At 46.2% G+C, this 57671-nt stretch carries 44 protein-coding genes, 9 tRNA genes and 1 other annotated feature (1 of these 54 running past the window's edge); of the genes, 38 read left to right on the top strand and 15 right to left on the bottom strand.

Translation table 11 applies throughout. From position 1 onward, the window contains the following. Positions 1 to 3: 3 nt before the first annotated feature. From FFM80_RS07250 to FFM80_RS07295, 10 genes are all read left to right on the top strand, one after another. Positions 4 to 76 (top strand) — tRNA-Glu (locus FFM80_RS07250). A 4-nt stretch (positions 77 to 80) separates the two neighbouring features. Further along, positions 81 to 153 (top strand) — tRNA-Val (locus tag FFM80_RS07255). A gap of 56 nt (positions 154 to 209) precedes the next feature. Next, positions 210 to 282: transfer RNA gene (locus FFM80_RS07260), tRNA-Phe, on the top strand. A gap of 5 nt (positions 283 to 287) precedes the next feature. Continuing rightward, positions 288 to 370 (top strand) — tRNA-Tyr (locus FFM80_RS07265). A gap of 8 nt (positions 371 to 378) precedes the next feature. Then, positions 379 to 452 (top strand) — tRNA-Trp (locus FFM80_RS07270). A 5-nt stretch (positions 453 to 457) separates the two neighbouring features. Beyond that, positions 458 to 530 (top strand) — tRNA-His (locus tag FFM80_RS07275). Between the two features lie 7 nt (positions 531 to 537). Then, positions 538 to 609, top strand: a tRNA-Gln gene (locus FFM80_RS07280). Positions 610 to 630: 21 nt separating this feature from the next. Then, a tRNA-Cys gene (locus FFM80_RS07285) sits at positions 631 to 701 on the top strand. A gap of 58 nt (positions 702 to 759) precedes the next feature. Beyond that, positions 760 to 844 (top strand) — tRNA-Leu (locus FFM80_RS07290). Between the two features lie 542 nt (positions 845 to 1386). Beyond that, a complete protein-coding gene (locus FFM80_RS07295; RefSeq protein WP_137640202.1) occupies positions 1387 to 1869 on the top strand; it encodes a hypothetical protein in 483 nt (160 codons plus the stop codon). A 103-nt stretch (positions 1870 to 1972) separates the two neighbouring features. On the opposite strand, the gene FFM80_RS07300 is transcribed toward FFM80_RS07295, so the two are convergent. After that, complete coding sequence (locus tag FFM80_RS07300; protein WP_137640203.1) at positions 1973 to 2494, bottom strand: GNAT family N-acetyltransferase; 522 nt, start codon at positions 2492 to 2494, stop codon at positions 1973 to 1975. An 84-nt stretch (positions 2495 to 2578) separates the two neighbouring features. Continuing rightward, positions 2579 to 3442, bottom strand: coding sequence for a metallophosphoesterase family protein (locus FFM80_RS07305; RefSeq protein WP_137640204.1), 864 nt, complete (start codon positions 3440 to 3442; stop codon positions 2579 to 2581). A gap of 583 nt (positions 3443 to 4025) precedes the next feature. On the opposite strand from FFM80_RS07305, the gene FFM80_RS07310 reads away from it, so the two are divergent. The 6 genes from FFM80_RS07310 to FFM80_RS07335 are packed head-to-tail and all read left to right on the top strand — an operon-like array spanning position 4026 to position 10133. Next, on the top strand, positions 4026 to 5504 hold the full coding sequence (locus tag FFM80_RS07310; RefSeq protein WP_137640205.1) for an MFS transporter: 1479 nt from the start codon (positions 4026 to 4028) through the stop codon (positions 5502 to 5504). Continuing rightward, complete coding sequence (gene aroC / locus FFM80_RS07315) at positions 5497 to 6666, top strand: chorismate synthase (RefSeq protein WP_137640206.1); 1170 nt, start codon at positions 5497 to 5499, stop codon at positions 6664 to 6666. Before FFM80_RS07310 ends, aroC begins: the two co-directional genes overlap by 8 nt. Positions 6667 to 6669: 3 nt before the next feature. Continuing rightward, positions 6670 to 7209 carry an amino acid biosynthesis protein gene (locus FFM80_RS07320; protein ID WP_137640207.1) on the top strand — a complete coding sequence of 180 codons (540 nt, stop codon included), beginning with the start codon at positions 6670 to 6672 and terminating at the stop codon, positions 7207 to 7209. After that, entirely contained in the window at positions 7206 to 8513 is a 1308-nt protein-coding gene (gene aroA, locus FFM80_RS07325) for a 3-phosphoshikimate 1-carboxyvinyltransferase (protein ID WP_137640208.1), read from the top strand. Before FFM80_RS07320 ends, aroA begins: the two co-directional genes overlap by 4 nt. Next, positions 8510 to 9607: a prephenate dehydrogenase gene (locus FFM80_RS07330; RefSeq protein ID WP_137640209.1), complete on the top strand. Its 1098-nt coding sequence runs from the start codon at positions 8510 to 8512 to the stop codon at positions 9605 to 9607. Before aroA ends, FFM80_RS07330 begins: the two co-directional genes overlap by 4 nt. A 1-nt stretch (position 9608) precedes the next feature. Then, the gene (locus tag FFM80_RS07335) at positions 9609 to 10133 is read left to right on the top strand and encodes a shikimate kinase (protein WP_137640210.1); all 525 of its coding nucleotides are present in this window, start codon (positions 9609 to 9611) and stop codon (positions 10131 to 10133) included. A 472-nt stretch (positions 10134 to 10605) separates the two neighbouring features. On the opposite strand, the gene FFM80_RS07340 is transcribed toward FFM80_RS07335, so the two are convergent. From FFM80_RS07340 to FFM80_RS07355, 4 genes are all read right to left on the bottom strand, one after another. Then, positions 10606 to 12399, bottom strand: a complete 1794-nt coding sequence (locus FFM80_RS07340; RefSeq protein ID WP_137640211.1) for a glycerophosphodiester phosphodiesterase — start codon at positions 12397 to 12399, stop codon at positions 10606 to 10608. 317 nt (positions 12400 to 12716) lie between these two features. Beyond that, positions 12717 to 13673, bottom strand: a complete 957-nt coding sequence (gene hemH / locus FFM80_RS07345; RefSeq protein WP_137640212.1) for a ferrochelatase — start codon at positions 13671 to 13673, stop codon at positions 12717 to 12719. Between the two features lie 272 nt (positions 13674 to 13945). Further along, positions 13946 to 15616, bottom strand: coding sequence for an acetolactate synthase large subunit (locus FFM80_RS07350; RefSeq protein WP_223877317.1), 1671 nt, complete (start codon positions 15614 to 15616; stop codon positions 13946 to 13948). Between the two features lie 2 nt (positions 15617 to 15618). Further along, positions 15619 to 16998, bottom strand: a complete 1380-nt coding sequence (locus tag FFM80_RS07355; protein WP_137640213.1) for an amino acid permease — start codon at positions 16996 to 16998, stop codon at positions 15619 to 15621. 106 nt (positions 16999 to 17104) lie between these two features. Between FFM80_RS07355 and mmuM the strand changes: the two genes are divergently transcribed. Both mmuM and FFM80_RS14475 read left to right on the top strand, forming a co-directional pair. Continuing rightward, positions 17105 to 18034, top strand: coding sequence for a homocysteine S-methyltransferase (gene mmuM / locus FFM80_RS07360; protein ID WP_137640214.1), 930 nt, complete (start codon positions 17105 to 17107; stop codon positions 18032 to 18034). 5 nt (positions 18035 to 18039) lie between these two features. After that, positions 18040 to 18216 (top strand): hypothetical protein, encoded by a 177-nt coding sequence (locus tag FFM80_RS14475; RefSeq protein WP_171001055.1) that lies wholly within the window; start codon positions 18040 to 18042, stop codon positions 18214 to 18216. 256 nt (positions 18217 to 18472) lie between these two features. Here the strand turns inward: FFM80_RS14475 and FFM80_RS07365 are convergent, their stop codons facing one another. Beyond that, positions 18473 to 19192, bottom strand: coding sequence for a hypothetical protein (locus FFM80_RS07365; protein WP_137640215.1), 720 nt, complete (start codon positions 19190 to 19192; stop codon positions 18473 to 18475). Positions 19193 to 19611: 419 nt separating this feature from the next. Here FFM80_RS07365 and metK point away from each other — a divergent pair, with 419 nt between their 5' ends. From metK to FFM80_RS07380, 3 genes are all read left to right on the top strand, one after another. Then, positions 19612 to 20811 carry a methionine adenosyltransferase gene (gene metK, locus FFM80_RS07370; protein WP_137640216.1) on the top strand — a complete coding sequence of 400 codons (1200 nt, stop codon included), beginning with the start codon at positions 19612 to 19614 and terminating at the stop codon, positions 20809 to 20811. An 884-nt stretch (positions 20812 to 21695) separates the two neighbouring features. After that, complete coding sequence (locus FFM80_RS07375; protein ID WP_137640217.1) at positions 21696 to 23213, top strand: MDR family MFS transporter; 1518 nt, start codon at positions 21696 to 21698, stop codon at positions 23211 to 23213. Then, complete coding sequence (locus FFM80_RS07380) at positions 23197 to 23916, top strand: alpha/beta hydrolase (RefSeq protein WP_137640253.1); 720 nt, start codon at positions 23197 to 23199, stop codon at positions 23914 to 23916. Before FFM80_RS07375 ends, FFM80_RS07380 begins: the two co-directional genes overlap by 17 nt. Before the next feature lie 157 nt (positions 23917 to 24073). Here the strand turns inward: FFM80_RS07380 and FFM80_RS07385 are convergent, their stop codons facing one another. Further along, a complete protein-coding gene (locus tag FFM80_RS07385; protein WP_137640218.1) occupies positions 24074 to 24757 on the bottom strand; it encodes an EAL domain-containing protein in 684 nt (227 codons plus the stop codon). 179 nt (positions 24758 to 24936) lie between these two features. On the opposite strand from FFM80_RS07385, the gene FFM80_RS07390 reads away from it, so the two are divergent. Next, positions 24937 to 26292, top strand: coding sequence for an FAD-dependent oxidoreductase (locus tag FFM80_RS07390; RefSeq protein WP_137640219.1), 1356 nt, complete (start codon positions 24937 to 24939; stop codon positions 26290 to 26292). 133 nt (positions 26293 to 26425) lie between these two features. Here the strand turns inward: FFM80_RS07390 and mnmM are convergent, their stop codons facing one another. After that, complete coding sequence (mnmM, locus tag FFM80_RS07395; protein WP_464968904.1) at positions 26426 to 26992, bottom strand: tRNA 5-(aminomethyl)-2-thiouridylate-methyltransferase MnmM; 567 nt, start codon at positions 26990 to 26992, stop codon at positions 26426 to 26428. A 25-nt stretch (positions 26993 to 27017) separates the two neighbouring features. Next, positions 27018 to 27674 carry a phosphatase PAP2 family protein gene (locus FFM80_RS07400; protein WP_137640221.1) on the bottom strand — a complete coding sequence of 219 codons (657 nt, stop codon included), beginning with the start codon at positions 27672 to 27674 and terminating at the stop codon, positions 27018 to 27020. A 340-nt stretch (positions 27675 to 28014) separates the two neighbouring features. Further along, positions 28015 to 28227 (top strand) — a binding site (T-box leader). A 151-nt stretch (positions 28228 to 28378) separates the two neighbouring features. On the opposite strand from FFM80_RS07400, the gene leuS reads away from it, so the two are divergent. The 3 genes from leuS to FFM80_RS07415 all read left to right on the top strand — a co-directional run bounded on the left by leuS (position 28379) and on the right by FFM80_RS07415 (position 34224). Further along, positions 28379 to 30802: a leucine--tRNA ligase gene (gene leuS, locus FFM80_RS07405; RefSeq protein WP_137640222.1), complete on the top strand. Its 2424-nt coding sequence runs from the start codon at positions 28379 to 28381 to the stop codon at positions 30800 to 30802. Between the two features lie 1006 nt (positions 30803 to 31808). Next, the gene (locus FFM80_RS07410) at positions 31809 to 33479 is read left to right on the top strand and encodes a putative polysaccharide biosynthesis protein (RefSeq protein WP_137640223.1); all 1671 of its coding nucleotides are present in this window, start codon (positions 31809 to 31811) and stop codon (positions 33477 to 33479) included. A gap of 7 nt (positions 33480 to 33486) precedes the next feature. After that, positions 33487 to 34224, top strand: coding sequence for a pseudouridine synthase (locus FFM80_RS07415; RefSeq protein WP_137640224.1), 738 nt, complete (start codon positions 33487 to 33489; stop codon positions 34222 to 34224). 53 nt (positions 34225 to 34277) lie between these two features. Here the strand turns inward: FFM80_RS07415 and FFM80_RS07420 are convergent, their stop codons facing one another. Then, positions 34278 to 35105: an NAD(P)H-hydrate dehydratase gene (locus tag FFM80_RS07420; protein WP_137640225.1), complete on the bottom strand. Its 828-nt coding sequence runs from the start codon at positions 35103 to 35105 to the stop codon at positions 34278 to 34280. Positions 35106 to 35643: 538 nt separating this feature from the next. Here FFM80_RS07420 and pepV point away from each other — a divergent pair. From pepV to FFM80_RS07435, 3 genes are all read left to right on the top strand, one after another. Beyond that, positions 35644 to 37047, top strand: a complete 1404-nt coding sequence (gene pepV, locus FFM80_RS07425) for a dipeptidase PepV (protein ID WP_137640226.1) — start codon at positions 35644 to 35646, stop codon at positions 37045 to 37047. Positions 37048 to 37071: 24 nt separating this feature from the next. Next, positions 37072 to 37578: a universal stress protein gene (locus FFM80_RS07430; protein WP_137640227.1), complete on the top strand. Its 507-nt coding sequence runs from the start codon at positions 37072 to 37074 to the stop codon at positions 37576 to 37578. Positions 37579 to 37889: 311 nt separating this feature from the next. Then, positions 37890 to 38576 carry a glycerophosphodiester phosphodiesterase gene (locus FFM80_RS07435; protein ID WP_137640228.1) on the top strand — a complete coding sequence of 229 codons (687 nt, stop codon included), beginning with the start codon at positions 37890 to 37892 and terminating at the stop codon, positions 38574 to 38576. 65 nt (positions 38577 to 38641) lie between these two features. Here FFM80_RS07435 and FFM80_RS07440 read toward each other — a convergent pair whose 3' ends face one another. Then, positions 38642 to 39289: a deoxynucleoside kinase gene (locus FFM80_RS07440; RefSeq protein WP_137640229.1), complete on the bottom strand. Its 648-nt coding sequence runs from the start codon at positions 39287 to 39289 to the stop codon at positions 38642 to 38644. Positions 39290 to 39393: 104 nt separating this feature from the next. Continuing rightward, positions 39394 to 39771: a large-conductance mechanosensitive channel protein MscL gene (mscL, locus tag FFM80_RS07445; RefSeq protein WP_137640230.1), complete on the bottom strand. Its 378-nt coding sequence runs from the start codon at positions 39769 to 39771 to the stop codon at positions 39394 to 39396. A gap of 185 nt (positions 39772 to 39956) precedes the next feature. Between mscL and FFM80_RS07450 the strand changes: the two genes are divergently transcribed. The 9 genes from FFM80_RS07450 (at position 39957) to FFM80_RS07490 (ending at position 55078) form a co-directional block, all read left to right on the top strand. Then, the gene (locus tag FFM80_RS07450) at positions 39957 to 40778 is read left to right on the top strand and encodes a Cof-type HAD-IIB family hydrolase (protein ID WP_137640231.1); all 822 of its coding nucleotides are present in this window, start codon (positions 39957 to 39959) and stop codon (positions 40776 to 40778) included. Between the two features lie 142 nt (positions 40779 to 40920). Further along, positions 40921 to 41526, top strand: a complete 606-nt coding sequence (locus FFM80_RS07455; RefSeq protein WP_137640232.1) for a hypothetical protein — start codon at positions 40921 to 40923, stop codon at positions 41524 to 41526. A gap of 239 nt (positions 41527 to 41765) precedes the next feature. Further along, entirely contained in the window at positions 41766 to 45725 is a 3960-nt protein-coding gene (locus tag FFM80_RS07460; RefSeq protein ID WP_137640233.1) for a bacterial Ig-like domain-containing protein, read from the top strand. Positions 45726 to 46036: 311 nt separating this feature from the next. Further along, positions 46037 to 49963 (top strand): BspA family leucine-rich repeat surface protein, encoded by a 3927-nt coding sequence (locus tag FFM80_RS07465; RefSeq protein ID WP_137640234.1) that lies wholly within the window; start codon positions 46037 to 46039, stop codon positions 49961 to 49963. Positions 49964 to 50420: 457 nt separating this feature from the next. Next, positions 50421 to 51671, top strand: coding sequence for an MFS transporter (locus FFM80_RS07470; RefSeq protein ID WP_307722454.1), 1251 nt, complete (start codon positions 50421 to 50423; stop codon positions 51669 to 51671). Between the two features lie 277 nt (positions 51672 to 51948). Continuing rightward, positions 51949 to 53253: a sensor histidine kinase gene (locus tag FFM80_RS07475; protein WP_223877318.1), complete on the top strand. Its 1305-nt coding sequence runs from the start codon at positions 51949 to 51951 to the stop codon at positions 53251 to 53253. A 6-nt stretch (positions 53254 to 53259) separates the two neighbouring features. Continuing rightward, positions 53260 to 54027: a LytR/AlgR family response regulator transcription factor gene (locus FFM80_RS07480; RefSeq protein WP_137640236.1), complete on the top strand. Its 768-nt coding sequence runs from the start codon at positions 53260 to 53262 to the stop codon at positions 54025 to 54027. 163 nt (positions 54028 to 54190) lie between these two features. Further along, the gene (locus FFM80_RS07485; protein ID WP_137640237.1) at positions 54191 to 54517 is read left to right on the top strand and encodes a hypothetical protein; all 327 of its coding nucleotides are present in this window, start codon (positions 54191 to 54193) and stop codon (positions 54515 to 54517) included. Between the two features lie 189 nt (positions 54518 to 54706). Beyond that, positions 54707 to 55078: a hypothetical protein gene (locus tag FFM80_RS07490; RefSeq protein ID WP_137640238.1), complete on the top strand. Its 372-nt coding sequence runs from the start codon at positions 54707 to 54709 to the stop codon at positions 55076 to 55078. Here the strand turns inward: FFM80_RS07490 and FFM80_RS07495 are convergent, their stop codons facing one another. Both FFM80_RS07495 and FFM80_RS07500 read right to left on the bottom strand, forming a co-directional pair. Further along, positions 55079 to 55558 (bottom strand): hypothetical protein, encoded by a 480-nt coding sequence (locus tag FFM80_RS07495; RefSeq protein ID WP_137640239.1) that lies wholly within the window; start codon positions 55556 to 55558, stop codon positions 55079 to 55081. Between the two features lie 370 nt (positions 55559 to 55928). Then, on the bottom strand, positions 55929 to 56264 hold the full coding sequence (locus FFM80_RS07500; protein WP_137640240.1) for a hypothetical protein: 336 nt from the start codon (positions 56262 to 56264) through the stop codon (positions 55929 to 55931). An 821-nt stretch (positions 56265 to 57085) separates the two neighbouring features. Here FFM80_RS07500 and FFM80_RS07505 point away from each other — a divergent pair. Continuing rightward, positions 57086 to 57671, top strand: the 5' end (the start) of a protein-coding gene (locus tag FFM80_RS07505) for a S53 family peptidase (RefSeq protein WP_137640241.1). It continues 1310 nt past the right edge of the window; 586 of the gene's 1896 nt are visible here — the first part of the coding sequence; the start codon lies at positions 57086 to 57088; its stop codon lies off the right edge, out of view.

The following is a 57671-nucleotide window of genomic DNA, read 5'->3' on the forward strand; positions in this document are numbered from 1 at the left end:
TATGACCCCTTGGTCAAGTGGTTTAAGACACTGCCCTTTCACGGCAGTAACATGGGTTCGAATCCCGTAGGGGTCATCATGGAGGATTAGCTCAGTTGGGAGAGCGTCTGCCTTACAAGCAGAGGGTCACAGGTTCGAGCCCTGTATCCTCCATATGATGAGTTTACTCATCACTAATTTAATAGACTTCATCATGAAAAATGTAATTTGGCTCGGTAGCTCAGTCGGTAGAGCAATGGATTGAAGCTCCATGTGTCGGCGGTTCGATTCCGTCCCGCGCCATTTATGGAGGGGTAGCGAAGTCTGGCTAAACGCGGCGGACTGTAAATCCGCTCCTTCGGGTTCGGTGGTTCGAATCCACTCCCCTCCATTTTTCATAGGGATATAGTTCAATGGTAGAACAATGGTCTCCAAAACCATCGATGTGGGTTCAACTCCTACTATCCCTGCCATGATGGCGGTATTGGCGAAGTGGTTAACGCACCGGATTGTGGCTCCGGCACGCGTGGGTTCGATTCCCACATACCGCCCTTTGATTGGGTTATAGCCAAGTGGTAAGGCAATGGACTTTGACTCCATCATGCGCTGGTTCGAATCCAGCTAACCCAATTGGGTTTGGGCAAAAATGATGGCGGTATAGCCAAGTGGTAAGGCAGAGGTCTGCAAAACCTTCATCACCGGTTCAAATCCGGTTACCGCCTTTCCTGAAAGGGTTGTAAACCTGATCAGCAAATAGCATTAAGTCCAATTCTTTTTTATGCCGGCGTGGCGGAATTGGCAGACGCGCTGGACTCAAAATCCAGTTCCCGTTGAGGGAGTATCGGTTCGACCCCGATCGCCGGTATCATTGCTACATACGTAGTTACGATATGAAGAGACATCATACTTTAAGTGTGGTGTCTTTTTTTTACCGTTGCAACAGAGCATATCAACGATATAATAATCAGTTTTTGAAAGCTGATTTTTTAGATTTGGAAACGAGGCTGTCGTCGAAAGGGTTCGATACCGGCGATCGGGGTCGAACTCGGTTATGCTGAAGCTGCCCCATATAAGCCGGTAAAGTCCATTTTATCGGCTTATATAATTCAAGGCTAGGGCGTCTATACTGCATTTGAAAGGGACTTGGCATGAAAGTTATTCGCTTTGTCATTGTTTTTACTAATGGTTGGAACTATAGCGACGTTTCCGGCTAAGGACGGAAGATCAAACAAAAGTGGTATAGGGTAATCCGAGACTTTCAAGACAGTTACTGATTTGATTTTTGTAAGTTACACCAGCTAAACCATGATTACTCAGATCGAGCTAATGGCAAGTATTGATTAACAGAATAAAGATTGATAGACTAATTTTTAACGTATCAATCTTTTTGTCAAATGAGGACCTAAAATGACCCTAGTTAAAACAGTTTACGATTCAGCTTTACCGACAGTATTACTGTCTTTACATCCAGAAAACACGCAAGCGATTGTCGCGCAGACCAAAGTCGTTGAATATCGACATCGCTTTTTAATGCAGCCATTTCAAGCGTTTGTCTATACGACTGGTCCGCAAGGTGGTGTCAATCTGTTTATGAAGTGTGCCCAACCCGTTCGAGTTAACGTGTTAGCACAAATGGGTTGGCAACTTCAAAATGAGAATAGCGAAAAGCCTGATGCTTATTTTGAGGCCCATAGAAGCGATTTGGCGATTCCAATTACTGAGTGGGTACAAATTCCCCTGATTGGGTTAAAAACGCTTAGAATGAACTTTGATAATTTTGTAACCCCGCGTAGTTATGTCTTTTTAGATCGACCGGCGCGCCAGGCTCAATTGGCTTATTTTTTACAGCAATCGATTTTGAAGCGGGGGTTAAATGAGTGGCCTTTCTGAAGGGCGGTAACCCCAATTTTATGGCCTGTTTTAATAAACGTAATTAAAAAAGCCTGTTTAACTAATCACAGCACGTGATTTAAGCTAAACAGGCTTCTTGACTTTACTTAATTAACTTTTCATAAACATAGCAAACGTCATCTTGGTGATAAACGCCGACCATTTCGCCGACTCGTTCAAAGCCCATCTTAGCAATCAAATGTTGCATGGGTAAGTTATCAGCATGGGTGTCAATCCGGATGCTTTTAATATCGGGATGACGGCGGATAATGTGATCAATCATTTTTTCAAAGAGTTGGGTGGCGTAACCATGACCAGCTTTACTGGAATGAATGGCCACACGGTGGATGACCCGGTATGGTTCGGTCGTGTTCAGCCAAGTGGCTTTGGCCGTATCATAGGTCGTGTCGGGTGACGGCACGACGGCAACAGCGCCAACAGTCGCATTATCGTCTTCATTGAAGAGATAGGCCGATCCACCCATAATATCTTCGGTAATCTGATTACGTGATGGGTAGTCGCCTTGCCATTGGTTCACGCCGGCTTCGGCCAATTGGTTACGGCCGTCGCTTAAAATGTCGATGATTGTATCAATATCATCGAGGGTTGCTTTCTTGAAATACATGTTGCAGTGCTCCTCTCCTGTTACATCGGCGCGGATTCACGCTGACTTAAACAGTATACAGAAATCTGGTCAGATTGAAAGGATTTACTTCTGATTTTCATTAATTTTTCCATTTTGCAAATCGGTCAAAATCTGCGCTGCCTGACTAGCTAGCTGATGCTCCTCATTATAGGCGGCGACGGCACTGGGGGCGTACTGATATGCTCCCGTTACTAAGGTTTGTTCGTAGAATGGTAAGTAGGGGAGCTGGTGATCACGAGCGATTCGAATCGCGGCTTGCCAGTCGAACGGGACTTGGCGATAACCAATATCTAGGAGGCCGTGATCGTCGAACGTCAATAGTAAATACATCGCGCGCTGTTGCCGGAGCTGCGGATGAACGGCGGTTGGTAGGCCGACCGTGCCCGCATTTAAAATTACCTGGCCATTAGTTGAGTAACGCATCAATGGTTGGTGTGTGTGCGCGTAAATCACGATATCCGGATCACCCGTAGCAGCCTGGTCAAAATTAACTTGGGCTTCAGTTGGCGCTAACGTATGTCCGCTGGCGAAGTTTGGCAAGACGTGTTGCAAGCGAATCTTTAGGCCGCCGACTTGTTTGGTCACAGTGAGCGGGAGGTGGACTAATTGCTCAAAATGGGCGGTTGATAATTGGGCGCGGTCATAAGCCGTTAAAATCGTGGCCATAATTTGTTTCGGCTGGTTAAACGTAGCAGGGGTCGCAGTTAAAACTTTACGATAGTTCTGTTCATGATTGCCTAGCACGTAAGCGGTGGGGGCAACTTGATCCAGTAAGGTCATGCAGCGTTCAGCTTCCGGGCCGCGCACGGTAATATCGCCGACTGTCCAAAACTCGGTCGCCGCTTGTTGTTTGGCATCCGCTAGCACCGCAGCTAGGGCAGTGGCGTTGCCATGAATATCCGATAGTACGGCAATTTTATGTAACATGAGTGATAGCCTCCGTAAGTAAGATTAAAGTCTTTGATTCCCTTAATGGTTTCTTTGAGCTTTTGTTAACTGACTGTAACGCGGTTGCAATTGTGACGCAACTTGGTTCTGGTAAACTTGGTCATTGGAACGAAGTAAACTATCAGCACGTATATTCAAGCCAATTCGTTTCATGTCGCCGTAGTCGTACTGATTACGACGGCTTTTATTTTACTTTTTTTAATGATGAATAAAATTAAAATGAAATTAGTATTGACAGTTATAAATGAGAATGTTTTAATATAAATATCAACTTAACGGAAAGGAAAGATAATTATGACACAACTTTGGTCAACTAACGCGTATTATTATGGCTTTTATTACTTTAGGTAGCGTCCGCATTAGTTTCTTAGATGCGGGCGGTAAACACGCCCGTGTCTAAGGTGAGCAAAGTCATTTTTGTCTTTGACCAGCTAGACACGTGAAGGTCTAGCTGGGAATAAACGTCATTTATTCCTGCATGGTTTTTTAAGCCAGCTAGATTTTCTAAATCTAGCTGGCTTTTTTTATTCTAATTCGTTTTTAATTTTAAGGAGTGGTTAACATGCATAAGAGAGCATTATCGTTGAGTTTATACCTGAATTACTTTGTTCATGGGATTGGGTTAATTATTTTAACGCAAAACATGCAGGCCCTGAGTCAGCACTGGCAAACACCAATTGCCACCGTTTCTTACGTGGTTTCGGGGATTGGGATGGGGCGTTTGTTCGCTTATTTCCTATTCGGCAAATTGTCCGATCGTTATGGTCGTAAGTTATTTATTAATATTGGGATGCTGAGTTACTTAGTCTTCTTCTTAGGGATGGCAGTGGTCACCAACATTCAAGTGGCTTATGCCTTAGCAATTCTAGCCGGCATTGCCAACTCGGCGTTAGATTCCGGAACGTACACGACCTTCATCGAAATGGGCGGTCGGCAAGGGTCCGCTAACGTGTTGATCAAAGCCTTCATGTCCGCTGGTGAATTCATCTTACCGTTATTGATTGCCAGCCTAGAAACAACGCGTCAGTGGTACGGCTGGTCCTTTATGTTAGCGGCCGTCGTTTTGATCGTCAATGTGGTCTTACTGAATCGGCAAAAGTTTCCAGTGCGTAATCAAGTCGATGCGAGCGCCCAAGCTGCGGGTCAACAATTATCCAAAGCCCGTCGCTGGTTAGCCAGTGCTAGCTTAGCTGGTTACGGCTACACGTCAATGGCTGTGATGATCTTATACACGCAATGGATCAGCTTATTCGTGACCAGCGAGTTGAACTACTCGCGAGTATTGGCGCACTTACTATTATCGCTGTACAGTATCGGTTCGATTACTGGTGTGTTAGTCACCTTCTGGTTGTTGCATCGCGGGGCGGCGGAAAATAAAGTATTGCTGACGATGAACTTGAGCTCATTAGTCGCATTGCTGGTGGTGTGTTACACGAGTTGGCCGTGGTTATCGATCGTCGCATCATTCGTCTTTGGATTTACTGCCGCTGGGGGCATGATGCAAGTTGGATTGAACTTATTTATCCGGCTTTACCCTCAAGCTAAAGGAACCGTGACCGGCGTCTTCTTCACATTCGGCAGTATCGCGGCGTTCACAATTCCGTTGATTACCGGCTGGTTGTCGAAGCAAAGTATTGGTGCGGCGATGCGGTTTGACTTAGTGATTGGCTTAGCTGGCGTGGCTTTAGTGGCCTTGGCAGTCTGGGCATTAGGACCAACGAAATCCTTGGCTCACGAACGTCAACACATTAATCAGATTGACCAACAAATCGTCCGGCTACTCAATCAGCGCTTTGATACGGTCACCACGATTGGCGACTTAAAACAAGCTGAACAATTACCAGTCTTAGATCAGCAACGTGAAGATCGCGTTTTAGATCAAGTTGCACAAAAGAGTCAAACGGCTGCCCATACGCCATATTTACAAGCAATTTACCAAGCGATTATGTTAAATTCGCGGGCCTACCAAAGTGCGCGGCAAACGACGACGACCATGACGACTAGCACCACTCAGCATAAGGAGGAATTGACACATGATTAATTACGTGACGGCCGGTGAATCACATGGCCCCCAATTGACTGGCATTTTAACCGGCATTCCAGCCGGATTAACCCTAGATATCGCGGCTATCAATGCCGGCTTAGCTGCGCGGCAAGGTGGCTTTGGCCGCGGTAATCGGCAACAGATCGAGCACGATACGGTCACCGTTACTGGTGGCTTGCGGCATGGCGTGACTCTGGGCTCACCGATTGCGTTAACCATTCAAAATCGCGATCATGCACATTGGCACGCGATTATGAACCCAACTAGTCCCGCAACCGCAGATAACACTTTGCGGCAAGTGACTCGGCCCCGACCTGGTCATGCGGATCTCGTTGGCGGCATGAAGTACGGTCACCGTGATTTACGCAATGTTTTAGAACGGTCATCTGCTCGTGAAACGGCGATGCGGGTGGCGATTGGTCAGATTTGTAAGCAATTATTAGCGCAACTCGGCATCGACTTAGTCGGCTATGTGCAACAGATTGGTCAAATTCAAGTTGATTCCCAAGCGAGCTTGTCAGTCGCTGAATTGACCCAAGCCATTGCCCAAAATGATCTACGGATTACCGATAATGCGCAAGTGGCTGATATTCATGACCTCATTACGGCCACTAAAAAAGCTGGTGATACGCTAGGTGGCGTGATTCGCGTCGTTGCCACCAATGTCCCCGCGGGCTTAGGCAGTTACACCAACTGGGATACGAAGTTGGATGGGCAATTGGCTGCCGCTGTGATGGGCGTCAATGCGATGAAGGGCGTTGAGATTGGCGATGGCTTTGCGGCGGCCGCCAGTTACGGCAGTCAAGTGATGGATGAGATCGATTGGGACGCTGAAAACGGGTGGTCCCGGTTGACGAATCATCTGGGCGGCTTTGAAGGTGGGATGACCAATGGGATGCCCATCATTATTAAGGCGGCGATGAAGCCAATCCCGACCCTCTACAAACCGTTACAAAGTGTTGATATTCAGACAAAGGCGATTCAAAAGGCTAGTGTTGAACGCTCAGATACGACCGCCATCGTGCCCGCGTCAATCGTTGTCGAAAGCGTGGTGGCGATTGAACTGGCGCGCGCCATTACAGCAACCTTTGATGGCAGTAAGTTGAGTCGGTTACAGGCGATGGTACAAGCTTACCGCGCTGAATTACAAGCGTACTAGCCAATGCGGATGCATACGTTAGGTCCTGCCGCCACTGATAGCTATGCGGCGGCGCAAACTTATAATCAGTTGCCTCAGGTGACACCAATGACCATTGTTGGCCACCCGAGCTTTGAAGCGATCTTGACCCATTTGGAACGTTACAGTGGCGACTACTTGCTGCTACCGGCCGCGTTTAAGTCGCCGGCGTTACAGGCAAGTTGGGGAGATGTCCACTATGCGTTACTTGATAAGATGACGTTGACGCGTTGCTTCATGACCCAATTGAACCCGTTAGTGGTCGTACAACGGTTGGATGCGGATAATCGCATCGGCTATACGCATGCCGCGACGGCCCAACTCTTACAACGGATTGTCAGTCATGTCGACGTGCAAACGGCGCCAAGTAAGGTGGCGGCTTATCAACTTTATCAAACCAATCAAGCCGGCTACGTTTTAACGAATGAAAAAAATGTCACACTAACGGCCAATGAACGGGTAGTTAAACGCTTAACTCCCGCGATGGTCTGGTGTTTATATCATATTAAGGATGACGATGAATGAAAAAATTAAGCAGTCAACCCGCTAATGGCCTTCATGGGACATTGACGGTTCCAGGCGACAAAAGTATTTCCCACCGTGGCCTGATCTTGGGTGCGATTAGCCAAGGGACGACCACGTTAACCAACTTTTTACCCGCGGACGATTGTCTGTCAACGTTAGGCGCTATGCGAGCGCTTGGCGTGCAAATTAACCGGGAGTCAACGACCGTGCAGATTACTGGTCGCGGGATTCACGGCTTGACGGCGCCCAAGCAAGCGTTAGATATGGGGAATGCAGGTACAGCGACGCGCTTACTAGCAGGTTTGCTGGCTGGGCAACCGTTTGACAGCACGCTTGTTGGCGATGACTCGCTTAGTCAGCGGCCGATGGAACGGGTCCGGCAGCCACTAGCCACAATGGGTGCCAAATTAGCACTAGTTAACGGTCATTTACCAATGACGATTCACGGCCAGCACCTACACGCCGCTAATTACCAAATGACAGTTGCCAGTGCCCAAGTCAAAAGTGCGTTAATCTTGGCGGCGCTGCAAGCCGATCAGCCAAGTACGATTATTGAAAAATTACCGACGCGTGATCATACCGAGCGCTTACTGCAAGCCTTTGGTGGCGAGATTGCGACGGCCGCGGATGGCAAGACGATTACGGTTCAGCCGCAACCGAATTTGCGGGGACAAAATGTGACCGTGCCGGGGGACTTATCGTCAGCCGCTTTCTTCTTAACGGCGGCTAGTATCGTACCCGGTTCACGCGTGCGATTGCATAATGTTGGTCTAAATCCCACACGAACTGGATTATTAACGGTGTTACAACGCATGGGTGGGGATGTCACAATTACGCCGACTGCTAGTACGGGTGAACCCTTCGGTGATGTGACGGTAGCCGCGACTGAGTTACAGCCGCTTGACTTAACGGCCGCCGATATTCCAGCGGTAATCGATGAATTACCGTTGGTGGCACTATTGGCAGCAACCGCCAATGGGGTGAGTCGGATTAGCGGTGCTGGTGAATTGCGGGTCAAGGAAACGGATCGCATTGCGACGATTGTGACGGAATTGCGTAAGTTGGGGGTGGCGATTGAAGAACGGCCCGATGGTTTCGTGATTGATGGGCGGCGGGCTTGGCAGGTGCAAACGTCGCAATTAGACAGCCATGGCGATCACCGCATTGGGATGATGATGGCCATTGCAGCGTTGCGGCTGAAGACACCGTTAACTTTGGCAAATGCCGCTGCCATTAGCATTTCGTACCCGAACTTCTTCCATGATCTACAACAATTATTACCGTCAACGGAGGTGTTGGTATGATGCAAGTACTGATTAAAGGGCTCGGCCTGATTGGCAGTTCGCTGGCCTTAGCGATTCGCCAAGCGCATCCAGACGTCACGATTGTGGGCAGTGACGTGGTGCCAGCAACACTTGACTATGCGCAACAAAGTCAGCTCGTTGATGACGTGACAACTGATTTCTCAACTGCAGCGGTGACGGCTGATGTGATTATTCTAGCTGGACCAGTGGCTGTGATTTGTGATGACTTAGCGACTTTAGCGACCTTGTCGTTAAAACCACAAGTGGTGATCACTGATGTCGGCAGTACGAAGCAGACCGTCTTAGCCGCCGCGCGACCGTTACAACAACGGGGGTTAGCCTTTGTGGGTGGGCATCCAATGGCTGGCTCGCATAAGTCGGGCGTGATGGCGGGCCGCGCGGATTTATTTGAAAATGCATACTACTTCTTAGTTCCCGGTTTGGCGCCTAAAGCCGCCGTCCAGCAGTTGCAAGCTTTATTAGTGGGCACACATGTTAAATGGCTCACGGTGACGCCGAAACAACATGATCGCTTAGTCGGTCAACTCAGTCATTTGCCACATGTGGTGGCCGCGGCGTTAGTGAATCAAACGCAACAGGCGTTGGCTGATTCACCGCTAGGGCTACGGTTAGCGGCGGGGGGCTTTAAAAGCATTACCCGAATCGCCTCAGCTGATCCGACCATGTGGCAGTCGATTTTATTGAACAACGGGCAAGTCGTAACCAGCCAATTACAGGCTTATATTGACCAATTAGCTGCCATTAAAGCCGCGATTGAACAGCAAGATGCGCCTCAAATTAATGCGTTTTTCGCTGCCGCCAAGACGACTCGTGATCATTTAGGTCCGGAACATCTGGGCAGTCTACCTAACTTCTTTGATTTATTTTTAAATATTCCGGATCAGACCGGTGCGATTGCTGATGTGACCCAACGCTTGGCTGCCGCAGGGTTAAGTTTAGTGAATATTCATATTTTAGAGATTCGAGAAGAAGTCGATGGTGTCTTACAAGTTACGTTTGGTGATGCCGCTACGCGTGATCAAGCGGCGTCGGTATTACAACAAGCAGATTATCAGATTGTGAGGAGAAATTAATATGGAAGCAATTTTAATTGGATTTATGGGTAGTGGCAAAACTACGGTCGGTCGGCTATTGGCGGATCAACTTACCACGCAGCATGCCGACTTGGATGACATGATTGTTGAACGGGCCGGTCAAGCGATTACGGCGATTTTTGAGCAGCATGGGGAAGGGTACTTCCGGCAGTTGGAACAACAAACCTTGCGTGGCGCTTTAGCGCAACCCGGCGTCCTTTCAACGGGTGGGGGGACGCCGACGATTCCGGCTAATGCGGCAATTTTGACAGCTAGTCCGGTGCCCGTGATTTGTTTAGCGGCGGACGACACCACGATTCTTGACCGTGTCGCCCATGATACTAGTCGGCCGTTGGTTAATGACCTAGACACGGCGGCTTTATTAGCGTTAAAGCACCAGCGCGCACCTTTATACGAAGCCGCGGCGGACTTGGTGATTCAAACCGATCAATTAGCGCCAACTGAAATTGTGGCCACGATTCAAGACTGGTTAAGTCAGCCTGCCCGCCGGAGCGCTCAAGCTTAAGTGTGGTGGTATGTTGCCGCTACGGTTGGCCTGGATTGACGCTGGAACGTGGTGGCCACGTTTGCAAGCCGAAAAGCGGTCTTGCAAATCGGGCTTTGACTAAGGTCGGGAAAGACCACCCGGCCTAAGTCAAACGACACCACTGAGCGTCATCCAGTCCGCCCTGCGCTGAATAAGTGCTATTGTTGGGTGGTCCTGCAAGATTGTGTGACTGTTCGAATTGATTATATTAAGCAGTTATTTATAGATACCTGATGATTAACGTCGGGCGGTCCAGAATTGGCTCAGTGGTGTCGTTGATCTTAGTGGCCCGGTTTTGGGGCACTTAGATCAAGCCCGGCTTGCGAGACCGTCCTTGGCTCGCAAACGTGGCCACCACGTTCCAGCCGATTCTGGGCCAACCAGAGTGACAAGTTTAGCCAACTAATACATAAAGCCCTCGCTAACATTTGCTAGCGGGGGCTTTGAGGTGCTATTCATTAGAGGTTAAGCTCAATTCATTCATAAAAGTTAAGAGTAGTTTCGAATAACCGGGATGATTGGTATTAGCCTTGGCTTCGACTTGCATCTCATGTAGATTGTCGGTGATGATGCCGTTGACGCCCATGAACATCATCTGATCCATCAAGTCGGTGTCGTCGATATCCCACGCGTAAACTTTTTGATGATTGCGGTCGGCTTTGTTGACGAATTGATCGTTCAGCGTGGTCGCTTCCATCGTATAGCCATTAGCGCTCGTGTAGGGGAAAGTCAGATTGTAGGGCAAGATGTAATTGACGAATTGATGCGGGTCTTGCGTTTTTAGATCCGTCATGACGTTGTAGCTGAGGGTATGCACTTGATCATGATTTTTGCGTAGTGTTTTCCCATATTGTTTAATGAAGCGCGTTGTGTCTTGACGGGTGTACGCTGACGTCGGTTTGATTTCGACTAATAGTTTTTGATGGTGCTGATGAGCGACGGTTAGATAGTGGTCGAAGCTAGGAATTTTAGCTTGGTAGCCGTTTTCGTGGACCGTTAATTTAGTCAACTGCTGCAAGGTTAACTGTGCGGGCTTTTTCTTAATGCCCGCTAATTTTTTTAAATTAGTATCGTGCATCACGACAAATTGGTGGTCTTTAGTGACTTGCACGTCCATTTCGATGTAGTCGGGATGCTCGCGACTGGTCTTAAGTAGCGAGGGGATCGTATTTTGAACCCCATTACCATTATCGACGCCACGATGGGCAATCATCAACGGTTGGGTGATGGCAAGACCGTTTAGATAGATTAAGTTAAACGCAACTAGCAGACCGCTTGCTAACGTTAAACCGATGATGACGGTCGTACGAGTCAGTCGTTTAAGACGTGGCGCCTCGTTGAACCGGAGCTGGTTTTGCATGGGCAAGGTTAAATCTTGTCGGTAACAGGCAATGATGAGCATCATAAATAACACGGTCGTGTAGCAGATGATGATTTCCGTGACGACTTCCATGATGAATAAGTTAACGGTGGCGGCGGCCATCCCCCAGTGGGTGCGGTCGAAACCGAGCTGAGCGGCGTAGATGACACTATAAATGACCGATACCGTCAGCGTGATCATACCCAAAATGACGAGCATGTGCCAGAGATACCGCCAGATACGATGCTGCGTCTGGTGCCAGCTCCGTTTAACCGCTTGTCGCCACGGCAATTGGTCGATAATCATGAGTGGCAATAGGCTGATTAAGCGGACCCCCAGATAGCCAGCGCCGAGATAGAAGACGGCCAAGGCCACGGCTAACCACGGATTATCAAGTAAATAACTGACGATAAAAGCTGGAATCTGCGCTTTATTTAGGAGCGGTGTGGTAAAAAGATAACTCCCAAATGGCAAAATCACGATAAAGTAACCGATAAAGAATAGGAAGGTCCCGATTGATGTGTGATTCAAGCTGCGAACCGTGTCATACAACACGTCACGGACCGTTGCTGGCCGCCCATTAAGAATATTGATGATGCCCAAAAGTAGAAAGGCGAATTGCCAGTAAACTAAAATGATCACTGCTAGTAGTAACCCTAGCATACCAATAAAGGCTAATGGTTCCTTAACGATAATCTGGCCAAAATTGGTATAGGAAACGTAGGCCACGCCTTGCCACTTCAATAACTGTTCCAAAGCCCAGTTAAAGAATGGAATCGCCAGGTAACTAATGGCTAAGTTAGTGCCAAAAACTAGTGCCACGTAACTACCCCAGTGCTGATAAAAACGGCGAGTCCCAGCCCGCCAAAAATGCCATGCCCCCATGTTGCAGGCCCCCTAAAATTAATTTAGTTATAGTTTAGCATATGTGGTTGATGGCGGGGGCGCAATCAGGGAATTCCTGATGAGGGCAATCAGCAACAGTCGTGTAACTGATTGGCTCGGTTAAGCCTAATCGTTGCCACAATGATAGTCGGATATGTAGGTAGCAGGCCATCACGATGTCACCTGCGAGGATACTCGTCTGGAACCGGGGTAGGCCCTTTTGACGCGCTATGAACAGGACAATGAAAGGCTGGCTAATAAGCTGGCAACTGACTGTTACCAGCCGGTTACTGAGCTCGACTCATTCAACCGCAACGTTAGGCGTCATGGATTTGTGCTGCCCACCAGCGTGTGGCCAAGTCCGCTAAAAATTGACTAAAGCGCGGATTATCATTCATTGGTGGCACTAGGTCAAAGCGATTGCCGCCACTGGCACGAAAAGTCTGGTAGTTTTGAATATGGTCTTCTTCGATCGTTGCTAGGCAGTCGACAACAACCGAAGGGGTCACAATGAGAACATTGCGCTGTCCTTTTTCAACGAGGGTCATTAGCTCAGTCTTTAGGGCCGGTTTCAACCATGGCAATGGGCCAAAGTTGGATTGGAACGCAGTGCTGACACGCTCCGCTGGTAAATCAGGCAACCGTTGTAGGACGGCTTTAGTGGTCGCCAAGCATTCTTGCAAATAGGGATCACCATGGCGCACCATCGCCGTGGGAATGCTATGATAACTGAAAATGACCCGGTCATAATTATGTTGGTCATAGCTAGCTTGCACTTGGTCGGCCAACAGTTGTAGATAGTCGGGTTCATCGTAAAAGTGTTTGATGAATGTGATGGGCACGTCACTGGCTTCGGCTTGGGTCAAAATGGACTGATGGGTCCTTTGGGTGTATTGCGGAAAGAGTGGTAAGACGATTACTTGCGGACACCCCGCGGCGGCCATGTGTTTTAATGTCTGACCGATGGCGGGTTCACCATAAGTCATGGCTAAGCTAACTTTCCAATGTGGTAAGTTAGCTTGCACTAAATCACGGATTTGCCGCGACCGGATAACTAGTGGCGAACCAGCTGCCAGCCAACTATCACGATAGCAGGCGGCTGAATGCCAAGTGCGTAGTGGCAAAATCAAACCGCGCAATAAGGGCTGCCACAATGCTGGTGGCAGTGTGGTGATATTGGGATCACTTAAAGAACGCGTTAAATATTGTTTGACGTCGGCAGTTTGCGGCGATGCGGGTGAACCGGTATTTACAAGTAATAAGCCTGGTCGCATAGTTGACCACTCCTTTCAACTGATATCGGGTTCATTATGCCATAAAATCAGCTGTAAAAATGGATTAACGCCTTGAATTGTTGCGGTTATCAAGCGATAAGCACGGGATTAGTTTGGTAAGTCAATATACAAAGTGACACTGGGTTAATGATAAAAGTGGGGTAGCTATTGAAGACTAGTCAAGTAAGTCTAAAAAATGATCGCTAACGACTTGCCATCTAACAAGTTGTTAGCGATCATTTTAAGCTGTACTGGTATTTAGAAGTTAGCGGTTAAATTCGAATCGTCGTATTTCCAAGTTTTTCAATTAACTTCAAGTTTTCACGATAGTCAACCGGCACCGTAATAATATGCACGCCAGTCTTAGCGGCAACGGCTTGTTTCAGCATTGGTTCGAACTCGCTGGCTTTTGTTACGCGGTAACCCACGGCACCGAAACTTTCAGCGTATTTGACGAAGTCTGGATTACTGAAGTCGACTTCATCATGGTGTTCGAGCTCCATGTCCATCTTCCACTTGATCAAGCCATATGAAGCATCTTCCCAAATGACGATGACCAGGTGTAGCTTTTCGCGCATTGCGGTTTCGATCTCTTGGGAATTCATCATAAAGCTCCCATCGCCCATCACGGCGACCACCGTGCGGTCTGGGTAGGCGAGTTTAGCGCCTAATGCTCCGGGCAATGTCCAGGACATCGTTGACAGGCCGTTGTCAATTAAGCAAGTGTTGGGTAGGTAAGTCTGATACAGCCGCGCCATCCACATCTTAACGGCCCCGGTATCGACTAGTACGATGTCATCATCGGCTAGCGCAGCGCGGGTGTCGTTAACGATTTTTTGCGGCAACATTGGGAATGCGTCACTGGCGGCTCCCGTGGCAAGTTCTTTTTGAATCATTTCGCGAATGACTGGTTTGCGATTAGCGTAGTGAATATCCTGTTCTCTTAGTGCAGCGATTAAGGCGGCTAAGCTTGGTCGGATGTTGGCGATAATGTTGAGTGTGACATCGTAATGACTATCGGTATCTTGACGGAACATGTTGATATGGATAATCTGCTTGTCACCCCGCGGATTGATCTTCTTTGGATCGAATTGCTGAATCGAAAAGCCAATCGCGATAATTAAGTCAGCATCATCAAAGGCAAAGTTTTCATAGTCTTTGCGCATGAAGCCCACGACCCCGAGAGCATTTTTATGCCGGTCGGACAAGACCCCCTTACTCATAAAGGTAGTGGCAACGGGAATATCTAAGAGTTCACTTAGTTGTTGGACGTATTGTTCCGCGTGTTTCCAAGTGACCCCATCGCCAGCCAAAATAATCGGGTGTTTGGCACCGGCGATTAACTTAACGGCCTTGTCGATATCACTGGCGGTCGGTTGGGTGACGGAAATTGGGGCAATCGGTAAGGGCTTGCTATCAGCATCAGCTGGCGCCATCTCAACGTCTTGGGGGATTGACAGGTACGTTGCGCCCGGCTTGTCGCGTTTGGAAATCGAGAATGCTTTGCGGACCATTTCGGGCACCGCGTGAGACGTCAGTACCATGTTGGCGTATTGGGTCACCGGCTTAAACATGGAGACGAGGTCGATGACTTGGTGGGACTCTTTATGCAACCGATCCAAGCCGCCTTGCGCGCTAATGGCAACGAGGGGGGTGGAGTTGGTTTCGGCATCCGCGACGCCTAACAATAAATTAATGGCGCCGGGACCTAGGGTGGCTACACAAACGCCGGGATTACCGGTTAAGCGGCCATAAACACTGGCCATAAAGGAAGCCCCTTGTTCATGCCGCGTTAAAATGAATTTGATTTTTGTCGATTTATTAATCGCATCGACTAAGTGAATATTTTCTTCGCCAGGAATACCAAAGACGTACTGGACGCCTTCATTTTCGAGACATGCAACTAATAATTGGGCGGTGTTTTGAGTCATTGGGACCGTCATAATTAACCTTCCTTACTGTGAGTAAATTTTTGATGAGCATAATAACCTAAATAGCAAATTGCGACAAATGGCAAAGTGTAATAAAGGGCGATACGTTGATTAGGATCAAACCAGATCAACAGACAGGATAAGCCGCTCAAAATAAACGCTAGCCAAGGGACGACTGGGTAGCCCGGTGTTTGATAGACTAAATCTTCAAGTTTGTGGCCGGCTTTCAAGTAAGCTTTGCGAAAGTTGAGCTCCGATAGGGCGATGGCCATCCAAACGAGTACGACGGCTAATCCTGAGATTGAGACTAACACGAGATAAACGGAGCCCGCAGCATAAACACTTGATAATAAGGCGAGAATCCCGCCTAACATGCTGGTAATCAGCGCCGGTAATGGCACATCGCGTTTGGTTGTTCGCTTAAAAATCTTTGGAATCGTGCCTTCATTAGCGAGTGACCACAGCATCCGTGTTGACGCGTATAAGCCGGAGTTAGCGGCTGACATGATCGCGGTTAAGACGACGAAGTTCATGATGTCCGCGGCATAGGGAATCCCGATGGCTTTAAAGACCAGCACGAAGGGACTTTGGGTGACACCGGCTTGTTGGTACGGAATCAGGGCGGCCATCACGAACATGCTGCCGACAAAGAAGATAATCAAACGCCACAGGGTGGTCCGAATCGCCGTGGGAATCGTGTGGGCGGGATCTTTAGTTTCGCCCGCAGTAATCCCGATGAGTTCGGTTCCTGAAAAGGCAAAGTTCACCGTCAACATGGTGGTAAAGACGCCGCCAAAGCCATTCGGGAACCAGCCGTTTTTGTAATAATTGCTAAGAAATGGGGCGTGGGCATGGCCTTGTAGATGTAGGACACCGACCATTGCCAAGCCGCCTAGAATAATGAAGGCAATAATTGCGACGACTTTGATACTAGCGAACCAAAATTCAGCTTCCGCAAACCAGCGCACAGACATCGCGTTGACGGTAAAAATCACGACCATAAAGACTAAACTCCAGATCCAAGTGGCGACATGTGGAAACCAGTGTTGCATAATTAAGCCGGCTGCTGTGAATTCTGAACCAAGGGCAATCGTCCACGTTAGCCAATATAAGATTGCCACGGTAAAGCCGGTTCCTGGGCCGATGTACTTTTTCGCGTAGACATGAAACGCGCCGGTGTAGGGCATGGCAACGGCCAGTTCGCCAAGGCACAGCATGACTAAATAGACTAGGACAGCCCCAATGGTGTACGCCAAGAGGGTGCCGATGGGTCCTGCTTCGTGAATTGTATAGCCGGAACTTAAAAAGAGCCCGGTCCCGATGACCCCGCCGAGCGAGATCATCAAGACGTGCCGGGACTCCATTTGCCGGTTGAGATGGGTCTGTTTTGCCATAAAGAATATCCGCCTACCTTGTCAGTTTGAATTAATTAGAATAAAATGAGTAAACTCACCAGTGTCATTAGAATACCATAACTTGATGGTCGAAAGGGAACTGATTATGTCAATAAATACATTGAAAACGCTATTACAAAAAGGAATCGTCATTACGGATGGGGCGATGGCGACGGAACTCGAAAAACGTGGGGTGGCAACGGATAGTGCGCTATGGTCGGCCACGGCGATGCAAAGTCAGCCGGCAGCGATTACGGCCGTCCATCAAAGTTATTTTGCGGCCGGTGCGCAGATTGCCACGACGAATACCTATCAAGCCAATGTCCCGGCATTCGTACAAGCCGGAATTCCGGCTGTTCAGGCGCGGCAACTCATTCAAAAAGCGGTGATGTTAGCGAATCAAGCCAGAGATGACTATGCGGCTCACCATGCTGATTTTCAAGGCGTGGTCGCTGGTAGTATTGGCCCATACGGCGCGTACTTGGCCGATGGTAGTGAGTATACGGGCAAGTATCAGCTAGATGCCGTAGCGTATCAAGCTTTTCATCGTGAACGGCTACAGTTGATCACCCAAGTGGGCGTCGATGTGTTGGCCTTAGAAACGATGCCCAACTTTGAAGAAGTTCAAGCGCTCGTTAACTTAGTGACGACGGAATTCCCGGCTCAGCCATATTGGGTTAGCTTTAGTATTGAGAATCCCACCACGTTATGTGATGGAACCGCACTGGCGGCTGCAGCACGTTGGGTTGCCCAACAGCCAAATGTGGTAGCGGTCGGGGTTAACTGTACCCGCTTAGAAAACATTGAACCAGCCTTAAAAACATTGCGGGCTGCCGTCAGAATCCCGTTGATTGTTTATCCTAATTCTGGCGATGAATATGATCCAATCACGAAAACGTGGCAACCAAAGGCGGATAGCCAGCCTTATGCGTCATTTGTGCCTAGCTGGGTCGCAGCTGGGGCGGGCGTGATTGGTGGGTGTTGTCGGACAACGCCCGCGGATATTGCGGCCGCGGCTAAGCTCGTTGCGGGGTAAGTGCGATGATTCCAATTGGCTTATTGGTCGTCATCGTAACCTTGATGAGTTGGTGGTTGGTGCATCTTTATTGGCATCGGCGTAGCTGGCGCATATTTTGGGCAACTTTAGCAGTTCTATTAACCGTGATCGATATTGCTTGGATTGTATTCATGATTAGAATGGCAACCGTGGTCGATTAAAAAAACACCAACTCAGCTAAATGGGTTGGTGTTTTTGTGTGTCTGAGATGACGCTTGGTGAAAGTTAGCTTAAATAGCCACTCTGGTCCGCTCAGCGTTAGTTAATGGGAATTGAAAAGTTAACGATTGATTATTTTAAGGTCAGTTATTTATTTGACAGCTTTGAAGACTGTTCTTTGGCTTCAAAATGGCCCATGGCGTTCCAGTATTTTAGGAACTAACCGGCAGGCGACAATTTCAACTAACACCGAGCGTCTTAATATAGTAAAAACATAAAAATCAATTGCAATAACGCGTTGAGCATCAAATGTAGCCGAATCCGCCCAAATGACTGCTGTGTAAACCAAACTGCCACGGTCAAAATAATTGCAACGATGGTTTGCCAGGTCATCGGTTGTAAGAAAATGGTGATAACTAATAAGAGCCCACTTAAAGCCGAAACCAGTTGATTGATTTGGCGTTGTTTACTGAACGTCGGGACGTATAAAAAGACATAGCTGGCAGCCAAAGGAGCTAGTTTCCATAAAAAGGTCGTTGACAAGTAGTTATTCTGCAAAAAAAAGACGGCGACCGGGATGGTAAAGGTCATCACGATGCCAAAGACGACGAGCCCAAAATAGTTTTGCATGCCAAAACGTGGAATGGCCATCACGAACAACCAAACACTGCACGTTAAGAGTAGATATAATAGTTCCGATTCACGGGCGATGATATTGGTAAAGGCTAGCGCGATTGAAATGCCAATCGCAATCAGGCTCCACTGGGCGCGAATTCGTCGATCTAAAATAATAAAGACAGTGGCGGCAATTGCTAAGGTGTAGCCGATTAGCGGTAATTGTGAACTTGAAAATTGTGCCGTTTGGAACGATCGGCCATAATCAAGGGCCGCCCACCAACAAATAATGCTTTGGATGATCGTGAAAAGGCCTAATTGGACGTAATCACGGTTGAGTTTAAGTTTTCCGATTCGAATCATTGGTCACAGCTCTTTCTGGTTAATACGATTGATGCTAATTGAATTGAGGGCCGCCCGTCGTTAACGATTTACTTTAGGAACCAACCGACAGGCGACCATTTTAACTAGCAACAAAAGTTGTTTAATATTTTAATCGTACCATAGGGCGCGTGTCCGTCAATCATTTGGAAAGAATCTTTAATAATTTACTAAATTGTGGTAGAGTGGTACAGTTATGAGCCGTTCCCGAAAGGATAAGAGAGCGTTTGGGCTGAGTGGCCGAAACGTGCTCTGACAAGCTGATGGCTCCGCTTGGCTACACTAATCAACCACTGCCAAACCCGCAGTAATTGATTAGTTAGGCCATGCTCACCATCAACCCGCTTGTCAGACCACTCTTAGATGCCTTGTAACCGAAATATCAAAGGGGGAATTATAAAATGAGTGAAAGACACCTTTTTACATCTGAATCAGTTTCTGAGGGCCATCCAGATAAAATCGCGGATCAAATCAGTGATTCGATTTTAGATGCAATGTTGGAACAAGATCCAAAAGCGCGGGTTGCCGTGGAAACGTCCGTTACGACTGGCTTAGTGTTAGTTTTCGGTGAAGTTTCAACGACTGCTTACGTTGACATTCAAAAAGTCGTCCGCAATACGATTAAGTCAATCGGATATACGGATGGCCAATACGGGTTTGATGGTGACAACTGTGCTGTTCTAGTTGCATTAGACGAACAGTCACCAGATATTGCCCAAGGGGTCGATGACTCCTTGGAAAACCGGGAAGGTGACGGTGATCCGCTCGATCAAATCGGGGCCGGTGATCAAGGGATGATGTTTGGCTATGCCATTAACGAAACGCCTGAATACATGCCGTTACCAATCTCATTGAGCCATCGTTTGATGCGCAAGATTGCGGCACTCCGCAAGGCTGGCACTATCAAATGGTTACGGCCCGATGCTAAATCTCAAGTGACGGTTGAATACGATGACGCTGGGCAACCACAACGGGTTGATACAGTCGTTGTGTCAACGCAACATGATCCTGATGTTGACTTAGCCACGATTCGCCAAACGGTGATTGACCAAGTCATCAAGGCCGTGATTCCTGCTAACTTGTTAGATGATCAAACTAAGTATCTCGTGAACCCAACCGGTCGTTTCGTGATTGGCGGGCCACAAGGTGATGCTGGTTTGACTGGTCGGAAGATTATCGTGGATACTTACGGTGGTTTCGCTCATCATGGTGGTGGTGCGTTCTCCGGTAAGGATGCGACGAAGGTTGACCGTTCTGCAAGTTACGCCGCGCGTTACATTGCGAAGAACATTGTCGCAGCCGGCTTAGCTGACCAGATTGAAGTCCAATTAGCGTATGCGATTGGGGTTGCCAAACCAGTTTCAATCGCCGTTGATACGGCTGGTACTGGTAAGGTGAGCGATGATGCTTTAATTGAAGCTATTCGCAAAAACTTTGATTTACGTCCAGCTGGGATTATTCAAATGTTAGACTTGCAACGGCCAATTTACCGTCAAACGGCGGCTTATGGTCATTTCGGTCGGACTGACATTGACTTACCTTGGGAACATACTGATAAAGTTGACGCCTTAAAAGCTGAATTTGAAGAACTTAATAAATAAAACGGTGACGATTCCAACAGATCGTGACGGTCTGTAGGTACTCGACGCTAAAAGCGACCTCTTTTTGGGGTTGCTTTTTTATTATGGTCAGAGTGTTCAGGCCAACGGGTTGCCAATGAGCATTGCCTAGCCTAAGACTGAAGGTGGGCTTTACCTTTAGTCTTGGGCGTAGCAAGCGGAGTTGGCAGTTGGCCTGAACACGTTTCGGCAAATTAGTAAAAGCGGTAGGTAGTAACTTGGCCATGCCTGATTGAAATAATAAGTATGCTTAGTATTAGTGAGATTAAGTTGCCACTCTGGTTGGTCCAGCATCGGCTGGAACGTGGTGGCCGCGTTTTCGAGCCGAAGGGCGGTCTCGAAAGCCGGGCTTTATCTAAGTCGAAACCCACGACTAAGATAAATGACACCACTGAGCCAATGCTGGACCGCCCGGCGTTAATGAACGGGTGGCTATGAATGAACGTTGATTTTTTATCAGGTCTCTTAGCTGAGTGGTCGACGGTAATTCTGACTAGTACCAAGGGTATTACAAGCATACTTGTTACAATTAAAAACGGTGCATGTTGATTGAATAGGTCAGTATGCGAAGACTATTGATTTTGGGACATATTTCAACGGTATTACTTGGCTAAAAATGAATTTGTCCTAAACCATAATCACAACAAAGCACTTAATTAGCGCAGGGCGGGCTGGATTGATGCTCAGTGGTGTCGTTTGACTTAGAGCGGGTGACTTTCCCGGTCTTAGTCAAAGCCCGGCTTGTGAGACCGAACTGTGGCTCACAAACGCGGCCACCACGTTCCAGCGTCAAGCCAGCCCAACCACAGCGGCAAGTAACACTAAACTAACGAGACTTAACTAAAGAAAAAGAGAAGGAGAAACACATGCAGCAACGTAAAACCAACGTGATGGCAGTCACAATTGCTATCTACGTGGCCACGTTCATGAGTGCGATTGAAGGGACGATTGTCTCAACCGCGTTGCCGACTATTGTCGGCGACTTGCACGGGGTCGCATTAATGAACTGGGTCTTTTCGATTTATTTATTGACTAACGCCATGATGACGCCGATTTACGGTAAGTTGACGGATTTAGTCGGCCGTAAACCCGTCATGCAAGCGGGGTTATTGATTTTTATTATTGGGTCTATGATGAGTGGTCTATCTGACTCGATGCCCACGCTGATTTTTTGGCGGGCGATTCAAGGGATTGGGGCCGGGGCGTTGATGCCAGTCTCCATGACGATTATTGCCGATATTTATTCGTTCGAACGACGGGCAAAAGTTCTCGGATTTAACAGTTCTGCGTGGGGGATTGCTTCCGTGCTGGCGCCGTTAATCGGGGGCCTGATCGTGGATAAGTTAAGCTGGCATTGGATTTTCTTCATTAACGTGCCAGTCGGATTGATTACGTTAGTCCTATTCCAAGTTTATTTGCGTGAACCGAAGCGACATAATGACGTTAAAGTCGATTATCTGGGCAGTTTTTGGTTAATGCTATTCTTACTTTGCTTGATGCTCAGCTTCCAATTATTAGGGAATGCGACAATTAGTTGGCCAGCCGTTATTGGGGCATGGGTCATCAGTGCGTTAAGCTTGTGGCTCTTTATCCGACGCGAAAGTCGAACTCCTGAACCGGTTATTTCACTGAAGTTGTTTAAAAACCATACTTTTGTGATTCAAAATGCGGTTGCGGCTTTAATTAGTGGGTTTTTGATGGGGGTAGAAGTGTACATTCCAACTTGGACGCAAGGTATCCTGGGTGTGCCGGCTTCCCTAGCTGGTTTCGCAGTGACACCGAGTTCACTGATGTGGATTATCGGGTCGTTTGTGACCGGTCGTTTATTGGCCAAATGGGCGCCGCGCCGCATTATCTATTTGAGTTTAGCCTTTATTGCGGTGACCGGGATTTGCTTAGCAGTGATTCCGGTTTCAACGGCGTTTGCTTGGTTCTTCTTGATTACTGCCGTTGGTGGGGTTGGTTTCGGGATCGTGATTACGGCGACGACCGTGACCTCACAGCATTTAGTGTCACCCAAAACAGTCGGGGTCGCAACATCGTTTAATACGTTGAGTCGAACGATTGGCCAAACATTGATGATCTCAGTCTTTGGGATTGCGTTAAACGTGGGGATGAATCAGGGGATTCAAAGCCATCCAGGGACGAATATGGCAATGATGAACAAGCTGATCAATCCACAAACAGCGACTGAATTACCCGCTAAGTTATTACCAACGTTGCGCGGTATTTTGTATACCGGTCTCCATTGGGTCTACCTAATTGGACTTGGGTTGATTCTCCTAGCCGCCCTAGTGAATAGTCTAGATCGTGGCCCTCAACTGACCGCGGCACAACACGCTGAAAAATTACATCGAGCTGAACATGATGAAGCGACGGACTAAGGTTGTATGGGCCATCCTAATCGGGCTGCTGGTTAGTTTAGCCGCTGGTTACGGGGTCGTCAAAGCCAAAACGTATGGTCCTAGTCAAGCGGCCCAAACTGCAGTCAAAACGGCAACGGTCACGTCCAATTATACTGAATTTAAAGGTCAGGCATCGAAAACGGCCATTGTTTTTTATCCCGGGGCTCTTGTTGACCCAGCGAGTTATAGTAGCTGGGCCAAGCGGGTGGCTCAACAAGGTCACAGTGTCTACCTGATGCATTTTCCGCTGGATCTAGCGGTGTTGGCCGGTAATCGAGCAGATAAAGTGCCAAGTAAAGTCCGCCGCAACTATGTCATTGGCGGTCATTCATTAGGTGGCGTGATGGCGAGTCGCTATGCCGTCAAGCATCCTCGTGGTCTCAAAGGGGTCTTTTATCTCGCCAGTTATCCGGATAAGAAGGGCCGGCTTGACCAGACAACTTTACCGGCGCTTTCAATGACTGCCAGTCGTGATGGCGTGCTGAATTGGTCGCATTATCGGCAGAGCAAGGTTTATTTACCGGCGCACACCACCTTGGTTAAGATAATGGGTGGTAACCATGCTGGTTTCGGCAGCTATGGTCCGCAAAAAGGGGACCGGCCTGCAACTTTGACTAATGCGCAGCAGCAAGTTAAAGTGAGCCAGTATTTAACACGGTGGTTAACTAAAATAACTGAATAATGAGTCACAAAAACGCGCTTACAAATTGAAGTAGGCGCGTTTTTAATGGTGTGCTGCTTTCAAAGCGCGGTTAATTGGTTCGTCTCCGTTGACCAGTACGTTTTAACAGTCCAGTCCAGCCGGAGCGATGATAGCCGCAACTTAATCAATCAGCACACTAATAGTCGCCTGGCAGGCTTAAAAGCTGTGGCCGACTGAAATAATAGCCCTGTTTGAATTTAATGCCCAGTTCTTTACTGAGCTGATTGTCGGCGTGATCTTCAATACCTTCCAAGACGAGTCGGATGCCATATTCAATGCTAATGGCATGCCAAAAATGAATCTTTTGCTGAATATTCGGGTCTTTGAACTGCTGATTGAAATTTTGTAAGGCAAATTTGATTTCGGACACAAATGGCAGTAGATCCTGAATTTCGGTGAAGTAATTGTCACCGGTGCCAACGTCATCGAGTGAGAGCTGCATGCCGTACTTGAGGAAGCGCTTTAATTGCGGGACTATGTCAGCGACCGGATACTTTTTAGGCGCATCTTCTTCGGTCAATTCGATGACGAGTTTGGTTGGATAAAGCTGCTCCTGACTTTTAATCAAGGCGTGCGCAATCGGTGTGGTCATCAGTTGCTCACGACTGACATTCACTGAACAGTAGCGGACTTTAACCGATAGGACTTTCGTAGTGGCAATTAAGAGGTCGGCAATAATTTGCGGATCAATGGCGGCAAAGGACTCTGGCAGCCGCCAGCCATCGCGGGTGAGTTGTTTCATCAATAGTTCATAACCAAAAATAGTCTTGGTCGCTGTATTGATTTGTGGTTGGACAAAATAGCGATAAATTGGTTTCAAATGAGGGGCCTCCCTAGCGGACTATTATGTCAATTACAATTAAAGTATACTATAATTAATTGTGAATGAATAAAAGAAAGCCTAAATTTGGCTAAGAATGGTTAAAAATATCGGCGACATGAGCGGTTGTGTCGTCATCTGGCCGATGAATTGGGTTTCGAATGAGGAAGGATGATTTGATGAAAGTCGTTGTCATTGGGTGTACCCATGCCGGTATTGCGGCCGTTAAACAAATTTTGAAAGTGTATCCAACGGCGGAGATTACGGTGTACGAACGGCAGGCCAACATTGCCTATTTGTCTTGTGCCACGTACTTACATATTGAAGGCACGGTGCAGCATTTGTCCGATGCAGTTTATGCCGAACCGGAAGAATTCACCAAGCAAGGGGTGCGGATGCAGCTCAAGCATGATGTCGTTCAAGTGAACGCGGCCGCCCACCAACTATTGGTACAAAATCTAGTCACGAAGCACTTGACGACCGATCATTATGATCGCTTAATCATGGCGACCGGTTCAATCACGGCCATTCCCGCGATTACAGGTATTGAGAATCCTAAGGTCATGTTGTGCAAGACTTATGATCAGGCGCATGATTTATGTCAAAATGCCGAAAGCTTTGACCGGGTCGCCGTGTTAGGTGGTGGCTATGTTGGCATTGAATTGGCAGAAGGGTATGTCAATTCCGGCCATCAAGTGACGCTGATTCAGCGCCCCAAGAGCTTATTGAACGCTTATGTTGAACCGGCGATTAGCGATGCGGTGGCGGCTGTTTTGAAGACACATGGCGTCACCGTCGTGCTAGGGACAGAAGTGACGGCCTTTGAAAATACGGCTGACGGCGATCTCCTGGTTAAAACGAGTCGTGGCGATTATCAAGTGGATATGGCCGCGATTAGTACCGGAATGTTGCCACAGACGGATCTGTTGGAAGGTCAAGTGAAGATGGCGGACAATGGCGCCATTATCACGGATGATTACATGCAGACATCGGATCCGGATATTTTTGCGGCGGGCGATGCGGCGCTCAGTCATAGTAACCCCGCGCATCAACTAATGTATGCCCCGTTAGTCTCCCATGCAATTCGCCAGGGTGCTTTAGCCGGAATCAATGTCTTTGACCGGCGCTTACGGACGATTGGGACGCAGAAGACGACCGGCATGCAAGTCTTTGACCAAACGGTGGTCGCGACCGGCTTAACACTGGCAGCTGCGCAAGCCGCGAATCTAAATGCGGCCCAAGTGGTTTACCGCGGGGCCTATCGCCCAGAATTTATGCCGGCCACGCCGATGGTCACAGTACATCTGATCTATGATCGTAATAATCGCAAGATTTTAGGTGCGCAACTAATGAGCGGTCATGATGTCTCCCAAGCGGCGAACACGGTGTCAGCCTTAATTCAAAATGGCGGAACGATTGATCAGTTAGCCTTTTTGGATACGCTATTTTCGCCGAACTTCAATGATTTATACAATTATTTGAACTTAGCGGGTCAGCTGGCTGTTGATCAGGAACAAGGGTATTTACGGACTTGAAAAATAAGCGTCTCAGAAATTTCTGAGACGCTTATTTTATACATGTTAGTTGAACTTGCCATCTGCCGGTTGGTTCCGAAAACGCCATGGGCCAACAGCGTGGCGTTTTAAGCTAACTAGCACCAAGCATCTATTAACGTTTTTGAATGGCAATTAAATAGGGTGGTTGATGAACTTGGTTAATAAAGCCATACTGTAAGACTTGAAAAGTTTGTTGGTCAAGTTGTGTCACGTGATCGTGAAGGGCTTGGGCCTCGGCCTGACCACCCGGATGTCCGGCGTAGACCATTAAAATGATGAGGCCATTCGTTGCTAAACGGTTTTCCAAAGCGGTCACCGCCGTTAAGGTCGTGGCAGCATGGGTAATAATGGTTTTGTCACCACCAGGTAAATAACCGAGGTTGAAAATGGCGCATTTGATGGGTTGGTCAGCTGGTAACACGGTGGCCAAAGTTTCATGACCAGCGTGAGTCAAGGTCACTGATGGTTGCAAGTGCGCATTTTCTAAGGCCGTGGCGGTATGCTCAATTGCTGCTTTTTGGATATCAAAGCCGTAGACATGGCCTTGGGGGCCGACTAATTTGGCTAGGTAAACGGTATCGTGGCCGTTACCAACCGTTGCATCTACCACGACATCACCGGGATCGACGACTTGATTGATTAACGTATGACTATAAGTTAAAGCTGAACTAAGTTGGATGAGGTTTCACTTCCTTACAAGCTGATTATGACCGGGACTTAAGTCGAATAGGGCCAGTCCGGTGGCCGGTCGTTAAGCGGGTACTGAGATATAGTAAATAACTGCCGAGCATGAGGCCGCCTAAGGTATCACTAGGATAATGGACGCCTACGATAATGCGGCTGACCATCATCAGTAAGATCATTAGGATGCCAAGTCCCAGCAGACTTCTTTTGAGAGTAGACTTTTTAAGTAAGTCCCAAGCAATGACGAGTAAACTACCAATTAAAAGCGTCGTGGTGGTCGAATGGCCGCTGGGGTAACTATAGCCGCCGATTTGAACCAGTCGCCAGGCGGTTGGACGCGGTCGTTGGATCAATTGTTTAATGAAGTAGTTGCCATAACCGCCTAAGACCCAGACGTTGATCCAGAAAAATAAAGTCGCCCGCGGTTGCCGCAGCAACAACAAAATCACACCCACAACGAGCGTGATGATGGTAATCATGTGTGGATTGCCCAGTTGGGTATAGCTGGTCATGAGTTGTTGGAACCATTGCGAACTGTGGTGCAGTGGGATTGCAATCGCTTGATCAAAGCGACTAATCATCGTCGCTGATTGCGCCACTGCGATGGTCCAGCCGAACCATAGGATTAATAACCCACTCATTAGGGTATCTTGGGTGCGCCATCTTTTATTGACCATTGCCCCACCTCCGTTAATTATCTCTAATCATTATAGCATTGTATTATTTTAGCGTTAACGAAATAATAATGAAATTAATTGCTGGCAACAAGATTAGCGGTCATTTATAGATCCTTGGACATTAACGGCGGCCGGATTAGCGTTAGTTCCTTTAGGTGTGGGGTTCGGTAGCAAGTTTTGACTTGAAAACATATTCATCCCATTTTAGTCGATGCCGAGCCAATCAGAGTTGCAAGTTGAAGTTAACGATTACTGGACAGTGTTTAACGATTATTTTGGTTGACAAGGTTAATAGTGCTTGAAAATCAGCACGGGGTTTGCTAGTATGGTAGTCAATAACTTTGCGACTCTGACAAGGACTAGTAGTCGCTGCTGCTTTTCAGAAACTCCGTGGTCGTTGCAAACGGGGATGCAGTGGTGGCGAACTCACCTTCGAGTCTTCCGGCTGAAGTCAGTTGTAGGTACGGACGTGGTTTCGCGTTAAGAAAACTCAAGAGGCCACGCTAGTCGTGGAATCATAGGTGGTACCGCGGAACCTCGTTTCGTCCTATAAGCGCTTTTTGCTTATAGGATTTTTTTGTAGCGTGCGAAGTTCCAGGCTACCGGAGTACGTTTCAACCCCAACACTGCAGCCAAACTCACTAAATCCAAAGTCATCAACCGCAATGCTAGCTACATAGCAGGCACAAGAAAGGGGCACAATTATGGCATACAACCATAAAGTCATTGAACGTAAATGGCAACATTATTGGAAGGTTAATAAGACCTTCAAGGCACAAGACACAACCGATAAACCTAAGTACTATGCATTGGATATGTTCCCTTATCCATCTGGTCAAGGGCTACACGTTGGGCATCCAGAAGGTTACACCGCCACGGATATTATGTCGCGGATGAAGCGGATGCAAGGGTTTAACGTCTTACATCCAATGGGGTGGGACGCTTTTGGCTTGCCAGCTGAACAATATGCTTTAAAGACGGGTCATAACCCGAAAGACTTTACGGCTAAAAATATCAAGAACTTTAAACGCCAAATCCGGTCATTGGGCTTTTCATATGACTGGGATCGCGAAGTTAATACGACTGATCCTAGTTATTACAAATGGACCCAATGGATCTTCGAACAATTATACAAGCGCGGTTTAGCGTATGAATCTGAAACGTTGGTTAACTGGGCCCCTGATATGATGGGTGGGACTGTGGTTTCTAACGAAGAAGTGGTTGATGGTAAGACGGAACGCGGTGGTTATCCAGTTTACCGGGTCCCAATGAAGCAATGGAGTCTTAAGATTACCGCTTATGCTGACCGTTTAATCGATGATTTGGATGATATCGATTGGCCAGAAAGCATTAAAGAACAACAACGTAACTGGATTGGTCGTTCAGTGGGGGCTTCGATTCGCTTCAACATTGAAAACCATCCTGATCAACAGATCGAAGTCTTTTCAACCCGTCCAGATACCTTGTATGGTGCTAGTTACATGGTCTTAGCCCCTGAACTAGACTTGGTCAATGAGGTCACGACACCTGAACAAGCTGAAGCGGTTAAAGCTTATAAAGCGAAGATTGCCAGCAAGTCTGACTTGGAACGGACTGACTTAAACAAGGATAAGACCGGGGTCTTCACTGGGAGTTACGCGATTAACCCAATTAATGGCGAAAAATTACCAATCTGGATCGCCGATTATGTCTTAGCATCATACGGGACTGGGGAAGTCATGGGTGTGCCGGCTCATGATGACCGCGATTTCGAATTTGCCCAAAAGTTTGGTCTCGATATCAAGCCTGTCATTGCTGGTGAAAATGATTATAGCAAGCAAGCTTACACCGAAGATGGCGAACATATTAACTCTGAATTGGTTAATGGGTTAACAAAACAACCGGCTATCGATAAAATGATCGACTGGTTAGTTGAACACGATGCCGGTGAAAAGAAAGTCAACTTCCGCTTACGGGATTGGATCTTCTCACGGCAACGTTATTGGGGCGAACCAATCCCAGTGATCCATTGGGAAGATGGCGAAACCACGTTGGTACCGGAAGATGAATTACCACTCCGTTTACCAGCCACGAAGAACCTTGAACCTTCTGGGACTGGTGAAAGTCCGTTAGCTAATATCGATGATTGGGTCAACGTTGTCGATAAAAACGGCCGTAAAGGGAAACGTGAAACGAACACGATGCCACAATGGGCCGGGAGTTCATGGTACTTCTTGCGTTACGTTGATCCACACAATGCCGAAGCTTTAGCTGACTATGATAAGTTGAAGTACTGGTCACCAGTTGATTTATACGTGGGTGGCGCAGAACATGCCGTCTTACATTTATTGTATGCCCGTTTCTGGCACAAGTTCTTGTATGACCTCGGCGTAGTGCCATTTAAGGAACCATTCCAGAAGTTAGTCAACCAAGGGATGATCTTGGGCGATAACCATGAAAAAATGTCCAAGTCCCGTGGCAACGTGGTCAACCCTGACGATATCGTGGAACAATACGGAGCCGATACGTTGCGGCTATACGAAATGTTCATGGGGCCATTGGAAGCTTCAATTCCATGGAGTACGGAAGGTTTGCACGGCGCTAACAAGTGGATCGAACGGGTTTGGCGATTGATTATTGATGAAAATAATCACGTGCGCGATCGGGTGACGACCTTTAACGATGGTAAGTTGACGAAAGTCTATAACCAAACTGTTAAAAAGGTTACTGAAGATTACGAAGCGATGCGCTTTAACATTGCCATCTCACAGATGATGGTCTTTGTTAACGAAGCGTACAAAGTTGATGATTTACCAATCGTCTACATTGAAGGCTTAGTGAAGTTATTGGCGCCAATTACGCCACACTTATCAGAAGAACTCTGGTCATTACTTGGTCATGAAAAGACGATTACGTATGCTACTTGGCCAACTTATGATGAATCTAAGTTGGTTGAAAGTACGGTCCAGATTGTCTTACAAGTTAACGGTAAAGTCCGGTCACATGCCGAAGTTGCTAAAGACATGGGTAAAGACGAACTTGAAAAGTTAGCCTTGGCCGACGAAAAAGTTAAAGAATTTACTGACGGGAAGACGATTCGCAAAGTCATCGCTATTCCTGGCAAATTAGTGAACATTGTCGCTAACTAAAATTAGGTTAATGAAGTTGTCATCAATTATGGTGGCAACTTTTTTTGTGTTGGGGTTTAGCTACACCTCCGCTGACCAGGTTGTACGCGGTGGGGCAGACCTGAAGCCTTAGGAACGGTCTTCAGGGCACTTTTTAGCCGAAAAACACGTCTAAAAAGCTGGCCCAGTCACTAAGACTGGCAGAGCACCAGTCAAAGTGACTCGACACGGCGTACAACCTGGTCAGCTCCGGTTTCGCAGCAAGTTTGAGTTGATTGGCAGAGTTGCCAATTGTCGATCGGTTGGCTTATAAAATGCTGGAATGCTGTGGATCGTTTTGAAGCCAAGTACGGTCCTTAAAACTGGCCTTGGCTATTCCTGAAAATCTCACCCATGCGGCAGAGTACTTTAGAAACCAACTTCTCGGCTAAAATTATTGATTGCAACGAATTAACGCCGGGCGGACCAGAATTGGCTCAGTGGTGTCGTTTATCTTAGTCGTGGGTTTCGACTTAGATAAAGCCCGGCTTTCGAGACCGGTCTATGGCTCGAAAACGTGGCCACCACGTTCCAGCCGATGCTGGGCCGACCAGAGTGGCAATTTAAGCCTACTAGCACTAAGCGTACTATTCTATAACTCATGTCACTTTTGAGATGAGTTGAGTAAACCGATAACTGTATTCGGTAAGTCATTTAAACAAGTTGTCGATTGAGTTGTCTAAAGTTCTTCAGCTGCGTTATATTTTAAGCAAAATTGGTAATCAATGTCTCAAATTTAGTGGTTGGGCCGACTTGATAGATGTGAGTTTTCGCGACTGCCAAGTGCCTTGAGAACTGGTGGTTAGGCTTCAGGTCTGTCCCGCAGTACACCAATGGGCGTAATTTACTGTTAATCAGGTCTTGAACCTGCGATGTCTAAAATCTTAAACGTTGCTTAAACTCCCCACGAACACCAGAATTGAATTGCAACTGTGCGATATTTCATCTAAAATGGTTAAGATTGAACTAAGAAAGTGGGTTACGAAACATGTCTGAGGAATCAAAAGCAAATCAGCCGCAAAATCCGCATATGAATTCGGAAGCTGACGCGCATCAAAAGATGGTGCGGGGATCGGCTTGGATGACGGCCGGCAGTCTCTTTTCACGGGTTCTTGGGGCCGTTTATATTATTCCCTGGGTGGCGTGGCTCGGTAGCAATTACGCGCAAGGTAACGCGTTGTTTGCGAAGGGCTATAATATTTACAGTTTCTTCCTATTAGTAGCGATTGGTGGGATTCCTTCTGCCATCTCGAAGCAAGTTTCAGAATATAATGCACAAAATGAATATGGCGTTGGTCAACGGTTGTTTAAGCGGGGCTTATTGTTGACGACGGCGATGGGAATTGTGGCTGGCTGTATCTTGTGGTTCGGTGCGAAACCGATTGGCTTTATTTTCGGTGGTAGTGATCCGAATATGATTCCGGTATTGCGGGCCTTAGCGATTGCCCTAGTAATTATTCCGTCGATGTCATTGACCCGTGGCTTTTTCCAAGGGTACCAACAGATGGCGCCGTCCGCAGTGTCCCAATTCGTTGAACAAGTCTTTCGCGTGGTCTATCTGTTAGGTGCGACCTACTTTATTATGCGGGTCCAGCGTGGGGATTGGGTCAATGCGATTACGCAGTCGACCTTTGCGGCGTTTATTGGGGCGGCCGCCAGTTTTTTGTTACTAGGGTGGTATTATTACCGGCAACGGCCGGAACTGAATCGTTTAGCCGCGCAAAGTAACGCGAAGCTGGTCATTCCAGTCTGGCAGTTGTTTAAAGATATTATTATCCAAGCGATTCCGTTTATCGTGATTGACACTGCGACGACGGTCTTTAACTTATTTGACCAAGCAACTTTCCAGCCAATTATGCAGCACGCTTTCCATATGAAAGTGTCCGTTATCAACACGTTGTATGCCTTATTTGCGTTCAACTCTAATAAACTAGTCATGATTATCGTCTCGTTGGCGGCCGCTATTGCGATTACGGTAGTGCCGTTATTATCTGAATCATTGGCGGCGCATAACTTACGGCAGATTCGAAAGCAACTGGAAGATGCGCTTATCTTGTTTTTGTTTATTATGATTCCAGGTTCTTTAGGGATGGCGGCGGTTGCTTATCCGTTAAATACGTTGTTTTATGGGTATGACGAATTAGGATCGTTGATTTTGCAGATTGCTTCATTTACGGCCATTTTACTAGGGCTGTTTACGGTGGTAACTGGCTTAATGCAAGGCTTGTCACGGAACAAAGATGTGATTCGATATTATCTGATTGGTTTAGTCGTCAAATTAGTGGTGCAGGTACCGTGTGTCATCTTTTTGTCGGCAGCGGGTCCGTTAGTTGCCACGGCGATTGGGATGGCTGTGGCCAGCATGCTTGTTTTATACGACCTCGAAGTTAACTTTGGCGTTCGATATGCAAAATTATTGCCCAAGGTAAATCGGATTTTGATTTACTCGATTTTTACTTATTTAGCGGCGACTTTGGTGGTTCATGGCTTGAATCTGGTCTTGAACGAGCAGAGTAAATTACAAGCGATGATTATTCTAATCTTAGCCGTAGCTGCTGGTGGGGTCGTTTATGGTTATTTTGCCTTGAAGTCCCATCTTGCTGATTTGATGATTGGTTCCCGGGCGGCCGGTTTACGGCGCAAGCTCCGGATTAAGTAGGTGTAGAATGCGAATAGATAAATTTTTACATGCGATGCGAATTGGCACGCGGACGCAAGTGCGTCGGTTGATCAAGGACGGGCACATTACCGCCAATGGTGAACGCGTGCTTTCTGGCAAGCAACAAGTTAATCCCAGTAGCGACGTGGTTTACTTGGATGAAGAGCCGGTACGCTACCAACAGTACTTTTATTATGTGATGAATAAACCCGTCGGTGCCATTACAGCGACAGTTGATGCGCAGGCGAAAACGGTGCTAGATCTCTTCAATACAACCGACTACCGGGATGATTTGTTCCCGGTCGGGCGGCTGGATAAAGATACGGAAGGCATCTTATTGATTACTAATGACGGTGCGTTGTCACATGCTTTGTTGGCCCCCGCTCACCACGTGACGAAAGTCTATGAGGCGGAAGTCACTGGTGAGATTACCGCCGATCAAGTGGCGGGATTTAATGATGGGGTCACGTTAAAAGACGGCACCCAGCTGCAGCCAGCTCAAGCTGAGATTGTCGCGTTTCATGAGATTGAGAACTTTACAACGTTACGGATTCAGATCCATGAAGGCAAGTATCATCAAGTTAAACGGATGATTGGGACGTTAGGCGAACGGGTGGTGCAATTAAAGCGCATCAAGTTTGGCTCCTTAACGTTGCCTGTCGGTTTGTTAGCGGGCAATTATCGCGCGTTAACGGATGATGAGCTGGTCGCTTTAAAAGCGGATGCCGGTCAAACTGAAAATTAAAATGAAGCACCGTTATCCGAGAACTGACTGGGTAACGGTGTTTTTTTGTAGGCCTAGACTTGACTGTAAGTGTGCATGTACTGCGGTAGTTGCGCGCTGATTTGATGGGGTAGCACCACGTATTGGGTCTGGGCTAAGTCATCGGCAATCGCGCTGTGTAAGTAGACTGCGCTTAAAATAGCCTTTGTGAAGTCATCGAATTGGGCTAAAAAGCCACCAACCATGCCGGCTAAGGTATCGCCCATACCACCGGTTGCCATCGCGGGGGTGCCACCGGGATTAATCCAAGCCTTTTTGCCACTGTAAACAGTCGTATGATGGGCTTTAACAACGGCCGTGACGTTGAGCCGTTGTGCGGCCAGCTGATTAGCAGCCGGGGTTTGGTCAGCAATTTTGAGACCACTGACCCGTTGCCATTCCATCTGATGGGGGGTTAGGACAACTTGACCGGTTAAGGCTGGTTGTCTGGTTGTGGCCAGTAGGGTTAAGGCAGAGCCGTCAATTACTAGGCGTTGCTTTGGCGTGACTGTTTTTAAGACTTGGGTCAAGAGCTTTGGGGCAACCACTTCGGTACCTAAGCCGGGGCCAATCACGATCACATCCATAGTCGCCAACAGGTCGTTGATTCGCTCGAAATCCGTATAGTCGACCACCATCGCTTCGGGTAATTGGGCATGCAGACTAGTGAAGTTGATGGGGTCAGTCGCGACCGTCACTAGGCCCGCACCGCTATATGTCGCGGCGGTGGCAGCCATGATAATGGCCCCACCAAAGTTCTGATTGCCGCCAATCAACATGATGCGGCCATAGGTGCCCTTATATGATTCGGCGGGGCGCTTAATAATGGTTTGACGGACTAACGCCGGCGTAATTGTTTGCAAAATAAGACCTGCTTTCTTGAATTTACTCTCAGTACGTTTGGTGTTAGTTGGTTTAAATTGTCACTCTGGTTGGTCCAGAATCGGCTGGAACGTGGTGGCCGCGTTTTCGAGCCACAGTGCGGTCTCGAAAGCCGGGTTTTATCTAAGTCGGAAAATCACCGACTAAGATAAACGACATCACTGAGCCAACTCTGGCCCGCCCGACGTTAACTAACGGATATTAAAAAATTAACGATTGATTATTTCAGTTTAGTCATTAGCCGAGAGGTTGATTCCTAAAATGCTCAGCCGTGTCGTTGGCCTTAGTGCGAGTGGTCTGCTCGGACTTAGGCCAAGGCCAATTTTGAAGACCGTGCTTTGGCTTCAAAATGGCCCATGGCGTTCCAGCGTTTTAGGAACCAACCGGCAGGCGGCAATTTCAACTAGCATCGAGCGTATTCTCAGTATAACATGCAGGTGGTGAGCGGTTGCTTAAGATTATTAAGTTGGCGTCACCTATGCTAAAATTAAGTAAACCAAATATTGGAGGAATTTATTAATGACAATTGATTGGCAAGCAGAAGCGGCTAAGCGCCAGGACGATTACTTAGCAGATTTAACCACGATGTTGCGGGTACCGAGTTTTCGAGATGACAGTCAGGCAACGGCCGATGCACCGTTAGGCCCCGGTCCGAAGCAAGCGTTAACGACGTTCTTAGCAATTGCCAAACGTGATGGCTTCAAAACCAAGAACATTGATAACTTAGTCGGCTATGCCGAATACGGCGAGGGTGACGAGACATTAGCCGTCTTAGCCCATGTCGATGAGATGCCCGCTGGTAACGGTTGGGATACCGATCCATTTGAACCGACCATTAAAGCGGGTAAGTTGTATGCTCGCGGTGCCTCAGATGATAAAGGCCCCGGGATGGCCGCCTATTACGGCTTGAAGATGGTCAAAGAACTTGGCCTGAAATTAAATAAAAAGATTCGGTTTATTGTTGGGACCGATGAAGAGAGTAACTGGACGGGGATGAAGCGGTACTTTGAAGTTGAACCGGCGCCAACCTTGGGCTTTTCACCCGATGCTGAATTCCCATTAATTAACGGCGAAAAAGGGAATGTCAGCTTACAAGTCCACTTTGGTGCGACTGATACCGGGGCAGTCAGCTTAATCAGCTTTGATTCCGGCTTGCGGGAAAACATGGTGCCCCGTGAAGCCGAAGCTATCATTGCCAATGCCGATGTTGACCAAGTGACGGCTGATTTTAAAACGTTCTTGGCTGACCAACCAGTGACGGGTACGGTAACTAATGATGCGCAAGGTCTTAAATTAGCCATCGTCGGAAAAGCGGCTCATGGGATGGAACCACGCAATGGGATTAATGCGGGGACTTACTTAGCCACTTTCTTAAACAACTATGCGTTTGCTGGGGATGCCCAAGCGTTCTTAAACTTTATTGCGACTAAATTACACAAGGATTCGCGGGTCAACCAATTAGGCTTAGCCTTTACTGATGAAGTGATGGGCGACTTAACGATGAACGTGGGCTTATTGCACTTTGATCATCAACAGGGCGGGGATTTGACCTTGAACTTCCGTTATCCAAAGGGAATCGAACCCGCTGATCTGACGAACGGCGTCACTGCACAATTACCAGCTGGGGCGACGGTCAGTCAAGATGACTTTATGGTGCCACATTATGTGGACCCTGAAGATCCAATCGTTAAGGATTTGATGGATGTGTATCGACGCCAAACTGGTGACAGTGCCTCACAACCAGAAATCGTTGGTGGTGGGACTTATGGTCGAATGATGAAGCGCGGTGTTGCTTTTGGGGCTTTATTCCCACATACTGAAGATACGATGCACCAAGCCAATGAATTCCAACCAGTTGCCGACTTAATGGCGGCGATGGCAATTTATGGCGAATCGATTGCGGTTTTAGCAACTGATCACTAATTAACTTGAAGGAGGAAACGCGTCATGACGCTCTACCAGAAGATTCTCGTCGGAATTGATACGTCGTTGCAATCAGAATTGGCTTTAAATAAGGCCATTACGATTGCCAGTAAGAATCAAGCGACTTTAGATATCGTCACCGTGATTAATACGGAAAAGTTTATCGGTGTTACGCAAGGACCAATGGGGTTTGGCGCGGCGACTCCACAAGTATTGCAGGAATTGACTAAGCAGTTAAAAGCCACTTTGGCGCAGGCCCGGCGTAAAGCTGTTGAAGCTGGCGTGCCTGATGTGCAGGTTCATTTACATTCTGGGAACTCCAAGACTTTATTGGCAACGACGTTACCGGCGCGCTATGGAACGGACTTAATTGTCATTGGGGCGACTGGTCTGAACGCGGTCTCACGTTTCTTGATTGGCTCCAATGCGGCCTACGTTACGCGTCGGGCTGTTTGCGATATCTTAGTGGTGCGGACGGATTTAGCACATCAATTGGTTGAACATCCGACGCGCTTAACGCGTAAATTATAAGTTAACGAAGAACGGTCTTGGCGGTACGTGCTGTCAAGACCGTTTTTATAGGCTTAAATATTGATCGACTTGATTCTTAACCGAACTCATACGTAATCTTTACAACAAGTCGACAATTTTGCAACGTTGTTCTGGCATGATTTAGGGTGTAAGCGTAGACGGTAATTGTCACTAACACCAAACGTCAAGCGACTGATTTGATGATAGTCATGATAAAAGCTTGAGAATACCTGAAACCAGTTACCGATAACATGTTAAAATTAAAACACTTGGCCAAATACCTGTGGTTGAGAGAAAAGAGTTGAAATTTGATGACAAGTAATTCCTTAATCTATGGTCATCGCGGGGTGCCAGTGAAGTTTCCAGAAAATTCATTGGCCGGTTTTGCCTATGCGATTGGTCATCAGATCGATGGTTTAGAATTTGATGTGCATCTGACGAAAGATCGGGTACCAGTCATTATGCATGATGAAGAGATTAATCGGACAACTGATGGCATGGGGCGTATCGCCGACTACACGTATGCTGAGTTGCGGCAATTCACGTTGGCCAACGGTGAACCAGTGCCATCTCTAAAAGAATTATTAGATTTAGTGAGTGGCGAACCAGTGCATCTGAACTTGGAATTTAAGACCGATAAGCATTATTATCAGGGGATTGAACGGATTGTGCTGCAGCTTGTTCAACAAGCCGACTTAGTCTATCCGGTAGTCTTCTCGTCATTTAACTTACGTAGTTTAGAACGGAGTCATGCGATTGACCCACGTCAAAAGTATGCGTTCTTAACGTCGGCCAAGCTTGGTGATCCAGAAGGTTTTGCAGTTGCGGAACATTTGGAAGGCTTGCACCTGGAACATTATCAAGACGTGCAGCACGTATCAGAACGGGTCTGGACGGTCGATGATCCCGATGATCTGCGGGATCTATTTAGTAAGCAGGTTAGTGCCGTGATTACTGATAATTTCGAATTGGCGCGTGAGGTGCGCGCCGCTGTTTAAGTAAACCGCTAAAAAAACAGCTACTCAGAAATTTTTTCTGAGTAGCTGTTTTTTAAAAGCTGATATTAGACGTTCGCTGGTTTGCGAATTTTAGCCAATTCGGTATCAATTTGAGCCAAAACGGCTTGTTGATTTTCAACTTTTTCCAAGTTGTATTTTTGTAAGTCGATCTTCATCTTAGGACTAGCATCGTATTCGTCGAACCACTTCCGATAAGCGGTCCACATCTTGAAGTAATAAGATTCCAATTCAGGATTGTTATCGAATTGTTCGTAATCACGACCACGTTTTTTGATCCGGTATAAGATCGTATCAAAATCAGTTTCTGAATAGACCATCAAATCTGGTGCTTTTTTAGGTAATTCAGTTAATTCAGTCATCATATTATCGAGCAATTGCAAATAAACTTTTAATTCCGTGTTGGAAATATTGCCTTCCGCGTTGTTTTCCTTGGTGAATAGGGCATCTTCATAGATTGAACGGTCGAGGACGTTGTTGTCATCGGCCAATGCCTTTTTGATCATTCCAAAACGTTTGTTAAGGAAGTAAATTTGTAATAAGAAACCGTAATTTTTAGGATCTGAATAGTATAGTGGCAATACTGGATTGTCGCCAACTGGTTCGTAGAAAGCCTTAGTTCCAAGGTGGTCAGCGATTAAACCTGTTAACGTGGTTTTACCGACACCAATCATTCCTGCTGTTATTATCACCATGATAGCCCCTCTTTATAGAAAATTGCACTACATATTGTATAACAAAAAAAGTTTCAATACCATATAGACATTTGGCAGAAACTTTGCTTTGGGGTGATTTTTAATTATTTTTTAACCTGTTCTTTCATTAAATCACGGATTTCACTTAAGTATTGTTCGGATAGATCTGGTTCATCTGGCGTTTCTTCAGGGGCCGTCTTAACGACTTTATTGATAACTTTAACGAGTAAGAAGACGACTAGCGCAATGATAAAGAAATTAATAATTGAGTTGAGAAAGGCGCCATATTTAAAGGTTGCTTCCCCAATAGTGACTTTTAAGTTAGACAGATCGATCCGCCCGAGAAAGATTCCAATCAAAGGATTAATTAAATTGTTGGTGAGAGATTTGACGATGCCGGTAAAAGCCGACCCAATAATGACCCCGACGGCCAGATCAATCACGTTACCACGGGCAATAAATTGTTTGAATTCTTCAATCATAATGAAATTCCTCCTAGTATTAATCTAAGCTAGCATAGCAAAAAATGAAACCGGCGACAATTCAGACGCTCATTAAACGGCTTATTGATAGGTCAACGGCCAAATTAACTGGTAAAGCGGTTGCATTCCGTTGCGGATTTCGATAGAGTGGAGTGTAAACTTTAATTTAAGAGGGTAGTTTAAGCATGTATAAAATGATTGTCTGTGACCTCGACGAAACGTTAATGAACGATGATGGGACTTTATCGGAAAAAAATGCGGCCGCCATTCAGGCTGCAACTAAAAAAGGGGTCTACTTTGTTGCCAATTCTGGCCGCAGTTACACGTCTTTTCAAGACAATCTCGCGCAAATGAACTTACGGGATCAACCAAATCAATATTCGATCTCGTATAACGGTGGCCTGATTTTAGAGAATGCCGGGAATCGGCCGATTGCAGTTAATGCGATGCCATTTGAGTTGGCACGCGCTATCTTTGAGGTGGGCACAGCTGATCCGGAGGCGGCCACGCATGTTTATACGCAAGACCAGTTATTTATCTATCATCCCACGCCAGATGATTCAGCCTACTTGACCAATCGCGGGGCAGCATTCACACCGGTGACTAGTGCTGATTTTAGCCAATTTAAGACTTTTAATGTGATGAAGATTATTATGGCCTTGCCAACCGTTGCTAAGCGCCAGGCGATGCGTAAAGCGGTCGAAGCGGTGGTTGATCCCGCTCAGTTAGCGGTGACCTTCTCATCCGGTCGTTACGTGGAATTTAACCAAGCCGGTGTTGATAAAGGGTCGGCTGCTGTTCAATTAGGACAACTATTAGGGATTAAGCCAGCTGAAATTATCGCGGCCGGCGATAATAGTAATGATTTGCCGATGCTGAACGCAGTTGGCTTGCCCGTCAGTGTGGCGAATGGAATCGATGACGTGAAAGCGGCCGCGAAATACGTCACTCAGGCGGATAATAATCATGATGCGATTGCGGAAGTTATTAATAAGTTTGTTTTGTAATCAAAGCTATCTTAATATTACAGTCGAATTGGTTTGAACTGAGCCTGAGCCTAGTGGTATGATGTTAATTGGAATGTAGTGGACGCTACAAGTTATTTGCCAGTGAAGACTCACTGGACATCAGTGAATGGGGGAACGCGCAATGAGTGCGATTCGAGACGATTTAGCGAAGGCAATTAAGAATAAACATCTCGTTGAAATCTATTCCAAAGGAACCAACGAGCAGTTTAGTGTCGGCTATATATTACAACAAGACGAAAAGTTCGTCTTAGTCGAAGCCATCAATGTTGACGGTGAGTTGGATGGCTTAGTAGTTTTCCGTAAGGCGTCACTGGCAAAAGTGGTGACGGGGACCGATTATTTGAAGAGTATGGCGACCATCGTCAGCCTCGCTCAACAACGCGGTTACTTCGATATTTGGAACACAGAACGGTTGGCAGCTAAGTTCTTGAAGAAGGATAACCAGAAACATTCCTTATTGAAGACTTTATTAAAGCAAGCATTCAAACGTGATCAAGTCATTCAGCTATCCGGTCGCATCAAAAAGCATGGTGACAGTTATACTGGGTTTATTCATAGTGAACATAAAAAGTATCTTGAATTTAACTATGTTGATACGTTTGAACTAGAAAAACGGCCCCAGATTGCCGTGCGGTATGCGGAGATTGACGAAGCAAGTTGGCATAGCTTTGAAACCTTTAATATTACCGCGGTGATTGAGAGTTACATGCCCGGCGATTTCCATTAAAATAGACTAATGATGGGTCAGTTATCTTACGAGATGACTGACTTTTTTTAGAAATTTGACAGGGATCAAGCTGTGTGAGAGCCTGTTTTTATTCTATATTTAGGAAAAACTTCAGTGTGTTTAAAGTCAATAATGGTGATATAGTTAAGTTGAGAGCCCTAAGCTAATCGTTATGATTGGACTTCCGTAATTTTCATTAATATAAATTAGGTTAATTAAGAATTTTAGGGGGCTACGCAATGAGTAGCAAAAATTTGATGCAGGCTTCAAAACCAAACAAAGTTCATTATCGGATGTATAAGTCGGGTCGTCACTGGCTATTTGCTAGCATAACGGTTGTGACTGTTGGGAGCAGTTTATTGTGGGGCAACCAAGTACGTGCAGCCACGACTACGCCAACTAACGATGAGTCAGCTGACCAAACCGCTGTGAGCGGTACCGCGTCGGTTAGTTCAACGGTGACGTTACATGAGTCGACTTCACAAGGGTCGTCTTCCGGCGCTGCTAGTGGTGATCAGCAAAGTAGAACTAGTGACACGAGCCAAGTTAGTCAGGCCAGCCAAACGAGTCAAGTAACTAGTGGGTCGAGCAGTGCTAGTCAACCGCCTGTTAGTGATGAGCAATCATCACAGTCATCAGCTAATACGGCAAGTCAAATGAGTCAAGCGACTAGTGACCCAAGCAGTGCTGGTCAATCAGCTGTCGGTGTTGGTCAGTTATCACAAGCACCTGCTAATTCAATTGGGGCTACAAGTCAAGCAAAGTCGGTCGCACCATCAGAAGCAAGTGTGGTTAATAACCAGAGCCTTGTTGCACAGCCAATTGTTAGTTCAGCAAATGAACAAGCTGATAAGGGAACCTTAACGCATAACTTAATAATGTCAGACGTCACTGCGGCTAATAAGATGGTCGCAACTCGAGCTAGCTTACTTAGAGATGCAACCCCAGATTCGACATTTACCTGGTCGATTGATGACATTGGGACAACATTAACGTTGAATGGCGGGACGCCGACTGAATCGCTATACAATATGCTTACTGATGAGGAACGTGAAAAAGTTAAGAATATCGTCATTGCGAGACCTGTTACGATTATCGGTGATGTCGGGGTGAAATTCTTTAATGATTTCGCTAACGCTGCGACAATTACTGGCCTTGAAAATATCAATGTCGATCAAGCGACTGACTTAACATCAATGTTCAATAAGTTTGGTTATAATTATTCTGATTATGATAAGTCCATTAAGTTTAGCGGGCTGGCTAACTGGAATGTTTCAAAAGTGACATCGTTTGATTCTATGTTTTATTTTGCGCAGGTCGCTAATGTCGATGTTAAAAACTGGCAAGTTAGTCAAGTAACTAGTATGAGCAATATGTTTAGTAATACCAATAAGTTATCTAGCCTGGACCTTAGTGGTTGGCAGGTTGGTAATATGTTAAAAGATATGTCATATTTTGTTGATAGGTCTAATATAAGTAGTTTAGATTTGCAAAATTGGCAAATAGCCCAAGGAATTGCTGCCAGAGGTGCACTTGGTGCGAATAATTTAATTGAGTTTAGATTGAATCCTAGCTTTCAGAACTTTTCTGATGGTGGTTTACTTGGCCTAAATAGGGCGATACATTATCCATATGATGGTCAATGGATTAATGAAACAACGCAGAAACATTATAGAACACTGGATCTAGAAGACTTATTCGAATCTGGTAATGGGACAAATGATTTATACAAATATAATACGGTTGCAATCAAGGGCTTAGGCACAAAGACGGTGACCACCTATCCAAACATGAAGGTTGAGCCAATCCGATTTGTGGATACACTCGTTGATACTGATGGTCAGAACCGAAGCAAGACTGATGTCGGTGTACAAGCTTCAGATTTTAGTTTTGCAAGTCCAATTGATACGAGTCAGCTGGGAAATTACCAAGTTGAGGTTAATTATACAAATGATCAGGGTAAACTTATTTCAGGTGAAGCCATTTTACATGTTATTCCCAGTAAGATTAGATACACGATAAAGAATCAAACAGCAATTATTGATGATAATCCCATTGATGCTAGTATAGTTGACGATGATACGGGACTCAGTAAACCACAAACATTATTAATGAGCAAGTTGCAGCAGTTGATAGTAGCAGACGATAATGGTCAAACAATCACAGTAGCCAGTGATCCAATGTTAATGCCCACTGATAATTCGAGTGATTTAGTAATGGCAATTGTACAATTCACACCAGGTGTTTATTCGCTAACATTTACTTGTACGGATCCAACTGATAACATTACTGTAATATCACCGGTTGCAATATTGACGTTAATTAAGTCAAAAGAGAAGTTAGCGCTCAATTCAACGGCCATTATCCGCCCTGATAAATCCATTACGGCGGCTGATCTATTCCAAACCGCTTTAGATGGTTATGGCGATTCTTTGGTTGATGCGGATGGCCAATTAAGTTCGGCAGTGACACTTGATTTAGGTGGCTTGGATTTATCAAAACCAGTGCCTGGGACGTATCAAATCTCGGCAACTTATACGGATGAGGCCAATAATGTCGTAACGGCGACGCGATCCGTTACCGTAGCCGACACCCAGGAAAGTCTGGAGTTGAATAATCATGACCAGCCAGTGTCATTGATTGCTGGTTCAAATGCTCATTTTGATCCAACTAGTTTGGTAAGTCGTGCTACTGATGGGTTGGGTAATGTTATTGATGCGTCACAGTTACAGTATGATTATTATGACTTGAATCATCAGCCAGTAACTTTGGACTTAAAGAATCCTGGTCAGTATCAATTAAAAATTAGCTACCAAGATAGTGTTGGTAATATTACCAGCAAAACAGTCCCAGTTAATCTCAATGCCACCAAGGCAAAAGTTAAATTGACGACGAATTCAGAGGGCATCGTCATCAACGATGCGGATTTTGACCCGACCGCGTTGATTGAAACTGCCGTTGATGAAAATGGTGACCCATTGATTCCAACGGTCGTTAATGCTGTTGCACGCATGGTTCGTTTAGGTGGTAACCAGTTGTTAATTACCAATCATGTGGATGTAACTAAGGCGGGAACTTACGCTGTAGATTTTAGTTATACCGATGTTGCCGGCAATAAATTTAATCAGAGTGTAGCTGTCACCGTATATGTACCTGCAACCTTTGCGATTCAGCCAACACAAACAATCACTCAAGGCGAGGTGTTTGACCCTCGAAGCCTCTTTGTATCAGGAACCGGTGTTAATGGGGCGAACTTGACTGCGGCTGATTTGACGTATAATTTGAGTGGTGTTGATTTTACCAAAGTGGGTGTCTATCAATTACCAGTTAGTTACAAGGATCAATATGGCAGGCTAACGACGGCTAACTCGAAATTAACGATCAAAGCACAGCCCGTCGTCGGTCAAGCTAAGATAACGTTAAATTCGGTCGCACCGATTGTGGCAGCGGCTGATCAAACCTTTGATCCGGCTCAAGTGGTTAACACGATTACGACGGCCACCGGTGAAAAAGTGGCGGTAACCGATCCGGACGTTAAGATTACGAGTAACGTTGATCCAACTAAGCCGGGGACGTATCAAGTACGAGTCAGTTACGCTGGTGTTAGCGCCACGGCGACTGTTACAGTTGTCGCAGCGACCAATACAGGTGATGGCGGTAATAGTGGGACGACCACCCCGACTGAGCCAGATGGGGACAATCATGGCGGTACAACGACTCCAACTAAGCCGGATACTGGCCACAACGGTGGTACAGCGACCAGCCCAGACACGGGTCATGGCAACAGTACCACGGTACCAGATAACCACGGCGAGATGCCGTCAGTGCCTAAACCAGGGAAAACTCCGGTAACCGCTAAGCAGCCGAAACCAGTTGTGACTAAGACACAGGCAATAACTAAACCCGTAACCGGTATTCAGCCAGTGAAAGCATCATTGGTAGCGATCGATGCGCACGTTAAAACGGGCACTTGGCAGGCTAGTCCGGCTGGCGTCATGTTCACTGAGCCTGAAAGGACGACCGTTGTCGCGCAAAAGGCTAGTTTGAAGCCAACAACGACCAAACAACCCACTGATCACCAATTGGCTAGCGGTGAGTTACCACAAACCAATGACCGAATATCGTTTGTAGGTATTGTTGGTGCGGTGCTAGTTGGATTGCTAAGCTGGTTTGGTTTAGTTAGTCATCGAAAGGATTAAATTGGCTCATTTGAGGCCTGAAATTAAGTTTTCAGGCTTTTTATTTTGACTTAATTTGACTTAATTTGACGTAATGGTCTAGTGAGCAAGCTAGAGTGTTGGTCTAGGTTTAGGAGAAAATGACACCATTGGATTAGGTTCACTTAATCAAGTATCACTTGCAAGTAATGGCTTGGTTAGATTTAGTGCGTTAAAATAGTTGCTAAGGTAAATAGTTTTTAGACTATTTAATTTATTTTATTAAAATTATTTTATTTATATAGTGGGATTACTTGATTAGGTGATAGGTGCAGAAAGGACGCGGGTTAGAGATGTTATATAGGCAGAGTACTAGGATTCAAAAAGCAAAAATACATTATAAAATGTATAAATCTGGTAATAAATGGCTATTTGCCAGTTTAACAATGTTGACTTTAGGATTAGGCGGGGCGGTAACTGCCCAAGCAGCGGCAGTCCCAGTCGTGACTCCAACGACAACTGGGACCGCAACTAGTCAGGGCGAAAAGCCATTGCCCGAAAGTCAATCGATAGCAGTCTCTTCCGGGGCACCAGCTGTGGCAAGTGGTACGTCAGCAACAGCTAGTGCTGTCAATTCAGCGGATTCGTCAACATCAGCAAGTTCTGAAGTTGCGAGTTCACAAGCGGTTTCAGGTACTAGTGCAACCAGCCAAGCCACGAGGACGGTAGCTAGTCCGGCTGGGACCGATGTCACTAGTGCGTCAACAACCCCAGCACCAGCAGATCCAGCTTCAGTGGCAGCACCAGTTCGGACTAAGGCAACACCGCGGGCCTTGCCAATTGAAAGATCCTCTGTCGCTAAGCGTGCAAACTTGGAACTTGAAGGGACGAACGGGACCGTTCATTGGCAGTTGTCAGACGGTGAATTAACGCTCGATGGGGGGACCTTAGCAGAAAATGAATTCAAAGATAGTGCTGGCAAGACTGATTGGAAGTCACGCGTTTATCATGTCATAGTGAAGGCGCCGGTAAAAGTTATCGGCAAAACTGGGGTTAGCTTGTTTCAAGATTGGAATCAACTAACCACTGTTAAGAATGGTAAAAATTTAGATGTCAGTGAAGCTACCGATCTGAATCATATGTTTGCTAATGATCCGAATTTGGAAGCGCTAGATGTTAGTCAGTGGCAAGTAGATCATGTGACTGATTTTAGTTGGTTATTTTCAAATGATTTCAAGTATGGAGAAAATTATGGCTTTGATTATCTTACAGGTGAGGTGTCAGAGGCAATAGATGTTAGCAACTGGCACACCACGGCGGCAACTAACCTGCAAGGGGTCTTTCAAGGGGTTAATCGCAATGGACTTAATCCGATGAATTTAAATGTGACTAACTGGCAGGTTGATCACGTCACGAATATGAGTGAACTTTTTGCGGAGACCACTTTAGGCTCGTTGGATTTATCTAAGTGGCACGTTGATCACGTGACCGATATGAGCGGCATGTTTGCGCGAGTCGAAAGCCTGGAAAATTTGGATTTAAGTCAGTGGCACGTGGGAAACGTCACTACGATGGCTGAGATGTTTCGTGAGACGACTGATTTGGCGAACTTAAACGTTGGTAATTGGGATGTCAGTCACGTGACCGATATGCATGCGATGTTTTATGGCACAATGCTGCCTAAGCTCGCTTTAAATCAATGGGACGTTTCAAATGTTACCAACATGGCGGGCATGTTCAAATGGTCAGCGTTAACGGATTTGCAGATTGGTGATTGGCAGACGGGGCATGTGACCAATATGGGGCATATGTTTGAACAGGCCGACTTAGCGAAACTAGATTTAAACCGTTGGGACGTGAGCCAAGTTGTTAATATGACGGGCATGTTTAAAATAATGCCCAATTTACGTGATTTGCAGATTAGTAATTGGCAGACCCATCAGTTGACTAAAATGGCCGGGATGTTTATGGGGATTCGGGACCTAACGCCACTAACAACGTTAGATATTGCTAATTGGGATACGTCACACGTGACGAGCTTTGATCAACTCTTCCGAGACCAGAGTCATTTACACAATCTAGACGTTAGTCGGTGGGACGTTCGACAAATTGAGTCAATGGATTATGCGTTTGCCGATACCGGTTTGTGGGCGATTGATTTGGGAGACTGGCAGTTACAGCCGTATGTGCATATGACGCGGGCACTTAATTCAACGGACTTGGGACGAATTCGAATTAATGGGACTTTTCGACCTTATGACGCTGATATTTTTCCAACACCCAAAGTGATGGACGGTGATAGTGATACCGGCTATTGGTATAACTTGGCAACCAATCAAAAATATACCTCGAGTGATTTGGTCGATTTGTATCATAAAGTGGACGCTCAAGGTAAACCGATCGAACCTGGCCCACTAGCTACCTACATTTGGCGACCAGATCGAAGTCTCCTAGAAGTCCAGAATGATGTCAAAGTTTATCAATATACACCGTGGCGGGCCGGATTAGTCATTAGTAAATTGTTAGGTGATCAAGGTAATCCGCTTGATCCGGCCACGGTACCGGCTGAGAATTTAGTTGTTACGGCGGTCGATACTAGTAAATTGGGTAAGCAGCTCGTTCATATCAAATATACGTCTAATTATGGGAGAGTCTTAGAACGCGAGACGACTGTCGAAGTTGTTCCGGCTGGTAAGGCCACTTTAACGGGGCGTGATGTTCTGCTAATTGCGGGACCAAAGCATACCGCATCGCAGTTGGCTCCCTTATTCAGCGGTACAAATGAGCAGGGTCAACCGTTGACCTTAAATGATGTCACAGTGAGTTGGATCGATATGAAGGGTGAGCCGCTTGATCAACCAGACTTAACCCAAGTTGGTCAGTACTGGGGACACTTTACCTATCAGACCGACAATGTGACGCTTACCCAGGCGAGCCAGTTGACGGTCTTGCCGAGTCGAGCGCTAGTACAGTTGACCCCCGCCACTGTCGTCATTGGACCCAATGCATCCTTCAATTTAGATGATCATTTGTTGATTTGGGATGCGTTTGGTCAGCCACTAAGCAGTACGAGTGCCGGGGTTAGTGTGCACTGGGTCACCGGGCCACAATTACGGTCGACCCAAGCGCCAGGTCGGTATACGGCGACGGTTAGCTATACCGACATTGCGGGTAATCAGTTGACGGATACAGCAACGATGCAACTGCTCAGTAGTCAGGCGAACATCTTGACGGTACCCAGCTTAAAAGTTCTGCAAGGGACAACCTTTGAGCCAACTCAAACGGTGATTGGGGCTTGGAATGCAGCTGGCCAGCCGATTGCGGCTACCCAATTAACGTATGCCTCAACGGTGGACCCATCGAAGTTGGGCCAATATTGGGTCAAGGTCAGTTATCAAGATACAGTCGGTAACGCACCGATTATCAAGTGGGTACCGGTCACGGTGATCCAGCCGGTTAAGATTAGTCTGAAGACGCCACCCGTGTTAATTGCCGGACCCAAAACCACGTTTGACCCGCAACAACTAATTGATCAGGTACAAGATGAGAATGGTCAGACAGTGCCACTAAGCCAAGTGTCGGTCGTCAGCACCGTGAATCCGCAGCAAGTCGGTACTTATCCCGTGACGGTTAGCTATGGTGAAGGTAGTGCGCAATTAAAGGTCACGGTACGGGCATCACAAGCCGGCTTGCACGTGAAGACCCCGATTAAATTAGTGGTTGGTCAAGCTTGGCAACCGCAAGCGGCGTATGTGAGCGGCACCGATGCGACTGGTCACGCCTTGCCATGGTCAGCGGTGACGGTACAGGGCCACGTTGACGCCCAACAAGTCGGTACGACTGAGCTTTGGTATCAGTACACGGATATCGCTGGTAATTTGTGGCAACAGTCCGTCTGGGTACAAGTCGAACCAGATACCCAGCCAGGTGGTGGTGGCGGGGGGACAGAAACTCCAGGACCAGTGCCGCCAATTACAACACCCGAGCCACCCGTTGAGCCGGGGACCCCAACTGAACCAGAACAACCAACGCAACCAGAGCAACCCTTAAAACCGGTTAAGCCGGCTCAGCCAGGCACTGGTGCATCGGCTGGTGGTCAATTGACGGTGAAACCAGTTACAGCTAAGCCCGTGGTTGCATTGAAACCAAGCGCAAGTTCAGCGAAAGCGCCAGAATTGCCACAAACCGATGAAACGACCACCCTTGCAACAACTTTAGCTGGTATTGGGCTGTTGATAGTTAGTTTAGGCGGTTTGATTGATTGGCGTCGCTTCTATTAAATGAATCACAGTTTTTTAGTCGTACGGTGTGGCTATAAATATTTAGCATCTCAAAAGAGTCTGGGGGTTTTCCAGGCTCTTTTTTGAGTGATAACGTCAATTGGGATGTGGAGATAAAAGGTTGTTAAAAGTGGGGTGAAACAGCGAGTTTTGAAAGCTGGTCGGTGATCAAAATCTGATTGACTATCCGGTCAACCCCGTGATAAACTAAATTGAACCTAAAATGGTAACGATTACTTCTAGGAGGAAACGCATCATGAAAACAGAAAAATAAGTCAAAATATTCAAGAAATTCAGACGGAGCCGACTATTTTGACAATTAGGACTTAACTGTTAAGTCGTTAGGATTGCAACGTCACTTTGAGTTTGATTAGGAAAGGAACTAACCAATTTTTCTAGGTGCTGATTCGCAGAGATGTGGTCGCGTCGTTCCGTTTTTGGTTTAAAGTACAACATGATGACAGAACAATTAATGCCGCACTGGCGGCGTAATATTTATCTTTTTTTAACCAGTCAGTTTTTGACGGGAATCACCAGTATGATGGTTCAATACGCCATTATCTGGTATTTGACAAAGCAAACCAATTCCGCGACGGTCTTGAGTTTTGCGACGTTATTGGGCATGTTACCGATGGCCCTACTGAGTCCGTTTGTTGGGCCATTTGTTGATCGGTATAATAAGAAATTATTGTTGATTGTGCCGGATGTGATTGCCGCTATTTTTGCGATTGCGTTATCAATAGTCGGTACACTCGCATCAACTTTTCCGTTATGGTTGGTTTTTATTTCGTTATTAGTCCGTTCGATTGCGCAGACATTTCAAATGCCAACAGTTCAGTCGATTCTACCGACGATGGTGCCAGCAGATGAGTTAACGAAGATTAATGGTCAGTTGGGGATGATTCAATCCGCTAATCTGATTATCGCGCCAGCTTTGGGGGCTTTTCTCTTTGCCATTGTTCCCATGAACTGGCTGATTTTACTAGATGTTGTGGGAGCAGTCTTGGGCATCAGCTTGCTATTGTTGGTTAAAATTCCTGAACACCGCGTGATTGACGAACCGGTCCAAGTCTGGCGTGACGCTAAGTTTGGACTGACACAGTTACGTGCAACTAAAGGGTTGTGGGCGATTACGATGATTAGGGCCATCTTTATGTTTCTATATATGCCAGCCGCGAGTTTATATCCGTTGATGACGATGCAGTATTTTCACGGCACTGTTGGGCAAGCTGGCTTAGTCGAAGTCGTATTCTCAGTTGGCATGCTTGGCGGCGGTGCTATCATTGGGTTCTTTGGTAATTGGCGCGATCGGGTCTTGCCAATGCTTTGGTCGATGGTCTTGATGGGCATCATGTTTGGGATTAGTGGTTTCTTACCGGGAAATCAGACTGGCTTTTATTGGTTTGCGGGGCTAAATATCTTATCGGGAATTATGGTGCCTTTTTACAGCACACTTTCGATGACGATGATTCAACAGAGTTATCCGCCAGAACATTTGGGACGGATTTTGGGAATGATTAATTCACTGATGAGTATTGCATCGCCAATCGGACTGATTTTTGCCGGACCATTAGCAGATCTAATTGGCGTGGAAAAACTCTTCTTAATTGGTGGTTTAGGTGCATTAGCTTGTGGCGTCGCGATGTGGCTGACGCCTAGCGTGCGGACGTATGATTTGCGGTTGCAACGAGGTCAGTCGCGTAGCTAAAGCGAGCTGTTCACCGCTATAACTTAGTAGGCAGTAGTGGTCGGACGACTGGTGGGAAGTAACCTTTAAAACTAATATTCGCTGAGACTTGGGATTGAGTCCCAAGTCTTTTTTGTGCAGGTAGGAGGTGGGACAATACTCAGGAGCGACCTATTAGTGTTCACACTCTTAGAAATTATTAAGTTTCCCAACATCAAATATACAAACGGACAGCCTTCCGATACAATAGGACTAATGAACTTTCGGTATCTTGGGGAGGGGCGGCATCATCGTTTATGTGAATTGGTATATCGCCGCGTTTGATCATTGGTATTCAGTTATGCTGGTCTTTGTGTTACAAATCCTAATTAATCGGGAATTGCAGCATCGCCGGGTCTATCTGACCGTTGTGATGATGGCAGTATTGTTGACCGGATCGTATTTACTTTATGATGATTATTCAGACATTGCGACGTTTATTGTGAACTTGGGGTTGCTGGTCTTCGTTAAAGATAAAAAGTATTTTATTGTGACGAGTTTGACGGCGACCCTCGCTTATATTTTATTTAGTTTCTTTGGGAATTACGCGACAGAAACGATTTTTGATCTTTTTCATTTAGGTATCGGTCGGTGGAGTGGCTGGGCCTTTGAAATTGTTGGGGAGATCGTGGTGACCGCGTGCATGTTGGTCGTGGCGATTAGCTTTCAACTGTTACACAAGCGGCATGCCAAGCAGTTTAGCGATGATGTGACGTTAAACGTGATTGCGAGTGCTTTGATTGTGGCGGCGATTGCGTACTTTGCGATTGCATCGGCGGCCGATAATTATAATATCGGGCATGGCTTTTTAGGTATCTTGATGATTATCTTGGTGGCAATCCTGCTGATCAACGGGGGGACGTTTATTTACTTGTTCTATAGCTATACGATGCGGGTCCAAGCCCATCGGCAAGCTTTAGAGCGCCAGCAGTATGATATTTATGTTAAAAATTTGGAAAGCAGTTATCAAAACTTGCGCAAATTCCGCCATGATTATCAAAACATTTTGCTCTCATTGAGTGAGTACGTGCAAGACGCGCATAATGCCGAGCTGCAAACTTATTTTGATGATGTGATCAAGCGGTCGCAAAAGAGCTTGAGTCGCGACTTTGGGCATTTTGATAATTTGGAACGGATTAAAGACAAATCCCTCAAAGCCATCATTCAAGATAAGTTTTCTGCAGCGCGTCAAGCGGGGGTGCAAGTGCGGCTAGAAGCGAATGATGACATTCCCACACCACCAATTGATCCAGTGACGTTGGCCCGGGTGAGTGGCATCTTATTAGACAATGCGATTGAAGCTGTCAATGACCAAACGGGTGGTGAAATTGCGGTCGCCGTTGTAAAATACGCGAAAATGGTGGAATTGATTTTTGCAAATTCACTCCAAGCGCCAATTGACCGGGTCGATGAATTACTGACGCCAGGACATACGTCCAAAGGGGCTGGTCATGGTCAAGGGTTAGCGACGGTGCGAGAATTGCTGGATCCGTTGCCAAACGTGACCTATGAGATTAGTGCCCGGCAGCGATTTGAATTTATCATTAGTATTGAAAGCGAGTGAGGACCTTTGTTAAAGACTTTTGTGGTCGAGGATGATCCAGAGCAATTAGCCACGTTAAAGCAGATCATCGCCAATCATATTATGATTAATGACTTTGATATGCAGTTAACGTTAGCAACCGGCCAGGCGCAGGCGTTATTGGATTATTTAACGGCTGAGCCGGTAGTCGAAGGGTTGTACTTTTTGGATATCGAGTATCCTGGTCAGACCTTGAACGGCCTAGAGCTGGCGTCACAGATTCGGGAACGGGATGTGAATGCCAAAATCGTCTTTGTCTCAACGCATTCGGAGATGGCTTTTTTGACGTTTGAACGTCGAATTGAACCGCTGGACTTTGTGGTAAAGGACTTAGGCGCAGCAGCGGTCAAAGCTAAAGTTGAGAAAGATATCCGCGTTGCCTATGACCGCTATACAAAACAGGGGCTGACGAGTAAAGCCATGTTCTCTTATTCTAAGGGCGGCGAGTTGTTCAACCTACCATTGTCACAAGTCTTGTTTATCGAAACGGGAACCGCGCGGAATAAGTTAGTCTTACATTTGGCTGACCGCATGATTCAATATAATGGTAAGATTAGTGACGAAACGGTCGCCCATCCAGAACTTTTTCGGGTGCATAAGAGTTTTCTCGTTAATCCGCAAGCCTTGGTACGGGTCAATAAGCAGTCCCAATTGGGCTACTTTGAAAATGGCGAATCAGTCGATATTGCGGTGCGTAAAATGCATGATTTGATTGCGTTGATCAAACAATCAGCCTTAACGGTAAAAGTTGATTGACTCTGATGTAACATAATCGTTGTGATTTATAAAATAAGGGTAACGTTGGTGCAAGCTTATTTAGGCTTTGCACCTTTTTTCGTTTTTTAGAGAAAATGCGGGTAAGATAGAGCTATTGAATCGAGCGGTCGTGGGGGCCGGTCAAAAATGGAGGATAAAATCAATGAAGCAGTTTTGGTCGCTAACATTGATGGTTCTCGCCGGATGCTTATTAATCGTAGGTTCGGAGTATAGTTTGCAAGGTGATTATCGTCATTATCGGCATAAAGTCGTGGCCAAGGTGGATTATCATGCGGCTAGCCACCATGCGACGATTAAAGGTCGAACAAAACACGGTGTGATCGTGACGTTTCGGACGGGCAAGCGGGTCCATCAAGTGATTTCTAATAAGCAAGATGGCCGATTCTATACGAAGTTGGCTGTTAAAGCCAATCAGCGTGTGACGGTACAAGTACCGGGATTAAAACGCACTGTTTTGACCGTGCAATAGTGTCAAAGAGTTAGTATCAGCGATGGGTAGATCTGACCAGCAGTGGTGAGGTCTTTTTTGTTGAATGTTTTTTTGCTACATGGCGGTGGTTTGCTAAAAAAGCGTTAAGCTTCCTAAAGATTGGTAGGCGCCTTTCACGAATTAGCGTAAGCTGAACTTAATCGAGAAAAGGAGTCGTGAAACCACGCTATGCTTGTGATTGGCATTATTTTAATAATTGGAGTTGTGGGAACGGGGATCTTACGGTTTCGCTATCATTATCGGCTCGCTATGGGACCGATGACGGAAACGGCTTTTGCATGTTCGTTACTCAATATTGGGGTATTTTTGTTGTTTGTGTTATTGGGGCAACTGTCTGGGGCACTTTTTGCCGCGGGACCGCTTTATTTGCCACTTTATCGGTTGTTACAAGGTGGGACCATTCCACTTATTGGGATTGGTTTAGCGATTGTGGGGATGGTGTGTGAACGCGGCCTGATGAATTGGTGGCTGTTACAATTTAATGTGCTCTTCTTAATCTTTGATATCTTATTAGTCTGGCTGGGAAATTATGCCAGCTGATTACTTTAAAAAACGTTTGATGGCAGCATAAAAGTGTTGACCATCCATCACGGCTGTGTGATTAACTTCAATGGCCGTGATTTTTTCGTTGTCGAGAATCGTGGCGTTGGGTTTGTCAGTTCGCGCTAAAGTAATATCTAATTGCCGGACGCGTTTTTCGCTGAGCGTGACTGAGAGCACAATTTCATTACTGGTCATCGGTTGGGCTTCAACTTGGGTGCCGAGCAATTCTTGCAAAGCGACTTCTAAATCCATGGCGTCACCAGCTGTAAACTGTGACTTGTGGCCATTATGAATGTCCGCAATGAGGTAATTGATCGTATTGACGGCTTTGACGTATTCTTCACCATCTGGTCGGTTAGTCTGGGGCTGATTGCCATTGTTGACTTGTTCGTATGGGCGACGCCGAATCACCCCAATGCGTACGATGGCAAAGAAGACACTGATGACGATGACACTGACAATGATATGGATTAACATTTGGAAAAATCGCTCCCCTTAATGACTGAAATCGGATATCAATTGATAATTGGTATACATATAAATGAGTAATCATTTGATAACTGATATCCTTAGTTTAACGCGCAACTATATCCTACCATTATTTCGTGAAAATGCCTATGTATCAGTGAAAATTATTTCATTTGAGCGATGACTAGCAACTATGTTTAGTATAATAAACGAAACACATCAGGATATTGGTCTAAACTTACCCCAAAAAATTGGGGCTTAGATTTGATTGTAAACCACTGGAAAAATTCGATTTTATGAGTAACAAAAAAGCGCAATCTTAAAAAAGATGCGCAGGTAATAGTAGTTGTGATAATTGTTTAGCTTGGTGTTGATGTTTTTAAGCCGTAACCAAACTTTTGTCATTAGTTTCATCATCAGCGACCAACTGATTAATGGTATCGACCATGGTCTCACGCTGATCTAAATCGTCATCACATTCAAAAAAGGCCCCAAGTTCCATCGCCAGAATATCCTTACCAACATCCATATAGCGACAATCTGGACTAGTTATCGTGTAATGTTTAGCATCATTCATCTGAACAATGACACATCCGGTGGCTGATTTACCTTTAGTGGCTTTATCGGTGAATTCAATTGCTAGAATATACGGATTATCAGAGCTCCGATCCTTGATCGCATGTGCCACATTATGGGCAATCGCAGTTAACTTCATTTTTATGCACCTCTCGAAATTTTCAATTAGCACACTTGCTACTAGTTAGATCAAACTACCACTCTGGTTGGCCCAGCATTTTAGAAACCAACCAGTAAGCGGCAATTTTGACTAGCACCAAGCGTAATTAACATCTATTTTACCATGACTACAAAGCGACTGGTGGTGAATTCAGTAGCTGGCCCGCAATACAAATGATTTTATCAATCAACATTATAAATTTGTATAGACATTTATAAAATAAATCCAACTTTTTACGTATTTAGGGCAAATCTTCACACTTTCTTCACAATTATATAATACTATATCCTTGTACCTAATAATTATACACTTGTTCATTTTACTCCCCCAAAGTGGATGAACAAGTAAGTACAATCCCCCATATTGTACTTAAACCTAACTCTTTGGCCCTACTGCTGTATAGCGGTAGAGTCATTTTTTGTTTAGAAATAAATTTATATTCGTTCTACAATCTTAAATACAATGAAATTTATCAATCCTGTTCATTTGATGTCAGTTAAAATTAGGTGTCATTGATTAATAGTTATTTGGTCATGACGATGAGCAGATCAGAATTGGCTAAGCGGCGGTCACTGTGCGCCAATCGGATTAGGGTGATTTTTATCGGCGCAGTTGAGATAAATGTTCGCCGAAGAATGACTGTTTAGCTAAAAAGTACATCTTCTAACAAAACTGACCAGATAAGTCACCAGTAAAACAATTAATACCAAAAAACATTGTGATTTTAAGCCTGCCTTATTGACTTTCCGTTCAAAAATCTTGATACTAGGGGTAAGTTAAGCAGAGAGTGGGGGGTAATCATGAAAAAAGAATGGTTAGTCGCGTTATCGTTAGTTGCCGGATTAAGTGGTAGTTTATTGGTAGCGCAGCCAATGACCAGCCACGCCGCCACGACGGCCTTGTCTGATACGGTCGCGCCGCGGGTGAAGGTTACAAGTACTAAGAAAAAAGTTAAACCCAGTAAAAAAGAAGTTATTGATATTGTCTTAAAATCCCGTAATAGCAGTGCTTTAAGCAAATACAGCTATGCAACGGTCAATCCAAAATCAGCAGCGTATCATCAATACTTAACGCCTAGTGCGTTTGGTAAAAAGTATGGCCAATCAACAAAAACATTAACAACGATTAAGGCTTATTTAAAGAAGCATCATTTGAGCTACAAAGTCTATGGTGGCAATTTGGTCATCCGTGCCACTGGGACCGTTAATAATATTAATAAGGCGTTTGGTGTCACCTTGGTTAAAGTGAAAGTTAAGGGTAAGACTTATCAAACCCATACCCAAAAGGCTAAGTTACCTAGTAGCTTTAAGGGGAAGATTAATGCCGTGCTGGGACTTTCTAGCTATGGGAAGTACAAGACAAATTTGACGACCACGGCGCATGCCA

The sequence above is a fragment of the Lactiplantibacillus dongliensis genome (genome assembly GCF_005405105.1).
GTDB classification, from domain to species: domain Bacteria; phylum Bacillota; class Bacilli; order Lactobacillales; family Lactobacillaceae; genus Lactiplantibacillus; species Lactiplantibacillus dongliensis.

What these genes read in the sequence shown, in the direction of transcription:
- FFM80_RS07295 (WP_137640202.1), top strand. Translation starts at nt 1,387, where the DNA reads ATGACCCTAGTTAAAACAGTTTACGATTCAGCTTTACCGACAGTATTA.
- FFM80_RS07300 (WP_137640203.1), bottom strand. Translation starts at nt 2,494, where the DNA reads ATGTATTTCAAGAAAGCAACCCTCGATGATATTGATACAATCATCGAC.
- FFM80_RS07305 (WP_137640204.1), bottom strand. Translation starts at nt 3,442, where the DNA reads ATGTTACATAAAATTGCCGTACTATCGGATATTCATGGCAACGCCACT.
- FFM80_RS07310 (WP_137640205.1), top strand. Translation starts at nt 4,026, where the DNA reads ATGCATAAGAGAGCATTATCGTTGAGTTTATACCTGAATTACTTTGTT.
- aroC (WP_137640206.1), top strand. Translation starts at nt 5,497, where the DNA reads ATGATTAATTACGTGACGGCCGGTGAATCACATGGCCCCCAATTGACT.
- FFM80_RS07320 (WP_137640207.1), top strand. Translation starts at nt 6,670, where the DNA reads ATGCGGATGCATACGTTAGGTCCTGCCGCCACTGATAGCTATGCGGCG.
- aroA (WP_137640208.1), top strand. Translation starts at nt 7,206, where the DNA reads ATGAAAAAATTAAGCAGTCAACCCGCTAATGGCCTTCATGGGACATTG.
- FFM80_RS07330 (WP_137640209.1), top strand. Translation starts at nt 8,510, where the DNA reads ATGATGCAAGTACTGATTAAAGGGCTCGGCCTGATTGGCAGTTCGCTG.
- FFM80_RS07335 (WP_137640210.1), top strand. Translation starts at nt 9,609, where the DNA reads ATGGAAGCAATTTTAATTGGATTTATGGGTAGTGGCAAAACTACGGTC.
- FFM80_RS07340 (WP_137640211.1), bottom strand. Translation starts at nt 12,399, where the DNA reads ATGGGGGCATGGCATTTTTGGCGGGCTGGGACTCGCCGTTTTTATCAG.
- hemH (WP_137640212.1), bottom strand. Translation starts at nt 13,673, where the DNA reads ATGCGACCAGGCTTATTACTTGTAAATACCGGTTCACCCGCATCGCCG.
- FFM80_RS07350 (WP_223877317.1), bottom strand. Translation starts at nt 15,616, where the DNA reads ATGACGGTCCCAATGACTCAAAACACCGCCCAATTATTAGTTGCATGT.
- FFM80_RS07355 (WP_137640213.1), bottom strand. Translation starts at nt 16,998, where the DNA reads ATGGCAAAACAGACCCATCTCAACCGGCAAATGGAGTCCCGGCACGTC.
- mmuM (WP_137640214.1), top strand. Translation starts at nt 17,105, where the DNA reads ATGTCAATAAATACATTGAAAACGCTATTACAAAAAGGAATCGTCATT.
- FFM80_RS14475 (WP_171001055.1), top strand. Translation starts at nt 18,040, where the DNA reads ATGATTCCAATTGGCTTATTGGTCGTCATCGTAACCTTGATGAGTTGG.
- FFM80_RS07365 (WP_137640215.1), bottom strand. Translation starts at nt 19,192, where the DNA reads ATGATTCGAATCGGAAAACTTAAACTCAACCGTGATTACGTCCAATTA.
- metK (WP_137640216.1), top strand. Translation starts at nt 19,612, where the DNA reads ATGAGTGAAAGACACCTTTTTACATCTGAATCAGTTTCTGAGGGCCAT.
- FFM80_RS07375 (WP_137640217.1), top strand. Translation starts at nt 21,696, where the DNA reads ATGCAGCAACGTAAAACCAACGTGATGGCAGTCACAATTGCTATCTAC.
- FFM80_RS07380 (WP_137640253.1), top strand. Translation starts at nt 23,197, where the DNA reads ATGAAGCGACGGACTAAGGTTGTATGGGCCATCCTAATCGGGCTGCTG.
- FFM80_RS07390 (WP_137640219.1), top strand. Translation starts at nt 24,937, where the DNA reads ATGAAAGTCGTTGTCATTGGGTGTACCCATGCCGGTATTGCGGCCGTT.
- FFM80_RS07400 (WP_137640221.1), bottom strand. Translation starts at nt 27,674, where the DNA reads ATGGTCAATAAAAGATGGCGCACCCAAGATACCCTAATGAGTGGGTTA.
- leuS (WP_137640222.1), top strand. Translation starts at nt 28,379, where the DNA reads ATGGCATACAACCATAAAGTCATTGAACGTAAATGGCAACATTATTGG.
- FFM80_RS07410 (WP_137640223.1), top strand. Translation starts at nt 31,809, where the DNA reads ATGTCTGAGGAATCAAAAGCAAATCAGCCGCAAAATCCGCATATGAAT.
- FFM80_RS07415 (WP_137640224.1), top strand. Translation starts at nt 33,487, where the DNA reads ATGCGAATAGATAAATTTTTACATGCGATGCGAATTGGCACGCGGACG.
- pepV (WP_137640226.1), top strand. Translation starts at nt 35,644, where the DNA reads ATGACAATTGATTGGCAAGCAGAAGCGGCTAAGCGCCAGGACGATTAC.
- FFM80_RS07430 (WP_137640227.1), top strand. Translation starts at nt 37,072, where the DNA reads ATGACGCTCTACCAGAAGATTCTCGTCGGAATTGATACGTCGTTGCAA.
- FFM80_RS07435 (WP_137640228.1), top strand. Translation starts at nt 37,890, where the DNA reads ATGACAAGTAATTCCTTAATCTATGGTCATCGCGGGGTGCCAGTGAAG.
- FFM80_RS07440 (WP_137640229.1), bottom strand. Translation starts at nt 39,289, where the DNA reads ATGGTGATAATAACAGCAGGAATGATTGGTGTCGGTAAAACCACGTTA.
- mscL (WP_137640230.1), bottom strand. Translation starts at nt 39,771, where the DNA reads ATGATTGAAGAATTCAAACAATTTATTGCCCGTGGTAACGTGATTGAT.
- FFM80_RS07450 (WP_137640231.1), top strand. Translation starts at nt 39,957, where the DNA reads ATGTATAAAATGATTGTCTGTGACCTCGACGAAACGTTAATGAACGAT.
- FFM80_RS07455 (WP_137640232.1), top strand. Translation starts at nt 40,921, where the DNA reads ATGAGTGCGATTCGAGACGATTTAGCGAAGGCAATTAAGAATAAACAT.
- FFM80_RS07460 (WP_137640233.1), top strand. Translation starts at nt 41,766, where the DNA reads ATGAGTAGCAAAAATTTGATGCAGGCTTCAAAACCAAACAAAGTTCAT.
- FFM80_RS07465 (WP_137640234.1), top strand. Translation starts at nt 46,037, where the DNA reads ATGTTATATAGGCAGAGTACTAGGATTCAAAAAGCAAAAATACATTAT.
- FFM80_RS07470 (WP_307722454.1), top strand. Translation starts at nt 50,421, where the DNA reads ATGACAGAACAATTAATGCCGCACTGGCGGCGTAATATTTATCTTTTT.
- FFM80_RS07485 (WP_137640237.1), top strand. Translation starts at nt 54,191, where the DNA reads ATGAAGCAGTTTTGGTCGCTAACATTGATGGTTCTCGCCGGATGCTTA.
- FFM80_RS07490 (WP_137640238.1), top strand. Translation starts at nt 54,707, where the DNA reads ATGCTTGTGATTGGCATTATTTTAATAATTGGAGTTGTGGGAACGGGG.
- FFM80_RS07495 (WP_137640239.1), bottom strand. Translation starts at nt 55,558, where the DNA reads ATGTTAATCCATATCATTGTCAGTGTCATCGTCATCAGTGTCTTCTTT.
- FFM80_RS07500 (WP_137640240.1), bottom strand. Translation starts at nt 56,264, where the DNA reads ATGAAGTTAACTGCGATTGCCCATAATGTGGCACATGCGATCAAGGAT.